Origin of the sequence: Haemophilus sp. HMSC068C11 (assembly GCF_001815355.1) — a bacterium.
Classification (GTDB): domain Bacteria; phylum Pseudomonadota; class Gammaproteobacteria; order Enterobacterales; family Pasteurellaceae; genus Haemophilus_D.
The window spans coordinates 57,672-115,342 of the sequence record NZ_KV820354.1; the positions used below are offsets into that span (position 1 = coordinate 57,672).

Sequence of the window (57,671 nt, forward strand, 5' to 3'; positions counted from 1 at the left end):
ATTTCGCCCGCAGCTACATTACCACGATCTTTTTCTAAACGAATAAAGCAGTTACTTTTCACAAAAGAACTGAATAAATGGGAACCTTGGAAACCCACTGGTTGCACTTCAAGTTGACCATTTTCATTAATTTGATATAAACCACGTTGGAAATCTAAACGGCCTGGTGCTTTTTTCAAATTGGTTTGAGCAATCGCTTGAAAGTGCGGTTGTTTTTTCGGGTGTTTTTTACCGCTTAATTTGGCAATAGCAGGTTGAACTAATTGATAGAATGTCACTAATGCAGAAACGGGATTTCCAGGTAAACCGCAGAACCAAGCATTTTCTAATTTACCGAAAGCAAATGGCTTGCCGGGTTTCATCGCAATTTTCCAGAAATTCACTTGGCCCACTTTTTCTAACACGGTTTTCGTAAAGTCAGCTTCACCCACTGAAACACCACCACTCGTGATAACAAGATCGGCCTGAGCTTGTGCTTTCACAAAAGCCGCTTCAAATTCTGCTTGGTTATCCGGCAGAATACCGAAGTCGAGCACGTCACAATTTAATTTTTCTAGCATTAATTTCACGGTGAAACGGTTGGTATCGTAGATTTGTCCCGCTTCTAATGGTTTGCCAACAGGCACTAATTCATCACCCGTTGAAAGCACAGCCACTTTTAAGCGTGGATATGCTTTGACTTCAGCAATGCCTAATGATGCAAGTAAAGGCAAAGAAACGGCATTTAACTCATCCCCTTGATGTAATACCACATCACCTTTTTTCACATCTTCACCAACGCGGCGAATATTCTGATTAACTTTAGGTAAGGCTGCAAAGGTAACAGAACTATCTTCATTAACGGTGACATCTTCTTGCATCACCACCGCATCTGCACCTTCTGGAATCATTGCCCCTGTCATAATTCTGATCGCACTTTGGGCTACCCATTCCCCTTGAAACGGATTACCCGCAAAGGATTTTCCTGCGACAGAAAGTGTCATAGATTGCTGTAAATCGGCTAAACGAACCGCATAGCCATCCATCGCGGAATTATCAAAAGAAGGCACGTTAATCGGAGAAACCACATCTTCTGCACAGACACGATCAGCGGCTTCAGTTAAAGCAAGAGTTTCAGTTTTTGTTGGGAAGGGAAGTTGGTTGAGCATTTGCGCCAAGGCATCTTCAAGTGGCAACATAATGAATCCTTTGGGTTGAGCGAAATAAAAGTGGATATATTGTAGCCCGAAATACAATATGAAGGAAATTAATAAATTAGGGTGATTTTTCGCATTTTACGAATAATTCATCTTTTGCTAAAATGACGCATTATTTTTTTATAAATGGAAAGTGAATGAACGCTATTTCACCTGATGCGGAAAGTGTCCGCCGCGCCTTGGTAGCCAAAGGCATCGAAACACCAATGATTGATCCGACTCAATGTAAAGATGAGCGCCGTGCGGCGATTGCTTCGCATATGCGTGAAGTGATGAAATTGATTGGGTTAGATCTGCGTGATGATAGCCTAGAAGAAACACCAAATCGCTTAGCCAAAATGTTTATTGATGAAATTTTCAGTGGAATGGATTATGCCAATTTCCCGAAAATGACGAAAATCAAAAACCAAATGAAAGTGAGTGAAATGGTGCAAGTGAATGACATCACGTTGACCAGTACTTGCGAACACCATTTTGTGACAATTGATGGTAATGTTGCCGTCGCCTATTACCCGAAAGATTGGGTGATTGGCTTGTCTAAAATCAATCGCATTGTGGCGTTTTTTGCGCAACGTCCACAAGTGCAAGAGCGTTTAACTGAACAGCTTTTAACGGCATTTCAAACCATTTTAGAAACTGATGATGTGGCAGTTTATGTGAAAGCGACACATTTTTGTGTGAAAGCTCGCGGAGTAAAAGATACCCATAGTTATACCGTGACATCAGCCTATGGCGGGGTCTTTTTAGAAGATCGCGAAACTCGCAAAGAATTTTTATCTTCCATTCAGAAGTAATGAGCAGAAGCACCGAATACTCGGTGCTTTTTTGTTTATTAATTGTACGAATATAAGTTAAAACTAGCCTTTTCATTTTTATTTCGATTTTTATTTTTCTTGAGGATTCTCATGACAAAAGCAAATTCAAAACTTTTTCTTGTGTTATTACTCGGTGTCCTTTCAGCCTTTGGTCCGTTTGTGGTGGATCTTTATTTACCTTCATTACCACAACTTGCCATCTTTTTTGAAACAAGTGCTTCAATGACACAACTTACGCTCACCACTGCCATGATTGGTCTAGCGGTGGGGCAGTTACTTCTCGGGCCTCTCAGTGACAAATTTGGGCGAAAAATTCCGCTTATTATTTCATTGGTAATTTATATTATCAGCACGGTCTTAATCGTTTATGCACCAAATATTGAAGCGATGATTGTCTTGCGTGTGATTCAAGGGCTTTCTTCGGCAGGAAGTGTGGTTATTTCTCGTGCGGTCGCAACGGATCTGTATCGAGGCCGTGAAATGACTCGTTTCTTTGGTTTATTAATGACAATTAACGGACTCGCCCCAATTATTTCACCAATCCTTGGTAGTTTATTGTTGGAATACATCAGTTGGAAAGGCATATTTATTTTCCTTGCATTGATTGGTGTGATTGTTTTGTTTTTCTGTTTCCGTTTAAAAGAAAGTTTGAATGTCGAAAATCGCTTACAAGGTTCAATATTCTCCACCTTTTTGACGTTTAGTGTGATTATCAAAAATCGATTATTTATGAGCTATGTAGGAATTCAAAGTTTCTTGCTCGGTTCCATGTTTGCCTATATTGCGGCTTCGCCATTTATTTTTCAAAGTTTCTACGGGTTGAGTGCATTTATCTTTAGTTTATGTTTTGGTGCAAATGGCGCAGCATTAGTCATCGGAGCAAATATTGGTGGTAAATTACCAAATCGTAAGGCTTTAGCGATTGGCGTATTGGCTTTTGTGGTGGCTGCACTTTATACCATTGCCGTATTAATTATTCAGCCATACTGGTTGTTTGTTGAAATTGGTTTCTTTGCGATGTTGTTATTAATGGGCATTACTTTCCCGGCTATTTCTTCTTTAGCGATGGAAAGTGAACGTCAATATGCAGGCAGTGCATCAGCTTTATTAGGTTTTGCACCTTTCTTTTTAGGTGGAGTGGTTTCACCATTAGTCGGAATCGGCAATATTTTCTATTCAACGGCTTTGGTAATTTTAGCTTGTAGTGTATTAGCTTTAGTTATTTATTGGATGATTCGTCATAAAATTCCAAATTTAGCAGAGTAGTGAAAAGTGCGGTCATTTTTGATGGAGTTTTTTAGAAAGAAAAAGGCGAACATCAATTTGTTCGCCTTTTGTTATTTTAGCAATTAGTTTCGAATACTTAACTTCTCAAATTCATCGAAGAATGTTGGGAACGTTTTAGCCGTACATTTCGGATCTAAAATCGTGATAGGGGTATCCGATAATGCAATCAACGCAAAGCACATTGCCATACGGTGATCATTATAGGTTTCAATTTCAGCATGCTTAAATTGGGAGAGCGCAAGCGGTTGAATTCGAATAAAATCTTCACCTTCTTCAACCTCTGCACCGACTTTTCGTAACTCGGCAGCCATAGCTGAAAGGCGATCGGTCTCTTTCACACGCCAGTTATAAATGTTGCGAATAACGGTTTCACCCTTTGCAAATAAGGCGGTTGTCGCTATTGTCATGGCTGCATCAGGAATGTGGTTCATATCCATATCAATACCGTGGAGCTCGGCTTGTTCCGCTTGAATAAAATCTTCACCCCAAGTGATTTTGGCTCCCATTTTTTCTAGCACGTCGGCAAATAGGCGATCGCCTTGAATGGAATGTTTGCCAATTCCTGTCACTTTTACATTGCCTTTAATTGCGGCAGCGGCAAGGAAATAAGAGGCAGATGAAGCATCACCTTCCACCATATATTTGCCCGGTGAGACATAGGATTGGTTACCTTTCACCTTAAACACTTGATAATGTTGATTTTCAACTGAAACGCCAAAATCTTTCATCATCGCGAGGGTGATATCAATATAAGGTTTTGAAACTAAATCACCCACAATATGGATATCTAAATCGCCTTCAGCAAGAGGTGCAGCCATTAAAAGTGCGGTCAAAAATTGAGAAGAAATTGAGCCATCAATTTTAACCACGCCACCTTTAATCCCTTGATTACGAATCGCAAGCGGTGGGTAACCGTCATTTTCTAAATAACGAACATTGGCCCCCGCTTGAAGAAGCGCATCCACCAAATGTTTGATTGGACGCTCTTTCATACGTGGCTCACCAGTCAAAATAACTTCTCCTTCTGTATCGCCTTTTAAACAAAGCGCAGCCGTTAAAGGACGCATGGCTGTGCCAGCATTACCGAGAAACAGTGACAAGCCATTTTCAACCTGAAATGCGCCACCTAAGCCTTCAACTTCACAGCAAGTTTTGTCTTCAGAAAGCTGGTAATTTACATTTAAAGCTTTAAGGGCATTTAGCATATGACGAATGTCATCACTGTCTAACAAGTTAGTGACTGTTGTGGTGCCTTTAGCTAATGCGGCTAATAATAATGCACGGTTTGATAAACTTTTCGAGCCAGGTAAGTTGATCTCACCTTCAATGCGAGTAATTGGCTCTAAAGTGATTGTTTTCATTACAAGACCACCGTTTTATTTTTATACACAAAAATACGATCATGTAAGGCAAGATCAAGCGCACGACTTAATACGGTTTTTTCCACATCACGGCCTGCACGCATCATGGCATCGGCAGAGTAGGTGTGATCCACATTAATCACATTTTGCATAATGATCGGACCTTGATCCAATTCATTATTAATAAAGTGGGCCGTTGCACCGATGATTTTTACGCCGCGCTCATAGGCTTGTTGATAAGGTTTTGCACCAATAAATGCCGGTAAGAATGAATGGTGAATATTAATCACACGATTTGGATAACGCGCCACGAATTCCGGATTTAATACACGCATATATTTTGCTAATACAATGTAATCAGGCGCATATTCATCAATTTTTTCAGCAAGCAATTTATCGTGTTCTACACGAGTGAGACCTTCATGGCTGACACAATGGAATGGAATATCAAAGCGTTCAACTAATTCGCGTAAATTATCGTGATTGCCAATGACTGCCGCAATTTCTACGTCTAACGCACCGTAGTAATTTTTCATTAAAATATCACCTATGCAGTGTGCTTCTTTGGTGACTAAAATCACGATACGTTTACGTTTTGCACTGATTAGGCGACAGTTTGTCCCTTTCGGCAAACTATAATCTAAATCAGCCAACAGGGTTTCTTCATTAAAAATCCCTTCTAATTCTGTACGCATAAAGAAATGCTTTGTTTCAAAATCAACAAACTCATTATTGTGAAGGATATTTAATTGATGTTTGTAACAAATATTGGTGATTTTGGCGATTAAGCCTTTATCATCTGGACAGTCGGTCAGTAATATTTTCTTTTCTAACATAATGAATATTTTGCAAGGTAAATAAAAAAAGAGAACCCATAAAAATGGGTTCTGCATCGTTGATAATGAAATTAGATTTCGAAAGAAGCTAAAGAGGCGCCTTTATCTAAGGCCTTTTGAATCACACGAGGTGTACGACCTTGGCCAGTCCATGTTCTTTCTTGACCTGTTTCATCTGTATATTTGTATTTTGCTGGACGAGGTTCACGTTTTTTACGAATTGAAGAAGGGGCAATTCCAATAATTGCAGTCAATTCTTCCGCAGTGATACCTTCTTGTTTAATTAATTCTTTATATTTGGCAATACGAGCACGACGTTCTTGTTCCGCTTGTTCAATTTCAGCCGCTTGAGCACGTTTTTCTTCAACGGCAGCTTGTAATTTTAAAAGTGAACTTTCGGCTTGTTCTAATGTTAAATCGCGTACAGCGGCGCGTAAACTACGAAGGTTCGTTAAACCTTTTGTTAATTCGTTCATTATTACCCCTTTATATGTGTGAATGCTTAATTATTTTCTAGATATATATAATAGCGAAAATAATATATTTGGTAAATATGAATTAGCCTAAATACGGGAACTAATTGGTCGGATGTCCTCATATTTCACTGTGTAAAGTTGATTGTTTTTCTATGTATTGCAAACGTTTGCTTATAAAACAACTTAACAAAGTTTTAACAACCTCATTAGAAACTTTAAATTAAAAAATAGATTTAGGGGAAAGTATAAGATTTTATTGGTAATTTCATTCATTTTAATGTAATCTCTCACCATCCTATACAACAGTAGAGGTGCGGTCATTATGAGTATTTTCCTGGAGTGGATAGCGTTGAAGGGAAAGGAAAGGAATGATTGCCGAAATCGAATAGGCGTCATCTTATTCGGTTGGTCACGTCTTCGAAAGGAACGTGACTGTCATAGTTTTTGTGTATTAACTATGGAGCGCTACGGTTCGGTCTGGTCATGCTTGTGTCTTTTCTTGCCGTTGTCTCCATTAAATTATTAGGTATAACTTAATGGAACTAGTCGATTATTCTTCATCTATTTATTCAATTATCCCCGCATTACTTGCAATTATTTTAGCGATTGCAACACGTCGGGTTTTGGTGTCTCTGAGTGCAGGGATTGTTGTTGGTGCATTAATGTTGGTTAATTTCAACCCATTGAATGCATTCATTTATTTAAAAGATAATGTTATAGCATTAGTTTATAGTAGCGAAGAAGGCATGAATTCAAATATGAATATCGTGTTTTTCTTAGTTTTGCTTGGCGTATTGACCGCACTTTTAACCGTGTCAGGCAGCAACCGTGCGTTTGCTGAATGGGCACAAAATAAAATTAAAGGTCGTCGTGGTGCGAAATTATTAGCGGCATCTTTAGTGTTTGTGACATTTATCGATGATTACTTCCACAGTCTTGCTGTCGGTGCTATTGCTCGTCCAGTCACTGATCGTTTTAAAGTTTCTCGTGCAAAATTAGCGTACATTCTTGATTCTACTGCTGCACCAATGTGTGTCATGATGCCAGTATCAAGCTGGGGAGCATATATTATTACTCTCGTAGCAGGTTTATTGGCGACTTACTCTATTACATCTTATACGCCAATGGGCGCATTCGTTGCGATGAGCTCAATGAACTACTATGCGATCTTCTCATTATTAATGGTGTTCTTTGTTGCTTATTTTTCATTTGATATTGCATCAATGGCTCGTCATGAAAAATTAGCCATGGAACGTGATTATAAAGAAGAAGTCATTGAAGGTGTAAAAGGCAAAGTTCGTAATTTAATTTTACCGATTGTGGTTTTAATTGTTGTGACTGTATTTATGATGATCCACACGGGGAGTGAAGCATTAGCAGCAGATGGAAAACCATTCAGTATCTTAGGTGCATTTGAAAATACAACCGTTGGTATTTCTCTTGTGGTTGGGGGCTCAAGTGCGGTTGCAATGTCAACATTATTGATTATCCTTGAGCGTCAAGTTTCTTTACAAGAATATGGAAAAGCATGGATTGCTGGTATTAAGTCCATGTTAGGTGCAATTGCCATTTTATTCTTTGCTTGGACAATTAATAAAGTAGTAGGTGATGCTCAAACAGGTAAATACTTATCTTCTTTAGTGAGTGGTAGCATTCCTGTTCAATTTTTACCTGTTCTTTTATTTGTACTTGGTGCGGCAATGGCGTTCTCAACAGGGACAAGTTGGGGAACATTCGGGATTATGTTACCAATCGCAGCAGCAATGGCAACCAATTCAGCACCAGAGTTATTACTCCCTTGTCTTTCAGCCGTAATGGCTGGTGCAGTATGTGGAGATCATTGTTCACCGGTTTCTGATACGACTATTTTGTCATCAACTGGGGCAAAATGTAACCATATGGATCACGTCACCACGCAATTACCTTATGCGGCAACTGTTGCGACAGCAAGTGCTGTGGGCTACATTGTGGTTGGCTTTACAGAATCAGGTTTAGCTGGGTTTGTGACAACAGCAGTTGTTTTAGTAGCTTTAGTGTTTATCGTGAAAAAACGTTAATCGATAAGTGAAATAAAAGAGGGCGTATCATATGATACGCCCTTTTTGTATCGGTTATAAAAATTAGAGTAACGGACTAAACAAGAAAAATAACCGCTCGATGATTCTATGATAGAAAGGACGATTGATCCATTCTTGCATATTGAGTGCAGAAGAATTCGCTAAATAATTCTCATGAAGTGTGGCGACTTCATTGGCAAAATTACGATCCTCTATGGCAACGGTGATTTCAAAGTTAAGCAGGAAACTGCGTAAATCCATATTTACCGTACCAACGAGTGCAAGCTTGTTATCGATTAACACACTTTTAGTATGTAGAAGTCCTGCTTCAAAATGATAAATTTTTACTCCCGCTTCGAGTAAATCATCAAAAAAGGTACGGCTTGCCCAGCGAACCATTAGGGAATCATTTTGTTTTGGTAAAATAAGCGTGATCTCAACGCCACGGAATGCTGCAATACGTAGTGCCTCAGCGATATTATGACTTGGCACAAAATAAGGTGAGGTGATCACAATGCTTTCTCTTGCCGCATAAATGGCGGTAGCAAGGGATTGTGCAATTAAATCATCAGGGAACGCTGGACCACTCGCAATCACTTGTACGGAGTGAGTATCATTGTCATCAATTTCCACAATTGGACAATTTGGTAATAAAAGCGGTAATTCTTCCGTAGTTTCAATTTCCCAATCCCAGGCATGTAAGCTGTTTAAAATCGGTGAGACAGGGCCGTTAATTCGCACCATTACATCTACCCAATTGCCCACATTACTTTCTTGTTTGAAGAAATTGGGGTCCACCATATTCATACTACCTGTATAGGAAATTTGATTATCAATGACGATAATTTTACGGTGTTGGCGTAAATCAATTCGGTTGAAGAACATACGGAATAAGTTTACGTGTAGTGCTTCGGTAATCTCAATGCCTTTCGCTCGCATTTCTTTACAAATAGCACTTTTAAGAAAGGCTTTACTACCTACGGAATCCAGTAAAAGACAAACTTTTACGCCACGTTGCACAGCTTCTTCTAACGCTTGTTTAATCTCATTAATTAATCCATCATTACTCCAAATATAAAAGACCATATTAATGGAATGGCGTGCTTGTTGAATATCATCGATGATACTTCGAATAATGGTTTCTGGTGTATCGAGAATATGTAATTCATTGCCTCGAATATTCGGAATGCCTAAGCGTTGGTGGACTAATTTAAATAAAGCACGATAACGTGGGTCTTTAGAGTGAGTGACCACATCTTTTTGCTCTGAAAGCAGATTAAGCCATTTGATGTATTTAGGTTTTAACAACTGAAATGCTTTGGCACGGCGAGCACCGAGTTTCACTTCACCAAAAATTAAATAGGCAATGACACCAATCAGTGGCACGAGGTAAATAATCATTAGCCATGACAGCGTAGCGGAAACCGCTTGTTTTTTGACGAGCAAACGCAAGGTGACAGAAATAACCGCCACCCAAATTAACACGGGAATAATATAAACCAGTATAATATGTTCAAAATTCATTAATTTTTAACCGTACTTATGAAATTAGACATTGTTTATCAGACCGATGATTTTATCATTATTTACAAGCCTTGTGGGCTGAGTGTGCATAAAGATCAAAGCGAAATTGGTTTAACCACTTTGCTTGCTGAGCAGCTTGGCGTGCCGCAAGTTTGGCTTGTACATCGGTTAGATAAAGTGACATCAGGTTTACTCATTTTGGCATTGAACGCCGAAAGTGCGGCTGAATTTTTCCGACTTTTTGCTGAACACCATATTCAAAAAACTTATCTCGCCCTTAGTAATCAGAAACCCAAAAAGAAACAAGGATTGATTGTCGGGGATATGCGAAAGGCCAGAAACGGCGCCTGGAAACTCTGCGAATCGAAAGAAAATCCCGCGATTACGCGCTTTGAAAGTGTAAGTTGTGAGCCTAATTTACGATTATTTATCTTAAAGCCACAAACAGGTAAAACTCATCAATTGCGTGTAGCGATGAAAAGCTTAGCTAGTCCCATTTTAGGTGATGCGCTTTATGGTAAAAACACTGAAAATATTGACCGCACTTATTTACACGCCGCAAGATTGCAATTTGAATTTAAAGGTAAAGCATTTGATGTGTTTACCCCTCCGAAAGAAGGAGAGTGGTGGCATCGTGATGCTGTTCAATCTCAGATTCAAAAATTTGGCTCAGCAAGTGCAGAGTCAACTGAACAGGAAAAGTGCGGTTAAGATTTCAATTATTTTGTATAATAGCCACAATTTTTTACATTAGGAACAAAAATGAAATTTATCTCTTTTAATATTAATGGTTTACGAGCCCGTCCTCATCAACTTGAAGCAATTATTGAAAAATACCAACCGGATGTGATTGGTTTACAAGAAATTAAAGTCGCGGATGAAGATTTTCCTTATGCAATTACCGAAAATCTGGGCTATCACGTTTTTCACCATGGGCAAAAAGGGCATTACGGTGTAGCACTGTTAACCAAACAAAAACCAAAAGCGGTGCGTCGTGGTTTTCCAACTGATAATGAAGATGCGCAAAAACGCATAATTATGGCGGATTTAGAAACGCCATTTGGTTTGTTAACGGTAATTAATGGCTATTTTCCACAGGGCGAAAGTCGTGCACATGAAACCAAGTTTCCGGCAAAAGAAAAATTTTATGCGGATCTTCAACGCTATTTAGAACAAGATCACGATAAAGCCAATCCAGTGTTAATTATGGGCGATATGAATATCAGTCCAAGCGATTTAGATATTGGCATTGGCGATGAAAACCGCAAGCGTTGGTTGCGTACTGGCAAATGCTCATTCTTACCCGAAGAGCGTGAATGGTATCAACGCTTATACGATTATGGATTGGAAGATACGTTCCGTAAATTAAATCCAACAGTCAATGACAAGTTCTCGTGGTTTGATTATCGCTCAAAAGGTTTTGATGATAACCGTGGATTACGTATCGATCATATTTTAGTGAATCGTCAATTAGCAGAGCGTTGCGTTGATGTTGGCATTGCATTAGATATTCGTGCAATGGAAAAACCGTCAGATCACGCACCAATCTGGGCAGAGTTTAAATAGGAAAGCAACATGGATATGGCAAATTGGCAGAATTATCGTTCGCAAGTGAATGGTATGCCTGCCGTGTTTACCGCAAATATTGAAGATTTAGATGTTTATCATGGTAAACATCTTAGTAAAGTTGTGCAATTTACCGTGCCTTACCAGGGAGATGAGGACGGTTTGCCGAATGAAGACGAATATGAAAAATTGATTAATCGTCTTTTTAAAATCCTTGCACAATTGACCGCACTTCCAAATGTTTTTTTTGCTGGGCACTTTATTTGCAATCATCAGGCAAAAATGCATTTCTATTGTGAACATGATGCTTTGCTTAAAGAAACCCTTCAACAACTCGATTTTGTCTCAGAAATCAACGTACAGAATGATCCAAATTGGGATACCTATTTCGATTTCTTGTTGGCTTCACCATTAGAAATGAAATTAAATGCGACAGAAGAGATTTTGAGTATGCTGAATAGCAAAGGGCGTAATTTAAGCGACACTTATTTAATTGAGCATACTTTCCATTTTGATGAAGAAGAGAAGATGTTTCCCTTTATGGATGAATTAACGCTCGGACAAGTGTCTTTTAATACGTTGAAATATTCTAGCCAAGCCATCCAAACAGAAGAAGATGAAGAGCCTTATTTTATGGTGAAATTGGAGCAAGAGCTTTCATTAGACAGTAATGAGATCTTCGAGTGGGTAGAGCGCTTTGAAAAGCTAGCCATGGAGTTTTCTGGCGATTATATCGGCTGGGAATGCGATAATTTAATCGATGATCGTTCAGCATTAAATTAGCCTGATAATTCATTAAATCAGTATAGATTAGATAAAAATAAAGCCCATCAACACGATGGGCTTAAATTCTTTTGGCTACTAATTTAGGATTCGTAAAAGGAGACAAACGAAAGCTAAACCAAAAGAGAAATTTGGCTCCTCCTGCGGGACTCGAACCTGCGACATATGGATTAACAGTCCACCGTTCTACCGACTGAACTAAGGAGGAATAAATTTGGTATCACAAAGAATAGGCGCGCATTTTAATGATCGGACCACTTCTTGTCAAGACCAAAATGAAAAAAATGACAAAAAAATTTACACTTTTTTCTGTCCACAAAGCCTGTGGATAACTTTGTGGATTGTTTTTGTTTAAAATGGTCAACCACTGGTGCAGACTGGCTTTTCCTTAAATTGTTCATCTATTAGCCATAAGTGAATATTCTTTTAAATATCAATATGTTGCATAAAGTCCAGCAAAAAAGATAAAATATTTTTCAATTTTGAAGTGTTTCAGACTTGACACGCCTAAGTATGTGTAAAACTTGGATTTTTATCACTCAATTTGGAGCAATAAATGTGCTAAAATAGCTCCATTTCTAAAATACCTAAAAAATTGACCTAACTTATGGCAGAGAAAATTAATACTAAGCCTTTTATCCTTCATTCCGATTTTAAGCCTTCTGGTGATCAACCCCAAGCAATCGAAAAATTAGTCGAAAATTTAGAGGATGGTTTGGCCCATCAAACACTTCTAGGGGTAACGGGGTCAGGCAAAACATTTACCATTGCAAATGTCATTGCGACATTAAATCGCCCGGCGATGTTACTTGCCCCAAATAAAACCCTCGCTGCTCAGCTTTATGCAGAAATGAAAGCGTTTTTTCCAGAAAATGCAGTGGAATATTTCGTCTCATACTATGATTATTATCAGCCAGAAGCTTATGTACCGAGTAGTGATACCTTTATTGAGAAAGATGCTTCTATTAATGATCAGATTGAACAGATGCGTCTTTCGGCTACGAAGTCGTTCTTAGAGCGTCGAGATACTATTGTAGTGGCGTCTGTATCCGCGATTTATGGTTTGGGCGATCCGGATAGCTATTTGCAGATGATGTTGCATTTACAGCAAGGTGCCATTATCGATCAACGTCAGATTTTAGCGAAGTTAGCGGAATTACAATATACAAGAAACGATCAAGCTTTTCAGCGTGGTACATTCCGGGTGCGTGGCGAAGTGATTGATATTTTCCCTGCAGAATCTGACGATCGAGCGGTACGAATTGAATTATTCGATGATGAAATTGAACGCCTAAGCTTATTTGATCCTTTAACGGGTACTAGTTTTGGTGCAGTTCCGCGTTTTACGGTGTATCCGAAAACCCACTATGTGACGCCAAGAGAGCGGATTTTAGATGCTATTGAAAAAATCAAAGCGGAGCTTGTGCAACGCCGTGAATATTTCATCAAGGAACATAAATTACTGGAAGAGCAGCGTATTACCCAACGCACGCAATTTGACATTGAGATGATGAATGAGCTCGGTTATTGCTCAGGCATCGAAAACTATTCACGATATCTTTCAGGCCGAAATGAGGGCGAACCGCCTCCGACATTATTTGATTATATGCCGTCTGATGCGATTTTGATTATTGATGAATCACACGTGACTGTGCCGCAAATTGGCGGGATGTATCGTGGTGACCGTTCACGTAAAGAAACCTTGGTGGAATATGGTTTCCGTTTGCCTTCAGCATTGGATAACCGTCCATTACGCTTTGAAGAGTTTGAGCGTTTAGCGCCGCAGACGATTTACGTTTCTGCAACACCAGGCCCTTATGAGTTGGAAAAATCGGGTACTGAAATTGTCGATCAGGTGGTACGTCCAACGGGCTTGCTCGATCCACAAATTGAAATTCGTCCAGTGTCCATTCAAGTGGATGATTTACTGTCTGAAGCACGCCAAAGAGCAGATAAAAATGAGCGTGTTTTAGTGACGACGCTGACGAAGAAAATGGCGGAAGATTTAACGGATTACTTAGACGAACACGGCATTCGTGTGCGTTATTTGCATTCAGATATTGATACCGTTGAGCGTGTAGAGATTATCCGTGATTTGCGTTTAGGAGAATTCGATGTGTTAGTTGGTATCAACTTGCTACGTGAGGGCTTGGATATTCCAGAAGTTTCTCTTGTCGCCATTTTAGATGCGGATAAAGAAGGTTTCTTGCGTTCTGAACGCTCCTTAATCCAAACAATCGGTCGTGCCGCTCGAAACTTGAATGGTAAAGCGATTTTGTATGCTGATAGCATGACTAAATCTATGGAAAAAGCCATTACCGAAACCAATCGCCGTCGTGAAAAACAAATGAAATACAATGAAGAGCACGGTATTGTTCCACAGGCATTGAATAAGAAAGTCGGTGAGTTATTAGATATTGGTCAAGGTGCAAATCAAAAAGCCAAATCGAAACAACGTGGAAAAACGGCGGCTGAACCGACCGCACTTTATAATGCGCCTAAATCAGCTAAAGAATTCCAACAACAAATTAAGAAATTAGAACAACAAATGTATAAATTTGCTCAAGATCTTGAATTTGAGAAAGCCGCCGCAGTACGCGATCAACTTCATCAGCTGAGAGAGCAGTTTATGATATCGGAATAAAGAAAAAGAGCGGCCAGATTGACCGCTCTTTTTTATTTTATTGCACTAATAAGTAGAAGTTGTTTTTCCCACGTAAGATATTAAGTGCAACAGCAGATGGTTTTTCATCTAGCGCTTTGCGTAAGTCTTGCGTGCTTTCAATTGGCTGACGGTTGATGCCGATGATGATATCACCCGATTTTAAACCGCGTTGTGCCGCCATTGAATTTGGCTGTACTTTGCTAATTTCCACACCTTTCACGCCTTTTGAATCATAGTTGCTTAAGGTTGCACCATCTAATGCTGGAAGTTCTGTTTTGCTCGCAGTTTGAGTGCCATCGTCTGCTTGCAAGGTCACTTTTACGTTTTCAGATTTACCATCACGTAAATAAGTAAGTTCAATTTCTTTGCCCACACCAGAAGTCGCGATTTTTGCACGCATTTCGGCAAAGCTTGAGATTTTTTGACCATTCATTGCGGTAATCACATCACCCGCTTTTAAGCCTGCTTTTTCGGCAGCAGAATTTGGAATGACCTCACTCACAAAAGCACCTTGTTGCGCACTGACATTAAAGGCTTTTGCTAAATCAGCATTTAATTCGCCACCTTTAATACCGAGTAAACCACGGCGTACTTCACCAAATTCTAAGATTTGTTGCACGAGATTATTGGCTTGGTTGCTTGGAATTGCAAAGGCAATCCCTGCATTACCGCCACTTGGAGAAATAATAGCCGTATTAATACCGATTAATTCACCTTGTAAATTCAATAATGCACCACCAGAGTTACCACGGTTTACTGCAGCATCCGTTTGGATATAGTTTTCATATGCACCGCTATCTGAACCAGTAGAGCGACCAAGTGCAGAAACGATACCAGAGGTTACAGTTTGACCTAAACCAAATGGGTTACCGATAGCAACGGTAAAGTCACCGACACGTAATTTATCGGAGTCAGCCATTTTGATAGCAGTAAGATTGGTTGGTTTTTCGATTTGTACTAAAGCGATATCAGATTGTTCGTCTTTTCCAACGAGTTTTGCTTTGAATTCACGTCCGTCTTGTAATTTTACGGTAATTTTATCCGCACCATCTACCACGTGATTGTTCGTTAAAACATAGCCTTTATCTGCATTGATGATGACACCAGAACCTAAACCACGGAAGTTACGTGATGCACCACGATCTCCACCAAATTGTTCGCCAAATTGATCACCAAAGAAAAATTTAAATTCTTCTGGAATATCATCAGGTAATGCTGAACGGCTATTTGCTTTTGCTTTGCCTTCAACAGAAAGCGTCACGACGGCTGCTTGCGCTTTTTCTAACATTGGCGCAAGGCTGCCTTGTTCGACGATTTCATTTGGAATAGCCGCTTGAGCGGATAAAGAGGTCGCAAATACGCTTAAACCTAATGCGATGCCGGTTAATACAAAATTTCTTTTCTTCATAGAGTTCTCCAAGTAAAAATAAATGACTGAATAAGTGTTCAATCAGACAAAAAAATGAGGGGGATGTTCAGTAAAAACAAGGGCATTGAAAAAATATTTTTAAAAAGTGCGGTAGATGTTGAAATTGTTTTTTTTGCCCGCATTTATCTAAACCTCTTTGTTAATTTGAAGGATAAAAGAATCATTCTGTTTAAATAGGGCTGGTACAACCTATTTTTACGTCAAAAACCTTGCCAGCCAAGGCGGAAATATAGTTTAATAACGCCCTATTTTACTGCTTAGGTAGTATAAGTTTTACGCAATCACATAATAATTGTGTAAGAATTCAAATGAACTAGTTTACTAGTACAAAAAATAGGTGTAGAGTAACGCCATTAGATTTAAGCACAACATTTAAGATTTAGAGAGTGACATATGGCGACGAAGAAAGAAGAAATCGAAGTAAAAGTTGCAAATGATGATACCCGAATTGAAAAAGTCGATCAGGTATTACCTCCAATTGCCTTATTAGAAAAATTTCCTGCAAGTCAAGAAGCGGCTGATTTAGTTCATGAAACCCGTTTGCATGCGCACAATATTATTCATGGGAAAGATGACCGTTTACTTGTGGTAATTGGTCCTTGTTCTATTCATGATCCTAAAGCCGCATTAGATTACGCAAAACGTTTAAAAGTATTACGTGATAAATATAAAGATACACTTGAAGTGGTGATGCGTGTTTACTTTGAAAAACCGCGTACAACAGTGGGTTGGAAAGGCTTAATTAACGATCCTTATTTAAATGATACATATCGTTTAAATGATGGTTTGCGTATAGCACGTAAATTATTATCAGATATTAACAACTTAGGCGTACCATCAGCGGGTGAGTTCTTAGATATGATCACACCACAATATGTGGCTGATTTCATGAGTTGGGGTGCAATTGGTGCGAGAACAACGGAATCTCAAGTTCATCGTGAATTAGCTTCAGGCTTATCTTGTGCGGTAGGCTTTAAAAATGGCACAAATGGTGGCGTAAAAGTAGCCTTAGATGCAATGGGGGCGGCAGAAGCTTCACATTACTTCTTATCTGTGACAAAATTTGGTCATTCGGCGATTGTTTCAACAAAAGGAAATGAAGACTGCCACATCATTTTACGTGGTGGGGATAAAGGTCCTAACTATAAAGCAGAAGACGTTGCAAAAGTTTGTGCAGAGATCGAAAAATCAGGTCGTATTCCACATGTAATGGTTGATTTCAGCCATGCAAATAGTAGCAAACAATTCAAAAAACAAATGGAAGTCTGTGAAGATGTTTGCCAGCAAATTGCAGGTGGTTCAAAGCAGATCTTAGGTGTCATGGTAGAAAGTCATATCGTTGAAGGGCGTCAAGATTTAGTCGATGGTAAAGCACAGACTTACGGACAAAGTATCACTGATGCTTGTATCGGTTGGGAAGATACAGAAATCGTGTTAAAACAGTTATCTGATGCTGTATTAGCACGTCGCCAAGTAAATGGCTAATAAATTGGATTTTTCAAATGATTAAAAGTGCGGTCGATTTTGACCGCACTTTTTTTATGTGCTTTGAAAAAGGGGGAGAAAAGGGGTATGCTAGTTCTAATGGAATAAGAAAGGAGATGTATGATGCAGGATATGATAAATGGCTTATTAATTGTCTTAATACCAATGGTGTTAGGTTATTTATTAAAGGTCAACAATAAATCCTATATTGCAAAAATAAATCATATCGTGATGTTTTTGCTTTACATTATTCTTTTCTTAATGGGCTATTTACTCGGCCAGTTAGATGATTTAGAGCATAAACTGCCGATTATTGGCACAACTGCGGTAACACTATCCGCGATCATTTTGGGATCCAATATGATTGGTTTAATGCTTTATGACCGTTTTAATCCAGCAGAGCCACTTAAATCACAAGGTAAAATTGATTCTCGCTGGCACTCCTTAATTGATTCGCTCAAACTTTCCGGCACGGTGGTGATCGGCACCCTTTGTGGTTTCTTATTCAAATCCTATCTCATGTTGCCTACTGGAATTAATCTATATGTATTGATTGTACTGATTTTCTTTGTGGGGATTCAGCTCAGAAATAACGGTATTTCCTTAAAAGAGGCCCTTTTCAATAAACGAGGTTTCCAAACAGGGATGGTGTTTACTTTTACTTCATTACTAGGCGGTATCATTGCTGCTTTCGTTTTAGCGATGCCAATTACGCAAGGACTGGCGTTTGCCTCTGGAATGGGCTGGTATTCGTTATCCAGTGTAGTATTGACCAATGCATGGGGACCGGTGCAGGGCAGTATTGCCTTTTTTAATGATTTATCCCGTGAAATTGTCAGTTTATTTGTCATCCCATTATTTATGCGTCATTTCCGTTCGACTGCAATTGGGATTACGGGTGCGACAGCAATAGATTGCACTTTGCCAATTATTCAAAAAGCGGGAGGTATTGAAGTCACGCCAATTGCGATTTCATTCGGATTTGTCACGAATATTCTGCCACCGTTACTATTGGTTTTCTTTTCCAGTATTCCGCTATAAAAAAGAAATACAAAAAACAAAAGAGTTAATCGTTACTTTTCGATTAACTCTTTTTCTTATATTTAATATTAGAGATTATCAGTTTCTATGCATGGCAATAACCGCCTGACCTAAACTGAGTCCGCCATCACCCATTGGTAGTTTATGCGCACTTAGTACATGGAATTCGCTCAAATTTTCTTTTAATAAACGACGTAGCAGTTGGTTATGCATCACACCACCGGATAGCACGATGGTACGGCATTGGTGTTTTCGTGCTTGATTTGTCGCAAGTTCAGCAAAACCTTGGGCGAGAGCATAGTGAAAGGCGAAGGCTTTATCTGCGGCAGGCGCATGGTAATTTAACCAACTTTGCCAGAAATAAGCCAAATCCAGTTTATTGCCGATAAGCGGCATTTTTACTGGAATATTGACCGCACTTTGTGCTTGTGTCGCCAAAGATGAGGTATTTGCCAGTGCTTCTAAATGACAGGCCGCTTCGCCCTCCCAAGAAACAATGGTTGGTGCAATACCGAGATCATAAGCTACGGCATCAAATAAACGACCCGCAGATGATATAGGTGGACAATTGAGTCCGCGCTCAATGGCATTGACTAATATTTGCCAATTCGGTTCAGTGCAAGTTTTTGTGAGAATTTCTTGCCATTGTGGCACAAATTGATGCAGGTGAGCCAGCCAGTTGCGCCAAGGTTGTTTGGCAGCAAGATCGCCGCCTGGTAGAGCAACAGCAGGCAGACCACCTAAATATTGACTATGCTGATAATCAACGAGTAGGCATTCGCCCCCCCAAAGTTGTCCATTTTCGCCCATGCCGATACCGTCTAGAGCAAGACCAATTACAGGTTCATTACAATTCTGTTCAGCCATTACGCTGACAATATGAGCATGATGATGCAATACTTCTATTAGTGTGATTTGTTGCTGTTCGGCAAGTTTTTTACCAATCGAAGATGAAAAATAGCCAGGGTGAGCATCGACAGCGATAATGTCTGGTTTAAATTGATAAATATTTTGAAATAATTCAAGATTTTCACTTAATTGTGACCGCACTTGTTCATTTGCTGTATCGCCAATATGTTGGCTCAGTACGGCTTTATTGTGACGTAGCAGGCAGAATGTATTTTTCAGATCAGACCCTAAAGCCAACACATTTTTTGTGCTTTGTGTTTCAAGTGGTATTTCATCTGGCACATAGCCACGAGCACGACGCAGCGTTTCTAATCCATCGAAGGCAACACGAACGAGACTATCATCGGCACGTTGTAGAATATCGCGATTGTGACAAAGATAAACATCAGCCAAGTCAGCTAATTGTTCCACTGCATGTTCATTTTTCAATACAGGAGGATGTCCGCTTGCATTCGCAGACGTCATCACGAGCGGACGATTAACCGCTCGTAATAACAAATGTTGTAGTGGATTACTTGGAAGCATGACGCCGATTTCTTGCAAGTTAGGCGCAATATTATCAGCAATATTGGGTACTTTATGTTTTGCTAGCAGTACAATGGGCGCAGCACTGCTGGTTAGCAATTCAGTTTCTTGAGAACTCAAATCCTGTAAAAACTGTAGATTAGGCACCATAATGGCTAATGGTTTTGTGGGACGATGCTTCCGTTGACGTAATAAACCAACCGTCTTTTGATTATTCGCATCACAGGCTAGATGAAAACCGCCTAAGCCTTTAACCGCGACGATATGACCTTGTTGCAAGAAAAGTGCGGTCTGTTTTAGTGCGGTTTCATGAGTAGCAAGCGTTTGTTCTCGATCTTGTAACCAGATATGAGGGCCGCAGACCGAACAAGCATTGGGTTGAGCATGAAAACGACGATCAGCGGGATCTTTGTATTCTTTTTCACATTGTGGACAAAGTGGAAAAGAAGCCATTGCTGTGTTTTTTCGGTCGTAAGGAATTGCCTTAATGATGGTGAAACGCGGGCCACAATGGGTACAATTGGTAAAGGGGTAGTGATAACGTCGATTGTTGGGATCGAATAAGTCGGCTAAACAATGTGGACAGGTCGCTGCATCGGGAATAATTTGCGTGTCCATTTGATTGTTTTCGCTTTCTCGGATAGTAAAGCCTGTTATTGCAGTTGCTTCTGGCCAATCAATGGCACGCTGAGTAATATCAGTAATTTGCGCTAGCGGTGGGAGTTTATTTTGTAAGTCGGATAAAAATTGTTCGAGTGTATCTGCTGGTGGAGAAGCAAAACGAATTAATACGCCTTGTCCATCATTATTGACATCGCCATTTAATCCATATTGATTTGCCAGAAGCCAAACAAAAGGGCGAAATCCCACGCCCTGAACTTTTCCTTTTATGCGTAATTCGATCCCTTGCATGACGCAATCCTGTTTATTTTTGATTGAGGCCAAGAAAATCGCCGACTTCGTGTTCTAGCTGGCTCATCGCAATTAAGGCTTCTTGCGTCTGTTTGGCTTCTTCTTCATCAATAATCGTCATGGCAAAACCCACGTGTACGAGAACCCATTTGCCAACCAAAGGTTTTGGGTCATCCTGACAAATTAATGAAATATTAACTTCTCTTTTAACTCCGCACACATCGACTACAGCAAGCTGTAATGCGCTGTCAGCTACTTGAATGATCTGTCCCGGAATACCTAAACACATAATCTGTCCTTAGTTAGAATGTTTATGAGATGAATTGTTTATTGTGAGGCAATAAACATATTGCAAAAAGGGAATTTTATCACGTAAGCATTTAAATTTGTATAGCGATATTTCAAATAGGACAATGTCTATTGTTGAAAATCCGTTCACATTTTTAACATAAAATTATTATGTTTCACTGTTATTTAACAGGGGCATCACAGTAATAGAAAAACAATGGAAATCTTTTGATCTTAATCACAAATTTTTGAATTACTTCTTGAGCTTTACTTTTCGACAGGAGTATCCTTATTTCTAGAGTGGTTATTGTAGAAACGTTATTTACATACAAGGAGGGGAATGTATGAATCGTTTTGTAATCGGTGATCCGAAGGATTGCATTGGATGCAACACCTGTATGGCCGCTTGTAGCGAAGTGCATAAAGCTTTCGGATTACAATCTTTTCCACGTTTACAAGTCATGCGTAATGATGATGTAACCGTGCCAATTCTCTGTCGTCATTGTGATGATTCACCATGTGCTACCGTGTGTCCGGTGCACGCAATCACCCATATTGATGACGCCATCCAACTTAATGAAAGCCTCTGTATCGGTTGTAAACTTTGTGGTATTGCTTGCCCATTCGGTGCAATTACCCAACATGGTTCTGCACCGATTGACGCACCAACCTATTATGAAGGATTCTCCTTCACTGATGCGGTAAAACGAGATATTCGTACTGCACCAGATAATACGGATTTACACAATATGCTGGCATGGCAACCAGGCGTGAAAGCCATTGCGGTGAAATGCGATCTTTGCTATTTCCGTGAAGATGGTCCCGCTTGTGTACAAACCTGTCCGACCAAAACGTTATTTATTATTAGTGATGAGAGTATCAAACAGGCTAACGAAAGAAAACGTGAAATGGCAATGGTTTCTTCGCCTGCTATTCCAAGATAATTAGTGTGTTTTAACTTGTAATCAATGGAGTGATATTATGAGTTTACCTATCAATTTACTCATCACGACCCTGTTGATTTATGTCGTAGGTGCGTTTATTTCGCTCGCAGTGAGACGAAACGAACAACTTTCAATCAATATATCCGGCGTGACCGGTGTACTTGCTGGAGTGTTAGGTATTGTTGCCTGCATCCCCGTTCTGATCAGCAGCGACACAGTCGTTGATGTTTTCAAAACCCCATTTGAATTTGCCTCGTTCTCCATCCGCATTGACGGATTGGCGGCGTTTATGGTGTGCGTCATTTCTTTATTAGTGATTGTGACTGCACTTTATTCTTTCTCTTATGTAAAAGAATACAAAGGTAAAGGCGCAGGTTCTATGGGTTTCTTCATGAATTTATTTATCGCTTCCATGGTGGCGTTAGTGACCAGCGATAATGCGTTCTACTTCCTTGTATTCTTTGAAATGATGTCATTGGCATCTTATTTCTTAGTCCTTACCGAACAAGATGACAATGCCGTAAATGCAGGCTTGCTTTATTTCTTTATTGCGCATGCCGGTTCGGTATTAATTATGATCGCCTTCTTCATTTTCTACTGCTATGCCGGTAGTTTTGAATTTAGCGCATTCCGTCAAACCACTTTACCGGCACCGCTTGCCTTTACCGCCTTTATTTTGGCATTTTTAGGTTTTGGCGCCAAAGCCGGGATGATTCCATTACATAGCTGGTTACCGAAAGCTCACCCGGCTGCACCTTCTCATGCATCAGCGATGATGTCCGGTGTGATGGTGAAAATCGGTATCTTTGGGATCATCAAAGTCGGTGTGGATCTTCTCGGTTCTACCAATGTTTGGTATGGCGTTATCGTACTTGGTTTTGGTGCGGTATCCTCCGTACTCGGCGTACTTTATGCCTTGGCAGAACATGACATCAAAAAACTCTTGGCTTATCACACGGTAGAAAATATCGGTATCATTATGATGGGTGTGGGCGTAGGTATGATTGGTATCGCGACACATCATCCCGTATTGGCTACTGTGGGCTTACTTGGTGGGTTATACCACTTACTTAACCATGCTGTATTCAAAGGCTTGTTATTCTTAGGGGCAGGTTCAGTAATGTATCGCTTGCATACTAAAGACATGGACTTAATGGGCGGCTTAGGAAAACTTATGCCTTACACTGCATTCTGTTTCTTAATCGGTACCATGGCGATCTCTGCATTGCCACCGTTTAACGGTTTTGTCAGTGAATGGTTTACTTATCAATCTTTATTCACCTTAAGCCAAAGTGATGATTTCGTATTAAAACTTGCCGGTCCGATTGCCATCATTATGTTGGCATTGACTGGTGCGTTAGCGGCACTTTGTTTCGTGAAAGTGTACGGTATCAGCTTCGGTGGTGCACCACGTAGTGAAAAAGCAGCTAATGCACGCGAAGTACCAAAACCAATGGTGATTGCCATGGCAGTATTAGCGTTATGCTGTGTGTTGTTAGGTGTGGGCGCATCAGTAGTGACCCCAATAATTGCGAAAATTTCGACCGCACTTGCTCATAGCGAACCACTAATGTTGGCTCAAAATGGCGTAGTGGTCGCACAAGCTGAACCGCATACTGCACTTTCAACACCAATGGTGACTATTATGTTATTGGCATTTTTCTTCTTGCCATTTAGTTTCTATGCGTTCACCAAAAATCAACGTTTATCCGATCGTGCAAAAGGCAATCCATGGGCTTGTGGTTATGCTTATGAACAAGATATGGCTGCCTCTGCAGGTAGTTTCACTCGTCCGTTACGTACGATTTTCAAATCGCTTTATACCTTGCGTGAAGTGTTGGATCCAGCACCTTTAGGTGATAAAGGCATCCAAGCGGTAATTAAAGGCGCAACAAAAGCTGAACCTTTCTGGGAAGAAAAAATGACGATGCCTATCGCTCGTTTTATTCCGTGGTTAGGAACAAAAATCCAATGGTTGCAACAAGGTGACTTCCGTGTGTACTGCGTGTACTTCGTGATTGCCTTGGTGGCAATACTACTTTCCATTGCGTTGATGTAGGAGGTTGAAGATGATTACGTTACCTTCAGAAATTGCAACATCTGCCGGAATGTTTGTTTTTGCCATCGTGCAAGCCTTGATTTTGCTAGCCCTTGCACCGTTATTTTCCGGTATTTCACGTATGATCCGAGCACGAATTCAATCTCGTCGCGGTCCGGGCGTGTTACAAGATTATCGCGATATTGCGAAATTAATGAAACGTCAAAACATTTGGCCTGACAATGCGGGTTGGGTTTCTAAAGTGATGCCTTATGTGCTAATCAGCACCGTGATGGTAGTTGCCATGAGCTTGCCTTTGTTTACCCGTGTCGCACCGTTTGGCGTTGGCAGTGATTTAATCACCGTGATTTACTTATTCGCCTTGTTCCGTTTCTTCTTTTCAATTGCGGGTTTGGATTCAAACAGCACATTCTCAAGTTTAGGGGCAAGTCGTGAAGTCACATTAGGTGTCTTGGTAGAGCCAATTCTCATGTTGGCATTCCTTGTCATTGCGTTAATTGCCGGTTCAACCAATTTTGCGGTTATCGGTAATGCACTTTCCGAAAACACTTGGCAATATCCAATTGCGACAGTGATTGCTATCGCTGCAGCATTCTTCGCCGTATTTATTGAAATGGGTAAAATTCCATTTGATTTGGCAGAAGCAGAACAAGAGTTACAAGAAGGTCCATTGACTGAATATTCTGGTCCGGCACTCGCCTTATTAAAAATCGGCTTAAGTTTAAAATCTATGGTTGTGGCATCTATCTTTGTGAGCGTGTTGCTTCCTTTCGGTATCCCGACAGAGATGAGCTTAAGTGCGGTCATTTTAGGTGGTATTTTATTCTTCGTGAAATTATTAGTGGTGTTCGTATTGGCTTGTGTCTTTGAAAACACACTTTCTCGTACCCGCTTTATGTTAACAGGACGTTTAACCGTGGTCGGCTTCGGCATTTCTGTGTTGGCGTTTGTATTTTACTTCACTGGGTTGTAAGGAGGACAAATATGGAACGTTTAGCTCTGATTACAATCATTTTACCTTTCGTAGGAGCGTTTATTGTCGGTTTGAACAAAAAACATTTTGCTCAAATTGCCACAGTATTTGCTGCGCTTGCTACGTTGGGAACCTTGTTAGTCGCAGGACAATGGTTTGCCGATGGTCATCAAAGCGTTACTTATGACATCGTCGCGTTTGATAAAACCGCGATCTTTGGTGTCACTCTTGATGCAGTCAGTACATTAATTGCCTTTGCCGTTGTGGCCTTAGGTTTCTTAATCTGCTTATATTCTTGTGGTTACTTAACCGATAAGAACCGTGAACACCCACATAACGGGTTACCACGTTTTTATGCATTCTTGCTCATCTTTATCGGTGCCATGGCGGGCTTGGTGTATTCCTCAACTTTAGCTGGACAATTATTGTTCTTCGAAATTACCGGGGGATGTTCTTGGGCATTAATCAGTTATTACCAAACACCAAAAGCCCAAGCCGCCGCAATGAAAGCCTTGATTATTACCCACGTGGGGGCAATCGGGTTATATATTGCTGCAGCGTATTTGTTCAGCCAATCAGGTACTTTCTCTATCACAGCATTAGAACATTTAGATCCGAGTGCGAAAACCATCGTGTTATTCGGTGTGATGTTTGCTGCGTGGGGTAAATCAGCGCAATTACCAATGCAAATTTGGTTGCCAAATGCGATGGAAGCACCAACACCGGTGAGTGCGTATTTGCACGCCGCATCAATGGTTAAAGTTGGGGTCTATATCTTCGCTCGTTCTGTTATGTCTGCTGGTGAGATTCCACATATTGTGGGTGAAGTCGGCATCATCATGGCGATGATTACCTTAATTTACGGCTTCTTAATGTACTTGCCACAAACTGACTTAAAACGTTTATTGGCGTATTCAACTATTACCCAACTGTCTTATATTTTCATTGGGATTTCTCTTGCTGCATTAGGTTCTAAATTGGCCTTTGTTGCAGCGATTAGCTACATCTTCAACCATGCTTTCGCGAAAAGCTTATTCTTCTTGGTTGCGGGTTCATTAAGTTATGCGACAGGAACTCGTTCTATGCCATTACTACAAGGCATTATGCGTACAATGCCAGTGGTAGGGGCTGGATTTGGCGTAGCAGCATTAGCGATTGCCGGGGTGCCACCGTTTAACGGATTCTTCAGTAAATATCCATTATTTGCGGCCGGATTTGAATTAGGTCATGAATATGGCTGGATTACTTGGTTAATGGTGCTTGCTTTAGTTGAATCTACCGCAACATTCGTATGGTTGTTGTATAAATTCGGACAATGTGTCATCGGTAAACCATCAGAAGCGGTTGCCAATGCACAGCCTATACCATTCTCTATGCGTTTTGTATTAGTTGTATTAATGGTGATGTCCGTGGTGTCCAGTTTTATCGCCGCATATTGGTTAGGTTTGGCTGGTTAGGTTAAGGAGGAATCTATGTTAATGATAAATGGACTTGCGTGTTTACTCATTATTACCTCTCTTTGCGTAATTATGGTTCGAACCGCCAAAAAAGCTGCGTTATTTTACAGTTTGCAATCATTGGTATTGGTATTACTGTTTGTTTATCTTGCTAATGAAATGCAAGCCCACGAACTTTATATGTGGTCAATTAGCGCATTTATTACCAAAGTGCTTTTGGTGCCAGCAATTTTGATCTATGCGATGAAAAAAGTTGATGAAAGTCAAACTCCAGCTGGAATAAATGTCGCTTGGTTGATCCCGATCACAGCAGTGATAGTTACATTGTGCTACTTTGTTGTTGTTCCAATCGATTTACCGTTGGTTGCACATCTTAAACCGGCATTATCAGTGTCATTAAGTCACTTCTTATTAGGTTTAGTATGCATTGTTAGCCAACGCAATATCGTAAAACAAGTATTCGGTTATTGTTTGATGGAAAACGGTTCTCATCTCACATTAGCCTTATTGGCAAATAAAGCACCTGAGTTAGTGGAAATCGGAATTGCCACAGATGCTATTTTTGCCGTCATCATAATGGTGGTGTTGGTAAACAAAATTTACCGTACATTCCATTCATTAGATGCAAAACAACTTATGAGTTTGAAGGGGTAACGCTATGTATGAACAATGGATAATCGCGTTATTAATCGCACCTTTAGCAATATCACTTGCCAGTTTCGCTTGTGGCGTGACAAAAGCACGGACAATTTGTACCGCACTTCATATTACAGGTTTGATTTTGATGTTAGCATTTGCCTTACAAGTTATTAATGGCGTGCTAACTCAGGGGGAAATCAGTGCATTAAATAACTGGGTTTACATCGACAGTCTATCTGCTATTTTCTTAGGTCTCATCGCTATTGTCGGAACATTAGCCGGTATTTATTCTATCGGCTACATTGGTACGGAATATCGCGAAGGGCATCTTGATTTGAAAACATATTGCAATTATTACGGCTTTTTGCATTTGTTTTTCTTTACCATGATTATTTCTGTGATCACCAATAATGTGATTTTGATGTGGGCAGCCATTGAAGCAACTACATTAAGTTCTGCATTCTTGGTCGGCACATACAAACAAAAAACCTCTCTTGAGGCAGCATGGAAATACATCATTATTTGTTCAGTTGGTGTGGCGTTTGGATTGTATGGCACAATTTTAACGTTCTCTAATGGAACTAATCTTTTAACTGACCCAAGCCAAGCTATTTTCTGGACAGAAATCAATCAACAGGCAGCGGGTTTGAATCCAATGCTCATGTATCTTGCTTTTGCCTTTATTTTGGTTGGGTTTGGTACTAAATGCGGTCTATTCCCAATGCATACTTGGTTGTCTGATGCACACAGTGAGGCACCAAGTCCAGTGAGTGCGATTCTATCAGCTGTATTATTGAATTGTGCCATGTTGGTGGTATTGCGTTATTACATCTTAGTTTCTAAAGCAGTCGGTTCTACATACCCGCAAACCTTATTGTTGGTATTTGGTTTACTCTCTGTATTAGTGGCGGCGTTGTTTATTATCGTCCAATTCGACATCAAACGTTTATTGGCATATTCCAGTATTGAAAACATGGGGTTAATTAGCTTTGCCTTTGGTTTAGGTGGCCCAATCGGTGTATTTGCGGGTTTATTACATACCATCAACCATAGTTTAGCGAAAACCTTGTTATTCTGTGCTTCAGGTAACATATTATTAAAATATAAAACCCGTGATATGAACCAAGTACGTGGTTTATGGCGTGTAGCACCAATGACGGCGGTGTTATTTGCCGGTGGTGCATTAGCACTAGGTGGTATCCCACCATTTAACGTGTTCGTCAGTGAATTCAGTATTGCTGTTGCCGGTATTTACGCAGGTAAAACTTGGTTAATGGTGTTCTGTTTAATTTTACTCACTATCGTGTTAGCTGGATTGTCTTTGATGGTATTAAAAACCGTATTAGGCAAACAACCGGATAATGTTGAAGTGGGGGATGTGAACAAAGTTTCACTCGTGGCGATGGCAATTTTACTGTTATTCATGTTTATTATGGGTATTCATATTGCCGAACCAATTTTGCAGTTATTAAAAAGTGCGGTCGGAATTGTACTCGGATCTGAACAAGTGTCTTTTGGTGAAATGTTAGTTTTACCTTGGCAAAGTTTAGCGCAATGATCGACAGGAGGGATAAATATATGGAATTAACTAAAAATACATCAGTCGATCCAGCCAAAATGATTGGCAAAAATTACATTGAAGCAGTCAATGCAAAATTTCCAAATACCATTTTGGATGAGGAGTGGTCAACACCCAATCAGGTTACACTTACCATTAAAACCAATATGTTACCTGATGTTGTTGAATACCTTTATTATCAACATGAAGGTTGGTTACCGTTGGTATTCGGGAATGATGAACGTTCAATTCATGGCAACTATGCAGTGTACTACGTGCTTTCCATGGAAGGGGAAGTGAAAACTTTTATCACTATTAAAGCCTTAGTTGATCCTGTGAGCTTAGAATTTCCGTCTGTGACACCAAAAGTCAAAGCGGCTGTTTGGGGCGAACGTGAATTATTCGATATGTATGGTTTGAAAGCCGTCGGTTTACCAGACCAACGCCGCTTAGTGTTGCCAGATGATTGGCCGGATGATCTTTATCCATTACGTAAAGACTCAATGGATTACCGTTTACGTCCCGATCCGACAACTGCGACAGAAACATACGAATTTATTAACGAAAAAGGCGAAGCACGTATCGTTCCACTTGGCCCGTTACATATCACTTCCGATGAACCTGGACACTTCCGTTTGTTCGTGGATGGGGAAGATATCATTGATGCGGACTATCGTTTGTTCTATGTGCACCGTGGTATGGAAAAATTGGCAGAAACCCGTATGGATTACGACCAAGTTAACTTCCTTGCTGACCGTGTGTGCGGAATTTGTGGTTTCACACATAGTGTGGCCTACGCCAATTCTGTGGAAAGCGCTTTAGGGATTCAAATTCCAAAACGCGCTGAATGGATTCGTGCGATTTTATTAGAAGTAGAACGTTTACACAGTCACTTATTAAACTTAGGTCTATCTAGTCACTTTACCGGCTTTGATACTGGCTTTATGCAATTCTTCCGCGTTCGTGAGAAATCTATGACCTTGGCAGAAGTGCTAACCGGTGCACGTAAAACCTATGGTATTAACCTAATCGGCGGTGTGCGTCGTGACATGTTGAAACATCAACGTGAGCAATGTATCAAACTTATCGGCGAAATGCGTGAAGAACTTAAAACCTTAACCGATATTTTATTAAATACACCGAATATGGAACAACGTACGGTGGGTGTCGGTGTCTTGGCAAAAGATATCGCGCGTGACTTTAGCCCGGTTGGTCCAATGATTCGTGGTTCTGGCTTTGCGCGTGATGTGCGTAAAGTACACCCATTCTCCGGTTATGGCGATATCCCTTTCAATCTCTTCACTGAAGCAAATGGTGATGTATTATCCCGTGTGAAAGTGCGGATTAATGAAGTGTTTGAGTCTATGAATATCATTGATTACATGGTGGACAATTTGCCGAGTGGTGAAATCTTAAAAGAAGGTTTCAATTATACGCCAGGACGTTTTGCTTTAGGGATTACGGAAGCGCCACGTGGTGAGGATATTCACTGGTCAATGCTAGGCGACAACCAAAAACTTTTCCGTTGGCGTTGTCGTGCTGCCACTTATGCTAACTGGCCAACCTTGCGCTATATGTTGCGTGGCAACACTGTGTCTGATGCGCCACTTATTATTGGTAGTCTTGACCCTTGCTATTCTTGTACCGACCGTGTCACCGTGGTGGATGTACGTAAACGCAAAGCGAAAACCGTGGATTATAAAGAGATTGAACGCTACGGTATCGAACGTAAAAATTCACCATTGAAATAGGGGAGGCGGAAAATGTTTAAATTACTAAAAACGGTATTTAAAGCCGGTGATGTTACCACCAAATATCCGTTCAAACCTTATGAAGTTGATGATGATTTTAGAGGAAAACCGGAACTCAATTCTGATCAATGTATAGTCTGCGCGGCTTGTACCATTGCCTGTCCAGCCAATGCGTTGACCATGAGAACGGATCCAGTGACAGGCGAACGTACCTGGTCATTATTCCTTGGTCGTTGTATTTTCTGTGGCCGTTGCGAAGAGGTTTGCCCAACTAAGGCGATTCGATTAACACAAGACTTTGAATTATCAGTGACCAATAAACAGGATCTTTTCCAAGAAACAACCTTTGCAACAGTAACTTGTCAGGAATGTGGTAAACCGTTTATTTCTTATAAAGAATTGAATTACACCATTGATTTATTCAAACAAACTTTGGATAAACCTGAATTAGTGAAACAAAAATTGGCGGAGTTGCATACTTGTCCGGTTTGTAAACGTCAGCACAGCTTAGAAAAAACCGCGAATATGGAATCCAATATGCGGATGAAATTAATCGACTTTAAAGAGCCGGTTCGTTTGAATTTCAAAAAAGCGCTCGAGCAACGAGAACAAAGTGCGGTTGATTTACCTAACGTTTTAGCAGGAGGCGAAAGACGATGAACACACAAATTCCAATGCCGGTCAATGGCATATCAACACCGTTTAGTATTGATGAAAATATTGCCAAAATGAAACAAACGTTGCTGAAAGATATTCAACGTTCAGCTTACGTTTATCGTGTGGACTGCGGCGGTTGTAATGGGTGTGAAATCGAAATATTCAGTACCATTACGCCAACATTCGATGCAGAACGTTTTGGTATTAAAGTAGTAGCTTCACCTCGTCATGCGGACATTTTATTGTTCACTGGTGCGGTCACCCGTGCGATGCGTACGCCAGCAATGCGTGCTTACCAAGCTGCTCCCGATCCTAAAATCTGTATTTCTTACGGTGCTTGTGGTTGTGGTGGCGGTATTTTCCATGATCTTTATTGTGTTTGGGGTGGTAGTGATCAAATCGTACCGATCGATGTGTACATCCCTGGCTGTCCTCCGACCCCAGCAGCGACAATTTATGGATTCGCGGTAGCACTAGGCTTGCTTGATCAAAAGCTCAAAGGTAAACAAGAAAAAGCGGATCCTAACGCAGAAGCTAAATTACGTTTCCCAACTATTCCGTTGGATTTGCGTATTAGTCTTGAACGTGAAGCACGTCGTCTTGCTGGTTATCGTCAAGGTGGCAACATCGCTAACCAATTTATGGCAATGATGACAGAAAATGACAAAGTGCCATTTGGTGTACGTTTAGGTGAATACCTAGAACGCGAAGCCGATCCGCGTTTAAGCGAAATCGTCAATCGTTTGCATGCGATTAGTATGCCGTTTTCGGGATAATTAATGATGGGGCAAGTGATTGCCCCTATAAAAATGGGAATGTTATGACAACGAAAGTCTTTTTCTATTTATTAAACGAACGTTTCGTCGAAAACGATGAACAGGTGCCAGAGCAAGCAAAACAGGTGATGTATTACTCTTTGGCGATTGGTCACCATGTTGGCGTAATTGATTGTTTTAAAAAATTACTGGTTTGTGACTACGATGCTTATCAACGTTTTGTAGATAGCTTTCCAGAAGGGGATGCTAAACGTAAATTTGCCGGCTTAATGCGATTCGGTGAAATAGTGATTGATTCTAGCCATGTCAATTTATTGGCGAAAGCGATGGATGAAAATAAAGCAAATTTCACCCCAGAACATCAAGAGTGGGTCGAAATTCTGATGAATACGTTAGCATCAATTCAGCGTGAACCTGTGATGTATATTATGGTGAAACGTCGTGACGAATAATGTGATCTTAACCGTTGGCAACAGCATGATGGGGGATGACGGTGCGGGCCCTTATCTCTATCAGCTATTGAATGAAAATCCATTGCCAAATTGGACCGCACTTGACGGTGGCTCAGCACCGGAAAATGTTGCACATATTGTGCGAGACATGAAACCCGATTTGCTTTTAATTTTCGATGCGGCTGATATGGAATTAGCGCCGGGCAAAATCCGAATCATTGAAAAAGAGAGCATTGCTGAAATGTTTTTCATGAGTACGCATAATATGCCGCTCAATTACCTCATCGAGCAACTGGAACAAGATATTAAACAAATTGTTTTTGTGGGGCTCCAGCCCGATCTGGTTTCCTTTGGTTTTCCGATGACAGAAAGCGTAAAAGAGTCTGTGCAATTTATGTATGATTTTTTAAAAGAAGGAAGATCGCTTGAAGAGATTCCTGTTTTGTAAAAAAGTGAGGGTGATTTTCTAAACATATTTTAAAAATATTACGAAAACCTGTTTTATATCAATAAATCCATGTTTTTTGTAAGACTATAAACTGATTTTGGGTGTAATATATACCCAGAATTAATTATTCTAATTCTATCTCTAACCTCGTGTTGTATCTAAAATAAGGACGTTACTATGGCTATTAAAAAAGTAATTACCGTATGTCCGTATTGTGCCTCAGGTTGTAAAATCCATCTTTTGGTGGAAAACAACAAAATTGTGGGAGCTGAAGGTGCAAACGGCAAGACAAACGAAGGGGAGTTATGCCTAAAAGGATATTATGGCTGGGATTTTGTGCATGATACAAAAATCCTGACTCCTCGCCTGACTCAACCGATGATCCGCTACAAACGTGGCGAACCATTCACACCAGTGAGCTGGGAAGAAGCAATTTCTTACACAGCAAAACGTCTTAGTGAAATCAAAGAAAAGTACGGTAACGAATCGATTATGGTGACGGGCTCTTCCCGTGGACCAGGCAACGAAGTGAACTTCGTGATGCAAAAATTCGCCCGTGCGGTATTAGGAAATAACAACATTGACTGTTGTGCGCGCGTGTGACACGGCCCTTCTGTAACAGGTCTGCTCAAATCGGTCGGTAACGGCGCAATGTCCAACTCAATTGTTGAGATTGAAGATACCAAATGCGTATTTATTTTTGGCTATAATGCCTCCACTTCACACCCTATTGTGGCGCGTCGGATTAACCACGCCAAAGCAAAAGGGGCGAAAATCATTGTTTGTGACCCTCGTAAAATCGAAACAGCCCGTATTGCGGATATTTATGCACCGCTTGCTAACGGGTCTAACGTCGCATTCTTGAATGCGATGATGAATGTGATTTTGGAAGAAGGGTTACAAGATCAAAAATTTATTGATGAACACACCGAAAACTTCGATGCGTTCTATGAAACCGTGAAAGCTTATACACCGGAATCCACACAACATATTACCGGTATTGAACCTGAAATGTTGCGTGAAATTGCCCGCACTTATGCAAAAGCGGAAACTGCTACTATCTTATGGGGTATGGGTGTTTGCCAATTCCGTCAAGGTGTAGAAACCGTACGTGCATTAGCAAGCTTGGCAATGCTTACCGGTAACTTAGGTAAACCAAATGTTGGTGTAAACCCAGTGCGTGGCCAAAATAACGTACAGGGTGCGTGCGATATGGGTGCGTTATTCAACACATTACCAGGCTATCAAAGTTTTGCTGACCCAGAAATTAATGCGAAATTTGCGAAAGCGTGGGGCGTACCGTCTATTCCAAGCAAACCAGGTGTACCGTTGAGTGAAGTACCTGAAGCGATCATGGAAGATAAAATTAAAGCATTCTATATCATGGGTGAAGATACATTACAAACTGAGCCTGATATTAATGCGGTTAAAAAAGCCTTCGAGAAAGTTGAACTTCTCATCGTTCAAGATATCTTCATGACTCAAACAGCCGCAGAAGCAGATATTTTATTACCTGCGACTTCTTGTGCTGAACATGAAGGTGTATATAGTGCTGCTGACCGTGGTTTCCAACGTTTCTATAAAGCCGTTGAACCAACTGGCAACGTCAAGGATGACTGGGTAATCATTAGCGAACTTGCTACAGCAATGGGCTACCCAATGCACTATAACAATACCAAAGAAATTTGGGATGAACTTCGTTCGCTTTGTCCAATTTATAAAGGGGCAACTTACGAAAAAATGGAAGGCTTGGGTTATATCCAATGGCCATGTACTGATGAAGGCCCTGAAGATCAAGGCACAACATACTTGTATAAAGGCCAAATCTTCGACCGTCCGAACGGCAAAGCTGAGTTTTTCGCCTGTGACTGGGAGCCACCGATGGAAGATCTTTCTGAAGAGTTCCCATTGGTACTTTCTACCGTGCGTGAAGTCGGTCACTATTCTTGCCGTTCAATGACCGGTAACTGCCGCGCTCTAGCTGCACTTGCGGATGAGCCGGGATTCGTACAAATGAACGATCAAGATGCCAAAGAATTAGGTATTAAAAATAACGACTTGGTTTGGATTGCTTCTCCGCGTGGTAAAGTAATTTCTCGCGCAGATGTGAGTACGCGTACAAACAAAGGTGCTTGTTATATGACCTATCAATGGTGGATCGGTAAATGTAACGAATTAACCGCTGAACATTTGAACCCGGGTTCTAGAACACCGGAATACAAATACAGCGCGGTTCGTATCGAGAAAATCGAAGACCAAGCCTGGGCTGAACGCTATGTGGTAACTGAATATGCGAAATTAAAAAATCGCTTAAAAGAAACCGCACTTGTGGCTTGATTAGCGTCATAAATGAATGACGGGCGAACTTAAATGGTTCGCCCGTTTTTTATTGAATTATTTCCTTACGAATTATGAACGCATTTAGCCATCGTTATCCGTAGCTAAAGATAAACAGGAATCCGCTAGTGTTTCACTAAAGTGTAAATCATGTGAAGCAATAAGCATTGGCAACTGTAATTCGCGTAAAAGTGCGGTCAGTTTGGCGATATTTTTTACATCGAGTCCATTCGTTGGCTCATCAAGTAATAATACTTTTGGCTGCATCGCCAGTACGCCCGCCAGAGCTGTAAAATTCTGTTCACCACCAGATAAGGTATTCACAGAGCGATCTTTTAATCCAACAATATTCAGACGTTCCAATTGCTGTAATGCAATTTGATAGGCTTCATCTCTGTTTAACCCTTGATTGAGTGGACCAAAGGCCACATCATCAAGTACGGTTGGACCAAAAAGTTGATCGCCCGCATGCTGGAAACAGATGCCTATTTTTCCACGCAATGGTACAAAATCTTTTTCTTGTCGACATAGATTACCGAACCAGCGAATTTCTCCTTGTTGGTAAGGTATAAAACCTAATAAGCAATGTAGTAATGTCGATTTCCCACAACCAATATCACCTTGTAAAAAAAGGCGATGGCCTTCAGGAAGTTCAAAAGAAAGGTTATCAATAATCACGCGCTGGTCACGCATGATCTGTAATTGTTTGACTTCGAGGACGTTCATCAAGATTTATCCTGTGTTTTTTTCACATTATGCAGATGAAAGCCACGAGCTTTTAGCGCCATTTCTGTTTTTTCTGCTTTAACGAGAGCGTGAATTAATAATAATGCCACACGTTGCGCGGCGATAAATAAGGTTCTACCGTTAAGTTTTGGCTGGTATCCGCGCGCACGCATTGCCATATCCATTTTTTTATGTACATCACCAAGTACAGAAATATAACGCACGGTCAGAACAAATAGGTGAAGTAGTTTTTCAGGCAATGGCAAACGACACAGCGCTTGCAATAAAAGGCTCTCGTTCATATCAATTAACAAGAGGCGAGTTAAGCTTAAAATTAAATTAAAACGTAGCGTGATGAGTAGCGCGAGCTGAATACCCATTGGATTTAATGCTAAGCCTTGTTCAGTGATTTTCCAACTTAAGGTCAACCAAACAAGCAAAGTGAAGAAATTCAGTTTCAGCCAATATTTGAAATAACCGGTGAGGGATTTTCGATAGCGTATTAGCGCAATAAGTAATCCGATGAATATGAGCAGATTAAGGATAATAAGCGTTGAAATATGTGTCATTGTGCTGACGATAAGTCCACACAAAAACACATAAATTAATCGTAAGTGCGGTTGAAAAATAGCAAGGAAATTCATTTCACCACACTGAGCGCTGTTGGATACATTTTGTTTAACAATAAGACCACACCGACACTGACGATACTGTCGATAATAAATACGGGAATATGTGATATCACTAGAAGCATGATCAGATCGCTATAGGCTTTACCGCCATCCAGAGCCAAGACTAAAGAAGCGAGCAAGGCTGAACCGCCAACTCCGATCACACCAGCACCAATACCTGCTGCAATTTGAGTGCGACGGGAATTGTCATTTTCAAGTCTTTTTGCAAATAGCCAATGTACAAGAAGGGCAGGTAATGCCATCACGCATAAATTGACACCTAATACAGCAAATCCCCCAAAGGAAAAGAGCAGAGCTTGTAATACCAATGCGATTAAAAAAGCAGGGAAAACGGCCCAGCCGAGAAACAGGCCGGCCATGCCGTTTAAGATGAGATGCACGCTACCAATGCCTACCGGTACATGAATGGTTCCAGCAACAAAAAAAGCAGCGGCAAACAATGCTGTTAGCGGCAATTGCTGCGAATTGAGTCGTTTAAGACCAATCATTACGCAGACTAATGCGACAGCTGCACCACCAAGCAATACGGGTGTATGCAACACACCTTCCGATAAATGCATATTATCTTTCCTTAGATTGCGACGCACGCGTCATCTTTGAGGCTCTAATCAATGCCCATAAGCCAAAAATACCAACAATATAGCCGATACCGCCAATAATATCGTGCAGGTAAATTTTGTCTTTTAATTTAGAAATATCTTCGCGGACCAATATCAATGCATTGTCACTGTTATTAGTGGTTTGCGCAGATACTTTGTTGGCAACTATTGAGGCACGATGTCCTTCTTCACCTTCTATCACTACTTTAATGGCACCTTCGGCAGTGGTATTGATCGGATAGGCAAATTGCCCATCGCGATCCGTTTTACCTTCCAATAGAGGGGAGTCCTGGCCAGCTTGCAAAATCTCCATATAGGTTTCTGCCGCTGGGGTCATATCGGAATAATAGGCTTTGCCAGAAACTGTGCGTCCATCATATTGTGCAAAAACATGCAAACTATGAGCCAATGCTGATGGTGCGCACAGCCAGGTGAAAAGTGCGGTTAAAAATACAACTCTTTTCATTATTTCGCGTCAAAAGTTAGCATATATTCAACACTACGTTTGGTATAGTCAGGATTGTCTTTAACTGGCTCGTCAAATTCAGCCCAAACTTTGTTATAACCCGCTTTAGGGGTGAATTGTGCGATACCTTTTTCATTGGTTAAGTTGAATGGGTGATCTTCGCCTAAACCTACTTTGATGCCTTGCACAGGTTTACCTTTTACTAACACGAGAATATCAAGTGGTTGTCCCGCTTTTGGTTCACTTTGAGGGATTAATTCATAATCCATGTTGTGTGATTTATTTGCTTGAGCATCCCAGTGTAAAATCGCTTTGCCGAATTTGACTGGGTTAACACTGAGTACAGCTTCAGGTGCTTGCTGTTTGGTTTTTTCGACATATTTACCGCTTGGCAATTTTGACCAAACGCCATTATCAAAGCGAATAAATGCGATGGCCGCATCAGGTGCAGCAAAGTGTGCTTCGCCTTCTTTAAAGTTTACTGTGGCATTTTGCAATTGGCCTTTAGCATCAAGTAGGCGTACCGCTTTTAATTTGCTTTGAGGATAGGTTTCAGTTTCCTCATGACCAAATTTAACCACATATTGCCCTTTTACATCCTTAACGGGCTCCAACCAAACATTATGTGCATTAGCGAGTGAAGCACCGAATAGTGCTGTGATAAGTAATGCTGTTTTTTTCATGGAAGTTCTCCTTTTCTAACATGTGAATACTGTGATAAAGTATAAAATATGAAGTAACTTCAGAGTCAAGTGTAATTTAATAAAAAATGAAAATTGGTCAGCTAGCCAATATCGTTGGCTGTACGGTAGAAGCCGTACGTTTCTATGAAAAGCAAGGATTAATCGAACCCGCCAAGCGAACAAGTGGTAATTTTCGCGTTTATACGGAAGAGCATTTGAAACAACTTTCTTTCATTTGCTATTGCCGCAGTTTGGATATTTCACTAAAAGAAATCAAAATGTTGCTCAATCCTCAATGTGCTACTCAAGAGCAGGAAAGGGAAATTAATGAGCTGCTAGATCGACATATTCGAGAAGTATCAAAACGGATCCATGAATTGGCTCACTTGAGAATTCGCTTAATTCAGCTCAAAGGCAAATGTAGCCAGTTTGAACAAAATAATGATTTAATGAATACTTTATTGCAACATAGCGGTATTAATTTTGTGCCACTAAAATGATTTCTTGTACGAGTACCAGTAAAAATTTTTCAAACAACGTTTAAATATCGAACAACGAAACACAGAAATGCTGAAAATAAACATCAAAAAAGAGTAAAATTGGAACAGACTGCTTTTTTATTTTAAGGAGAAAATCATGCATGAGATGTCTCTCTGTCAGAATATTATGGAAATTATTGATCAACAACAGAAAAAGCATGAAATCCATGAAGTGACAGATATTTGGCTAGAAATTGGGGCACTGTCTTGTGTCGAGCAAAGTGCGGTAGAATTTTGCTTTGAAATTATGCGCAAAGATACCGTTGCTGAAAACTGTCAGTTACATTTTATTCATTTACCTGCGATTGCATGGTGCTGGCAATGTCAAAAGGAAGTTGAGATTGAAGCCTATCAAGATTGCTGTCCACATTGTCACAGTGCATGTTTACAACGTCGAAGTGGCACCGAATTTAGAGTGAAAGAAATTGCCGTAAAATAGCAAGACGTCTAAATTGGCAAATTTAACCTGATCTTTTGAATATAAAATACGCTAACTACTTGATAGTATGTATTTATCTCTCTTCAAAGAATATATTTAAGATAGAGAATATGGTATTCTAACGCATGTGAATTACCATAGATTCTAAGTATTTACAGAATAAACGAAACATTATTGAGGTGACTTATGTGTACAACCTGTGGCTGTGGCCATCCAGACCAAGTCAGAATCGGAGAATTACCGCATGTTCATCATGATTCCAATGCGCAACATGCAACAAAACTACCTAATTTTTCTCACTCCGCCTTCCGCATGCCAGACTCTCCACAACAAGATGAAACTCAGCAACGATTACTGAAAGTAGAACAAGATATTCTTGGCGCAAACAATCAATTAGCCGATATGAATCGTCGCTTTTTTGCCAATCAACACATTTTGGCACTTAACCTTGTTTCAAGTCCAGGTTCAGGCAAAACAACTTTGTTGACGACCACATTAAATGCATTAAAAAATGACTATCCTTGTTATGTGATCGAAGGGGATCAACAAACAGAAAATGATGCGGATCGTATTCGTCAAACGGGTGTGCCGGCGATTCAAGTTAATACGGGAAAAGGTTGTCATTTAGATGCACAAATGATTGGTAATGCATTGGTGAAATTGCAGCCACAGGAAAATAGTCTGATGTTTATTGAAAATGTCGGAAATCTAGTTTGTCCGTCAGAATTTGATTTAGGTGAGCATGCTAAAGTAGTGATTTTATCTGTAACAGAAGGCGAAGATAAACCACTCAAATATCCACATATGTTTGCGGCTTCGAAGTTAATGATTTTAAACAAAGTAGATTTACTGCCGTACTTAAATTTCGATGTGGAAAAATGTATTGCTTATGCGAAACAAGTGAATCCCACAATTGAGGTCATCCAGTTGTCTTCTCAAAGTGGAGAAGGGTTACAGCAATGGCTAGATTGGTTAAAAGCGCAAGAACGATAGGAGCATCAAATGCAGTTTGTTGATGAATTTCGTGATCCTGAACTGGCTAAAAGTCTGTTACAGCGACTACAAAAAATAATGGAAAACCAACCGCACTTTACGCCAGAAAATCCGTTATATCTAATGGAGGTCTGCGGCGGACATACTCATACCATTTTTAAATTTGGGCTGGATCGTTTATTACCCAAAAGCATTGAATTTATTCACGGTCCAGGCTGCCCGGTGTGTGTATTACCGATGGGACGAATTGATGTATGTATTGAGATTGCTCGTCGCCCAGAAGTCATTTTCTGTACTTTCGGTGATGCGATGCGAGTACGCGGACGTCTAGGCTCGTTATTGGAAGCTAAAGCACAGGGTGCGGATGTTCGTATCGTTTATTCACCGCTCGATGCATTGAATATCGCATCAAATAATCCAGATAAAAAAGTCGTGTTCTTTTCACTTGGTTTTGAAACAACCATGCCGAGTGCTGCAATTACCTTGCAACAAGCGAAAAAACAGCAGGTAAAAAACTTTTTTGTGGTATGCCAAAATATTACCATCATCCCGACATTACACAGCTTATTGTCACAGGGACAAGTAAAGATTGATGGCTTTATTGCGCCAGGTCATGTCAGCATGGTGATTGGTTCTGAACCTTATCAAGAATTGTGTGACACCTATCATAAGCCTTTTGTGATCACTGGTTTTGAGCCTTTAGATATCCTACAAGCAATTTTAATGTTGGTGACACAGATTGTTGAACAACGCTGTGAAGTGGAAAATCAGTATAAACGTATTGTGCATCAACATGGCAATCTGTTGGCACAACGGGCAATCAGTGAAGTATTCCGCTTGAAAGCCAGTAGCGAATGGCGTGGATTGGGCGAAATTGCAGAATCTGGCGTAGAACTGACAGATGATTACCAATGCTTTGATGCAGAAGCGCATTTTGCTTGTCAGCCACATCAAGTTGCTGATGATCCAGATTCTCGTTGCGGTGATGTATTAATCGGTAAATGCAAGCCGGCTGATTGCCCATTATTTGCTAAAAAATGTAATCCAGACAATGCCTATGGTGCATTGATGGTGTCTTCTGAAGGGGCATGTGCAGCCTATTATCAATACAGACGGGAATAAAACAATGACTGATTTTATTACGATGGCACACGGAAATGGCGGTGCCACCATGCAAGAGTTGATCCGCGATTATTTTGTCGAGGCATTTGATAACCCGATACTTTCACAAGGTGAAGATCAGGCTCGCATTGCGTTACAAGAAATGAACGCTTTGGGTGGAACATTAGCTTTTTCAACTGACAGCTTTGTGATTGATCCGATTTTTTTCCCAGGTGGCGACATTGGTAAACTCGCTGTATGTGGTACCGCTAACGATGTCGCGGTATGCGGTGCCGTACCAAAATATTTGTCTTGTGGATTTATTTTAGAAGAAGGCTTGCCACTGGAAACCTTAAAAAAATTGATTCAATCGATGGCAAAAGCTTGTCAGTCAGCCGGTATTCAAGTGGTAACAGGTGATACCAAAGTGGTACAAAAAGGCGCGATAGATAAAGTGTTTATCAATACGGCAGGTATTGGTGTGATTCCAAACGGGCTCGACTGGGGCGTGCATCGTATTCAGCCTGGCGATCAGATTATTGTGAGTGGTACTTTGGGTGATCATGGTGCAACCATTTTGAATTTACGTGAAAATCTCGGTATTCAAACTGATTTATGCAGTGATTGCGCCGTGCTTGCACCGCTTATTGATTGTATTCGTCCGATTGAAGGCGTGAAAGCCGTACGCGATGCGACCCGTGGTGGTGTGAATGCGGTACTTCACGAATTTGCGCAGGCACAGAAAGTGGGGATTCAAATTGATGAAACGGTATTACCAATTCGTCAGGAAGTACGCGGTATTTGCGAATTACTCGGTTTGGATGCGTTGAATTTTGCTAATGAAGGCAAATTGGTAATTGTGGCAGATAAAGCAAAAACAGCTGAAATTCTGACCGCACTTCGTAACCATCCATTAGGTGAAAATGCGGCCGTAATCGGCGAGGTAACGACTGATGGCAAAGTTCGTGCAGTTGGTCTTTTCGGTCAAAGTCGTTTATTAGACTTACCACGCAACGAACCTTTACCACGCATTTGTTAAGCAAAAACCGGTTTAATTTTTAATTAAACCGGTTTTAGTTTGTAAATTGATATAGAGAGAAGAGTGATTATTTTTTCCAAATAACGTGGAATTCGCGATCTTCTTCTCGATGTGAAATTAAGAATTTTGCAAACACATCATCCATTTCATCTTTATCATTCACTAAACCCACCCAAACTTCAGCAAAAGCGTCAGGATCGATTAATACCCCAATTTCTTGTTCCCAATCGTCTGCTGTTTCGACAAACTCGACTGCACCACGATCTTCAAATTGCAGATTGAATAGCATAATATCAGCGGGATCGAGATTTTCGCCTGCCATTTCTAAGAAAATATCATAAGCAAGATCAATCGCTGCATCGGGATCGAGTTTTTGAATATCAGTTGTCATTGGGTTTTCCTTCATCAAGTAAATTGCGCGTATGATACCGCAAGAAATAGAAAACAAAAAGTACGGCCAAATTTATCATTATTTTTGACCGCACTTATTTTTAGTTGCCGTAACTAGCCCGTATTTCGCATACCTGCGGCAATACCTGTGATAGTAATCATCAGGGCTTGTTCGACATCAGGGCTTGGGTTTTCAGGCGATTCACGGAAACGACGGAGCAATTCTACTTGAAGGAGATTGAGCGGATCCGTATAAACATTACGTAACGCAATAGAATCGGCGATCCATGGCAAGTCTGCCATTAATTCATCTTTGTGAGAAAGCGAAAGCACGGTTTTAATATCTGCATTCAGTTGATTACGCAGATTTTCACCTAAGTACCAAAGCTCTTTTTTCACTAAGTTATGATCATATTGTTCAGAAAGCCAAGTATCGGTTTTACTGAATACCATTTCTAACATGCCCACGCGGGTAGAGAAGAATGGCCAAGCCTTACACATTTCTTCAATAATGTGACCTTTGCCTTCATCTACAATTTTTTGAATTGCCGCACTTGCACCAAGCCATGCCGGTAGCATTAAGCGGTTTTGCATCCAAGCAAAAATCCATGGAATGGCACGCAAGCTTTCTACGCCACCATTTGGATTACGTTTTGCAGGGCGAGAGCCAAGTGGTAGTTTAGACAGTTCTTGTTCCGGTGTGGCACTGCGGAAATAAGGCACGAAGTCTTTATCTCCACGAACAACACTACGGTAAATGTCGCATGAAGTTGCGGAAAGCTCATCCATCACAGTACGCCATTCTGCTTTTGGTTCTGGCGGTGGAAGTAAGTTTGCTTCTAAAATTGCACTGGCATAAAGATCAAAGGTTTCAACCGCAACTTCGGGTAAACCAAGTTTAAAGCGAATCATTTCCCCTTGTTCAGTCACACGTAAACCATTTTTGAGTGAGCGCGGTGGCTGAGAAAGTAATGCCGCATGTGCAGGTGCACCACCTCGACCGATTGTACCACCACGACCATGGAATAAAGTGAGTTCAATACCTAGTTCTTCGGTTAGATTAACTAATGCTTCTTGTGCACGATATTGTGCCCATGAAGCCGCCATCATACCTGCATCTTTAGCAGAGTCAGAATAACCAATCATCACCATTTGATGATTGTTAATCACGCCACGATACCAACCAATATTGAATAATTGACGCATGACCCCTTCAGATGCATCTAAGTCATCTAAGGTTTCAAAAAGTGGCACGACAGGAATGTGATAAGGCACGCCTGCTTCTTTTAATAATAAATGCACAGCAAGCACATCAGAGGCACTTCTCGCCATTGAAATAATATAGCAAGCAATCACGCCTTGTTTTTGTTGAGCAATGACTTTGCAAGTATCTAAAATTTCTTGGGTTTCAGCAGATGGCTCCCAATGGGTTGGAATTAATGGGCGACGAGAATTTAACTCGCGTACTAAGAAAGATTGTTTTTCTGCTTCGCTCCATTGTGCATAATCGCCAATGCCAAGATAACGAGTGATTTCAGCAATAGCATCGGTATGACGGGTACTTTCTTGACGGATATCCATTTGTGAAAGAGTGACACCAAAACAACGAATACGATGCAAAATATCTAATAATGAACCATTAGCGATAATCCGCATGCCACACGCCATTAATGATTGATAGCAGTCATAAAGTGGTTCCCAAAGTTGATTATCTTCCATGATGATATCCGCTTGGCTTACGCGTGGCGGACGATTTGCTAGGCAATCATCAAAGTAATCTAGGGTGGCGATAAGTTTTGCACGAAGTGCTTTGACTACAAAACGATAAGGCTCTAAATGCTCACCATATTTTGCGGTAAATTCTGATGTGCATTTCACCATAGATAATTCATCAGCAAGAGATTTAATGTCATTTAAGAATAAATCTGCTGCTTTCCAACGAGCAAAATAGAGTACTTGTTGAGTAATTTTTGAAGTAACAAATGGGTTGCCATCACGGTCACCACCCATCCAAGAAGAAATTCGGACAGGACGTAAGCCTACTGGTAAATCGTACCCCAAAAATTCACGAGCATGTTCATTTAATTGACGTAAGAATTCCGGCACCCCTTGCCATAGGCTGTTTTCAATCATGGCGTAGCCCCATTTTGCTTCATCGAATGGCGTCGGGCGAACGGTACGGATTTCATTGGTATGCCATGCTTCAGCAATTAAACGAAGTAGCAAGCGTTCAATAATGCCGCGTTCTTTAGGCGTCAAATCATCGTGCTCTAATTTGCTTAAGCATTTATTGATCTCAACGTGTTTGTGGATTAACGAACGTCGTGTGGTTTCGGTTGGGTGTGCGGTTAATACTAGCTCAATGAGCAAGTTTTCAACGGTTTTGTAAACTTCTTCTTTTGAAGTATTTAATGCTTTTAAGCGTTGGAATAAAGCACTTAATGAACGATTAGAAGATTGTAAATCTTTGTGTTGGCGAGAGACCGTTTGGTATTGTTCAGCGATATTCGTTAAATTAAGAAAATGGCTGAATGCTCGTGCAACAGGAATAATATTTTCATTTGAAATGGTGGAAAGGGTATCCAACAATGTTTTACGTGCTTGGCTATCACCCGCTCGAGATTGTTTGGACAATTGACGAACATTTTCAATTAAGGTGAGAATGTCTTCGCCTTGTGCATCATTAATGGTTTCTCCAAGAAAACGCCCTAGCATATTAATGTTATGGCGGAGAGTGCGATACTCATCAGTCATATGAACTCCGATAAAGAAAAAAATAAAACTAGGGGAGATATAACCAAAAATATGTATCGGGATCAAATGCTATACGTCAAAAACTTGCATTAAATCAAAAAAGGCTAAAATAAGTAAAAAATGACCGCACTTTTTTAGATAAAATTCAAAGTGCGGTCGAAAAGTTTAATGTTTATTTAAGGTTGCGAACTGATTTTCGAATAACGAGTTCAGGATGGATCGCAATGCGGTGTTTTTCGTGATTATCGTTATCTTTATTGGCAATACGCTCAAATAAAAGATTAACCGCTTGTGCACCTAAACGAGACTTCGATTGGTGAATCGTTGTGAGTGGGGGTGCATAGAAACGCGATGAGTGAATATTATCATAGCCAATAATCGAGATATCATCAGGCACACGCAAGCCTTTTTCCGTAATCGCAGAAATTGCACCTAATGCCATCACATCATTACAACAGAATACGGCAGTAGGTAGGCTGTCTTGTGCAAGAATTTTATTCATACACTCGTAACCGTCCTCAGGTTCGAAGAAACCTTCCATAATCCAATTTTCATGGATCGGTAGATTGGCTTCATTCATGGCTTTTACAAAGCCTTCGTAACGGGTTCTTGCCGTCGTTTTATCTAATTCACCCGCAATAAGACCGATCTCTTTATGACCACAATCAATTAAATGCTTAGTAGCAAGGTAACCGCCCGTAAAGCTGTTATCTTCAATGATATCGGTATCTGTATTTGGACCCCAATCCATTACCACCATCGGCACAGACGAGAAACTAGAAAGCACATCAAGTGAATGTTGTGTGTATTCAGAACACATTACCAATAAACCATCTACGCGTTTTTTGGTAAGCATTTCGACGTGGTTTTTAATTTTTTCAGGATCATTTTGTGTATTACACAAAAAAAGTGAATAGCCTTGACGATAACAATGATCTTCAACGGCATGAATGATTTCAGCAAAATAAGGGGATTCACTGGTTGTCACAATCATCCCAATGGATTTTGTCGTGTTGACTTTCAAACTCCGAGCAACAGCACTTGGTGAGTACTTCAAGCTTTTAATGGCTTGCATCACCGCCTCTTCGGTTTCTTTTGCTACAAAACGGGTTTTATTAATTACGTGTGAAACAGTGGTGGTGGAAACACCAGCCATTTTTGCGACATCTTTAATTGTTGCCATAATTTTGCCTCTAGAGAATTTTTCCTATTATAAAGACTGTCACCAAATAGGTTAAGTAAATTATAAAAAATTTTTGAAAAAACGTGCTTTATTGTTAGAATGGGTTATCTTTAACTAAACAAGTGGGAAATTAAAATGAGTGATTTTGGTTACGCAATGTTAGCTGTAGTGCTTTCTTTAAGTGTTGTAGTCGGTTTAGCGACTGCAATTTTCTAATTGAAAGAAATAACATATTAATCCATTTAAAATAGACCGCGCTTTAAGCATTTAAAGTGCGGTTATTTTTTTAAGGCTTTTTAAAGTTGTGTTAAAAGCCATGCCATAGGACTATTTCTTTAGTATAATTTGCAACTATTTCCGTTTGTTGTAATCAAAATACTGCAAAAACCAAATTTGAGATAATTATGAATAAATATTTGATTTCACTAGATAAAGATGTTCAGCGTCGTGAGCTGTTTTTTGCTCAACCGGATACAGCAGATTTCGTTGTATTTTCAGCGATTAATACCATGCAAAAAGAGTGGAATGAATTGGCAGAAGTATTCAATCCAACGAAGTTTGAACAGCACTATGGACGCAACGTCACAAAAGGCGAAATTGGTTGTACATTAAGTCATTTAGCGGTTTATCGTCAGATTGTAGAAGATCAAAATGTGACGGAAAATGACTATGCGTTAGTCTGTGAAGATGATGCGTTATTCAATTCAAATTTATCGCCAAAAACGATCGCACTTTTAACCGAAAAATGTGATGCGGATATTGTATTAATCGGGCAGTCAAAAATTGCGGAATTTGATGATGTGGAATTAGAAATTAATTATCCAACCACTTTTTCATTTTTACGCCAAACTATTGGTGATGTCACCGTGGCTTATCCATATAAAAGTTATTTTGCAGGTACGGTGGCATACTTAATCAAAAAATCAGTGGCACGTGCATTTTTGAAACAACTCGAACAAGAAAAACCGTTTTGGCTTGCTGATGATTTCTTATTATTTGAAACTCAATTCCAGATTAATAACAATGTGGTTCGTCCACTTATGGCCATTGAAAATCCACAATTAGTGAGTAATTTGGAAGCGATTCGTGGTTCAAAATCTAATAATTTAGTGAAGAAATTAATTAAATATCCACTCAAAAAAATCTTAGCAGTGAAAAAGAATTTAGGAAAATAACGTAAAAATGACCGCACTTTTTAATCTTTTTTATCTTTACGATCCTTGGCTGTTTCATGTCGTACGAATGTCATTCGTCGCTGGTTTAGCGGCATTGGCTGTATTGGCTTATCAGTATCTTAAAAAGCAGAAACCACAAGGTATTACCGTGCCAGTGGATAGTTTAGCCGTTATCATTGGGCTGATTGCATTTAGTGTGATTCCGCTTTTAGTTAACGGTACGCGAGATTTTTCTGTCATCACCATGTATGTGAAAGAGCTGATTTTATTTATCTTCGGCGTGGGACTTTATAATGCCTTCTATGCCAATGTAAATGGTCAACTGAAGGTGGTGCGTGATTTACAATTTGGTGTGGTGGTGCAGTTTGTTGTGGGCGTGATTGGCTTACTCGGTGCATCATTTATGATTGATTTCTTGCTTTCAACCAATGCGGTGTTGCCCGCACGTTTTTATGGTTCAGAACAGGAATATCGACTATATAACATCACTGCAACGGCCTTTTTCCAATTGAGTTTATTCTATTTGATGCTGTTGCATTTCTTACTGGCTTACAACGCTAAACATAATACGCTTCCAAGTATTTTAGTGTTTTTTATGCTATGTATTGGCTTGATTTCAGGACGTACATTCCTTCTGTTATCGGTTGTGAGCATTTTAGTGTATTTCAAATGGCGTTATGTGCCATCACTCATTGCATTTGCTGTTTTGGTATTATTACTGGCCTATTTCTTACCTGAAAATCCTTATGTAGCACATGCTTTAGAGCCCGTGATTAATTTATTACATGGTGCAGGATTTGTCAGTTCGTCAACGGATACATTGATGAAAAACCATCTCTTTATGCCAACACTTAAGCAGTTCATTTATGGCGATGGTATGTATATGACAGGTGAGTTAGAAGTTGGTCGTTATTATGGACATACAGACTCTGGTTTCTTACGCCAAATTCTTTATGGTGGTGTGTCTTATGCTTTAGTGTGTTTTGCCGTGACATTCTATTTTGTACGCAAAGTCGCCTTAAACTGGTTTGATGGTAGCTGGAAATTTATCCTTTCTGCCTTTGTGATTTTAGCGTTCTGTAATATCAAAGCGGACACCTTTGCTTTCCCAGGTATTATGTTTGTCATGCTGATGTTCTTATCGCTTTTTGGCACTCACGGTAAACAACTTATTTTATTTAAACAAAAGGAGCCGAAAGATGTTTAGTATCATCGTGCCTTCTTATAATCGGAAAGAAGAAATTCCTGCCTTATTGGAAAGTTTAACCAAGCAAACCACCTATAATTTTGATGTGGTGATTGTGGATGATTGCTCGAAAGAACCCGTTGAAGTGACACAATCTTATCCATTTGCAGTTAAAGTCATTCGTAACGAAACCAACCAAGGTGCCGCAGAAAGTCGTAATATCGGGGCAAGAAATGCCGATAATGATTGGTTGTTATTCCTTGATGATGACGATCTTTTTGCAAATGATAAATGTCAGACATTAGCCGATGTGATTGCCGAGCATCCCGATGTTAATTTTGTTTATCATCCAGCTAAATGTGAAATGGTGAATGAAGGCTTTAGCTATGTGACCAACCCGATTGAGCCTCAAGAGATTAGCGTAGAGCGAATTTTACTGGCGAATAAAATAGGTGGTATGCCGATGATTGGGGTGAAAAAAGATCTGTTTTTAAAAATCGGTGGATTATCGACCGCACTTCGTTCATTGGAAGACTATGATTTCTTGCTGAAACTTGTGCAAGATCCAACGTTTAAAGCGTGCAAAGTAGCAGAACCATTAACTTATTGTACGTTCCATACTAAGCGTTCTAGCGTATCAACGGATACGACTAATACGCAAAAAGCGATTGATTATATCCGTGAAAATTATGTGAAAACGGCAGAGCAAGAAAAGAATTTTGCCATCAACGCACAATATATGTTGGCCTACCCACATATTATGAATTTATCCCGTAAAGCCGCTTTTTACTATTTTGAAATTTTTAAATTAACGAAAAGTATTAAGCAGCTAATCATTGCCTTTGTGGTTTTAATTTCACCTAAATTGGCAATTAATTTGAAACGGTTTATGTAGATAACTTATTAGATAGAGAAGTATGAAATTTTCAGTTTTAATGTCCTTATACATTAAGGAAAATCCACAATATTTAAGAGAATGTTTTGAAAGTTTAGTGGCTCAAACCCATCCAGCAGATGAGATCGTATTGGTGTTTGACGGTGCAGTAACGCCAGAATTGGAAGCCGTGGTTTCTGAATTCGAAACCAAATTACCCTTAAACTTAGTGAAGTTGCCAAAGAACTTAGGCTTAGGCAAAGCGCTCAATGAAGGATTAAAACATTGTTCTCACGATTGGGTCTTCCGTATGGACACCGATGATATTTGTGTGCCTGAGCGTTTTGCGAAGCAAGTGGCGTTTATTGAGCAACATCCAGATACGATTATTTTCGGTGGGCAGATTGCTGAGTTTGGCGAAAATATTCAAGACATCGTGGCATATCGTAATGTGCCGACTGAAGCACAAGATATCGTTAAATTTACGCAAAAACGTTGTCCTTTCAATCACATGACGGTGGCGTATCAAAAAAGTGCGGTCATTAATTGTGGTGGATATGAAGATTTACAGGAAGATTATTACCTGTGGATTAAGCTCGTGGCGCAAGGTCAAAAAGTGGCAAACTTGCCGGACATTTTAGTTTATGCCCGCGTGGGTAATGGCATGGTAGGGCGTCGTCGTGGTTTAAACCAAGCGAAAGCAGAATGGCGTTTATTTAAATTGAAACATCGCTTAGGTATTCAAGGCTTATTTTCAGGCTTATTCACCTTTGCCTTGCGCTCAGGTTCTCGCTTATTACCAACCTCATTATTGAAAGCTGTTTATAACAAATTTTTACGCAAATAATGGGATATTTTGATAATTAAAAAAGGAAAAGAAATGAATTTAATCTCAACGTTAAAAATGACTGCATTATCGACCGCACTTTTATTGGCGGGTTGTTCAAGTAATACGACAACAACGACAACGTCATCCACGAAAAGTATTCCGTCAGTAAGCAGTAATGCTGTTTATAGCAAACCAAGAACTTTAGATAACTTTAATGATTATGTACAGTTCTTAAAAGGTAAAGCGGCTGCTGAAGGCGTATCTTTATCAGTATTGAATGCACAAAATAATATTCAATATATGCAAAAAGCTGTAGATTTGGATCGTACACAAGCGGGGAGAAGCCAACGTAATGCGGATCAACCACAGTTACCGAATCCAAACGGTACAACGAATTATTTGAATAAAGTACTGACCCAAAACAAAGTAGACATCGCCGAAGAGCGTTATTGGGAAGTCCAGGCACCATTACAACAAGCAAGCCAACGCTATGGTGTTCAACAAGAATATATTCTTGCTTTATGGGGTATGGAAAGTAGTTTTGGTTATTATCAAGGTAGCTATGATGTACTATCAGCTTTAGCCACCTTATCCTTTGATGGCAGACGTGAAGCCTTATTTAGCAAAGAATTTGTGAATGCGATGAAGATGTTAGAACGTGATCATATTCAACGTAATAGAATGTTAGGCTCTTGGGCCGGCGCAATGGGACAAACTCAATTTATGCCAAGCGCATTCTTAAACTATGCAGCAGATGGTAATAATGATGGTGTGAAGGATATTTGGACAAACCAATTTGATGCGTTTGCTTCAATTGCAAATTATCTTCACACTGTAGGTTGGGATAATAAATTGCCTTGGGGTGTAGAAGTAACATTAAATCAACCATTAGATTTGTCGCTTTCTGGTATTGAGAAGAATAAAGCACGTTCACTCAGCGACTGGCAGTCTAAAGGTGTCACTTTAGCGAGCTTTAGCCAACAAGAACAAGATAAACTTGCCGCGCTTTCTCAAGCTGATCTTTGGTTAGTTCGCCCTGATAAAGAAGTTGGTCGCGCATTCTTAGTTTCCAATAACTACCGCACGATTTTAGATTGGAACAAATCAAATTACTTCGGCGTGAGCATCGGTATGTTTGCTGATCGCATTAAGATGGCCACCGGCTTGTAGAAAATTATTTTCCTTTTATAATCCAACAAAGCTTTGTTGGATTATTTTTTATCTATAATTTGAATATTTGGAGAACACGATGCAAAAAAAATGGCTTTCTATTTTATTGTTTGCCCCCCTGATGCAAAGTAATTATGTATTGGCTGAGCAAGCAGCGAAAAAAGAATTGGATTATAAAGCACTCGGTGAAGTGTTGTTTTTTGATAAATCGATTTCTTTTAATAAAACACAAAGCTGTTCAACCTGTCATAGCCCAGATACTGCCTTTGTGGATCAACGTAAAAACTCTGCAAACCAAATGGTTTCAGAAGGGGATAATCCTCATCTTCATGGTAATCGCAATGCCAATACTGCGCTTTATGCGATGTTCTCACCGGATTTTCATTTCGATAAAAAAATTCAAGATTATGTAGGCGGACAGTTCTGGGATGGTCGTGCGAAAGATTTAGCCGAGCAAGCAGGCGGACCACCAGTAAACCCAGTAGAAATGGGTATGCCAGATAAGAAAGCTATTGTTGAACGTTTAAAAGCAGATCCGACCTATTACAAACCTATTACAGATCTTTATGGCGAAAGCATTTGGGCAGATACCGACAAGATTTATGCCATTATGGAAAAAGCCATTGGCGAGTTCGAAAAACAGGAATTATTTGCGCCATTCTCTTCAAAATATGATCGTGCTTTAAAAGGTGAAGCAGAATTGACCGCACTTGAAGCCGAAGGTAAGGCATTATTTTTCGATAAAACACGCACAAATTGTAGTAATTGCCACCAATCAAGTGAAGCGAATTCAGCAAAAGAAACTTTTACGAATTACCGCTATTTCAATATCGGCGTACCAAGTAATCAAGAATTAATTAAGCACAACAAATTAGCTGCCGATTTTGTGGATAATGGGCTATTGGATAATCCGATGGTGAAAGGTGATGAAAAGCAAAAAGGCAAATTTAAAGTGCCAACTTTGCGTAACATTGGTGTTACTGCGCCTTATATGCATAACGGTGTTTTCCGCGATTTAAAAACCGTTTTACTATTTAAAGACAGTTTCAATAATCCTAATCGTAAAATCAATCCTGAAACAGGAAAAGCGTGGGAGAAAGCCGAATATGCTCAAACCATCAATCCTGATGTTTTAAAAGCAAAACCGCTTACAGATGAAGAGATTAACGCATTAGAAGCATTCTTAAAAACATTAACTGACGAAGCTTACGAAGAATAAGTAATCGCCTGAGTTGAATTTAGCAATCGTTTTCGGTATTATTCGCACCGATAATTATTATCATTTATTTTTAATTTTACTCAGGAGATTTTTCTTATGAAAAAACGTTTTTCAACTTTAGCGATTGCGACCATTCTTGGTTTAACTGCAGGTTTTGCCAATGCTGACCCCGTGAAAGTAAAAGATATACTTGATCGTGAAGTCACCGTTGATTTACCGGCAAAACGCGTGGTACTTGGTTTCTATTACCAAGATTATATGGCAGTTGGAGGTGATAAAGCGTTAGATAACGTTGTCGGTTTTTCTAAGAAAGTATGGTCTTCTTGGGCACCAGCAAGCTGGGAGTTATTCAGCAAAGCGGTACCAAAATTGAATCAATTAGATGATGTAGGTGAAGTAGAAGAAGGCACGTTCTCTGTGGAAAAAGTGCTTTCATTAAAACCTGATCTTTTAGTCTTAGCAGATTGGCAGTACGAAATGCTAGGATCTGATTTAGATGCCATCAATGAAGCGGGCATTCCAATTGTGGTATTAGATTACAACGCTCAAACCTTAGATAAGCACATTAAATCTACTGAAATTATTGGAGAATTAACAGGTCAGGAAGATCGCGCAGCAAAAATTGCGAAAGAATACAAAGACATTGTTGAACATATCCAGACGACGGTTAAAAATGCAAAATTAGCAAAACAACCAAAAGTGTATGTGGAGTTTGGTCGTGGTGGCCCAGCTGAACAAGGGATGACGTTCTTCTCTAGCATGTGGGGCTCAATGATTAGCCTTGTTGGTGCAGAAAACGTAGCGCCTGCAGAAATTGGCAAATGGGGCACATTAGCTGCTGAAAAAGTATTAGCTGCGAAACCAGATGCAATTATTATTACAGGCCGTGAAACTGAATTGAAGAAAAATCAAGACGGTATGGTAATGGGCTTTGGTATTGAAAAAGCCGAAGCAGAGCGTCGTTTAAACGCATTCAAACATCGTGCAGGTTGGGCTGAATTACCGGCAGTGAAAAACAACCGTGTTTATGCAGCCTATCATGCGAACTCTCGTACTTTATCAGACAGTGCTTCTGTTCAGTTTGTAGCTAAAGCGGCTTATCCTGATCTGTTTAAAGATTTAGATCCTCAACAAACTTACTTAAACTTCTATAAAAACTACTTACCGGTTACGCCGGAAGGTACAATTTATCTTTTCCCTGAAACTAAATAAGGGAAATACTAATCAATGAAAAACAATTCTGTTGTAGCAGATATTGTGGCTAACCAGCGTAAGCTTGAACGCAAACGCTGGTTTGTTATTTTATCTTTTCTTGTGATTGGCGTGGTCAGTCTTATTCTCGATGTGATGACCGGCCCCGCGATGTTATCGGTATCGGAAGTCGTGAATGCGTTATTCGGTATTGGTGAAGTCGATAAAATGACAAACAATATTGTGCATAATTTACGTTTACCTATGGCCTTGATGGCGCTTGTAGTGGGAGCAACATTGGCTGTTGGTGGGGCAGAGATCCAAACCTTATTAAATAACCCAATGGCAAGTCCTTATACATTAGGTCTCGCTGCCGCGGCAGGTTTTGGTGCTTCTGTTGTGATTGCTTTCGGAAGTTTTGGTTTACCGGTACAAGTTGCCGTGCCAATTGGTGCGTTTGTCATGACTATGCTCGCCTCTGGGATTCTTTTCTTGTTCGCGTCTAAACGTCGTTTTAATTCTGAAATGCTCGTACTGGTAGGGATTGCATTGCTCTTTATTTTCCAATCCTTACTTTCATTGGTGCAATTTATTTCGGCGCCGGAAGTCTCGCAACAAATCCTATTCTGGCTATTTGGTAGTCTAAATAAAGCGACATGGCAAAGCTTAATCATCATTATTGTCGTCACCACAATTTGTGTCGCATTACTTTCAAAAGAGCTTTGGAAATTGACCGCACTTCGTTTAGGCGAAGATCGTGCAGCGAGTCTTGGTATCAATTTACAAGTATTACGTATCAAGGTATTAGTTCTTGTCGCAATGATGACGGCGACAGCAATTAGTTTCGTGGGCGTGATTGGCTTTATCGGCTTAGTTGCGCCACATGTTGCTCGAATGTTGCTTGGTGAAGATCAACGTTTCTTCTTACCAGGCGCAATGTTAGTCGGTGCAGCATTCTTATCCCTTTCTTCTGTATTGTCTAAAGTTATTATCCCTGGCGCATTGTTCCCAGTGGGGATTGTTACCTCGTTTATTGGGGTGCCTTTCTTCTTTTGGATTATTTTAAATAACAAGAGGGGACAATAATGTTAGAATTAAAGAATCTTACGGTAAAACGAGGTGATCTCACCGTTGCGGATCACATTAATGTCCGTTTTGAAGAAGGTAAAGTTTACACGGTGCTTGGGCCAAACGGCACAGGGAAATCCTCCATGCTGAAAACTATTTTTGGTGAATTGCCACATGAAGGAATGATTACCTATCAAGGTAAACAGCTAGAACGGACGAAGTTAGCAGATTGGCGTAAACCAATTGGCTATATGCCTCAAGATAGCCGAGTAGACGCAAGCTTGACCGCACTTGAAGTCGTCCTTTTAGGACGAATGGATAGTCTAACGATGCGAGTCAGCGATGAGCTTCTCACTGAAGCGGCAAGTATTATGACACAATTAGGTATTGGTCATTTAGCTCATCGTGATATTCTGAATCTCAGTGGTGGACAGCGTCAAATGGTGATGTTTGCTCAGGTTTTATTACGTGAGCCACAGATTTTAATGTTGGATGAGCCAGTGAGTGCGTTAGATATGCATCATCAGCTTAATCTCTTAGAAGAAGTTTACACCTATACGAAACAGAAAAATCTGATTACTATAATGGTATTACATGATTTAAGTCTTGCTGCTCAATTTTCAGATGAGTTGATTTTACTTGGTGAAGGTAAAGTGCAAGGCGTGGGCGATGCTCATCATGTTTTACAAGTGGAAACGATTAATCGTTTATATCGTGTAAACGTTGAATTATTACAATGTAGTGCAGGTTTGCCGGTGGTTCGTCCACAACGTAAATCAGCGCATTCTTAAGAAGGAAATGAAAATGAAAAAAATCGCACTTGCAGCATTATTAGGATTAAGTTTTGCTACTCAAGCCGCACATTATGACATCAAAATGTTGAATTCAAACAGTGAAGGCTCAATGGTTTTTGAACCGGGTTATTTAAAAGTACAACCAGGTGATACGGTGACATTCCGTCCTGAAAATAAAAGTCATTTTGTGCATAGCAAAGCGATTCCTGAAGGTGCTCAAAAATTCCAATCTGAAGAAGATCAGGAACTCACAATCACTTTAGATAAAGAAGGTGTTTATGTTTATACCTGCCCAGTACATCGCTCAATGAATATGAATGGTGTGATTCAAGTGGGTGATAATCTACCAAACAAAGAACAAGCTGAGAAAGTGGTGAAAGATCTTGAGAAGAAATCAATGACGAATAAAGGTCGTCTTGAAAAATATTTTGCTCAAGTAAAATAGTCGCTGAAATCGATGCGCCAGTTAAATAATTGGCGCATCTTCTTTATGTTTAAATCCGTTATTATTTACTATGCTTACAATCACCACTTGCAAAACGTATCCTTCAGCCCCTCAAAATCTTATCCCTGTACAAATACAACTTTCTAATCAAGGTATTCCGACTCAATTTTTGCCTTGGCAGGAAACATTACAAAGTCAGTTTATTCTGCCTTTAGCAGCATGGGATTATGCGAATTTCTATGATGAATTTACTCAATGGATTAAACAGCATGAGAATGCGTTTATCAATCCTGCGGAATTAATGTTATGGAATAGCCATAAAGGCTATCTATGTGATTTGCAGAATTGGGGCATCAATGTTATTCCAACTATTATTTGCTCAACAAAAACATCTGAAATTTTGACCGCACTTGAACGCCAAGATTGGCCAGAGTTTGTTATTAAACCTGCTGTAGGACAGAGTGGTAATTTGGTGACAAAACTCAAACAAGGTGAAGCATTACCTGATCTTTCTGCATATGGTGAGCAAGTTGTGTTACAGCCCTTTATTCCTGAAGTGGCGACAAATGGTGAAACTAGCTTGATTTTTTTCAATGGTGTATTTAGTCATGCTATTCGCCGACAGCCACCTCAAAATGAATGGCGAGCGAATTCACAATATAAAGTTGAAATTATCCCTGTTGAGGTTGATAGCCATATCATTGAAACAGCACGTCATGTTTTACATAAATTGCCTGAAATGCCTGTTTATGCACGCGTAGATGGAACGATTATTCACAATCAATTTCTATTGAATGAATTAGAATTGATTGAACCTGCGTTATATTTAGATCGTTGGGAAGGGGCAACAGAACGATTTGTAGATGTGTTAAAAAGTAAAATACTAAAATAAGCGCATAAAAAACCTTAC

At 40.1% G+C, this 57,671-nt stretch carries 53 protein-coding genes, 1 tRNA gene and 1 riboswitch (1 of these 55 only partly in view); of the genes, 37 read left to right on the plus strand and 17 right to left on the minus strand.

Annotated features, from left to right (window positions below; all coding sequences use genetic code 11):
- Positions 1 to 1,178, minus strand: partial view of a molybdopterin molybdotransferase MoeA gene (moeA, locus tag HMPREF3020_RS01195; protein WP_070775297.1) — the 5' portion only. Its footprint begins 40 nt before the window's first position; the window shows 1,178 of its 1,218 coding nt (coding positions 1-1,178); the start codon lies at positions 1,176 to 1,178; its stop codon lies beyond the left edge, outside the window.
- A 155-nt stretch (positions 1,179 to 1,333) separates the two neighbouring features.
- Here moeA and folE point away from each other — a divergent pair, with 155 nt between their 5' ends.
- Together folE and HMPREF3020_RS01205 are read left to right on the plus strand one after the other, a co-directional pair.
- A complete protein-coding gene (gene folE / locus HMPREF3020_RS01200) occupies positions 1,334 to 1,990 on the plus strand; it encodes a GTP cyclohydrolase I FolE (protein ID WP_049368839.1) in 657 nt (218 codons plus the stop codon).
- Between the two features lie 111 nt (positions 1,991 to 2,101).
- Positions 2,102 to 3,277, plus strand: a complete 1,176-nt coding sequence (locus tag HMPREF3020_RS01205) for a multidrug effflux MFS transporter (protein WP_070775298.1) — start codon at positions 2,102 to 2,104, stop codon at positions 3,275 to 3,277.
- 83 nt (positions 3,278 to 3,360) lie between these two features.
- Here HMPREF3020_RS01205 and aroA read toward each other — a convergent pair whose 3' ends face one another.
- The 3 genes from aroA to HMPREF3020_RS01220 all read right to left on the minus strand — a co-directional run bounded on the left by aroA (position 3,361) and on the right by HMPREF3020_RS01220 (position 5,971).
- Complete coding sequence (gene aroA / locus HMPREF3020_RS01210) at positions 3,361 to 4,659, minus strand: 3-phosphoshikimate 1-carboxyvinyltransferase (RefSeq protein WP_070775299.1); 1,299 nt, start codon at positions 4,657 to 4,659, stop codon at positions 3,361 to 3,363.
- On the minus strand, positions 4,659 to 5,495 hold the full coding sequence (gene purU, locus HMPREF3020_RS01215) for a formyltetrahydrofolate deformylase (RefSeq protein WP_014065519.1): 837 nt from the start codon (positions 5,493 to 5,495) through the stop codon (positions 4,659 to 4,661). The genes aroA and purU overlap by 1 nt, the downstream gene beginning before the upstream one ends.
- Before the next feature lie 71 nt (positions 5,496 to 5,566).
- Positions 5,567 to 5,971, minus strand: a complete 405-nt coding sequence (locus tag HMPREF3020_RS01220) for an H-NS family histone-like protein (protein WP_049365820.1) — start codon at positions 5,969 to 5,971, stop codon at positions 5,567 to 5,569.
- A 298-nt stretch (positions 5,972 to 6,269) separates the two neighbouring features.
- A riboswitch (Lysine riboswitch) is annotated at positions 6,270 to 6,447 on the plus strand.
- A 60-nt stretch (positions 6,448 to 6,507) separates the two neighbouring features.
- On the opposite strand from HMPREF3020_RS01220, the gene HMPREF3020_RS01225 reads away from it, so the two are divergent.
- Positions 6,508 to 8,028 (plus strand): Na+/H+ antiporter NhaC family protein, encoded by a 1,521-nt coding sequence (locus HMPREF3020_RS01225; protein WP_070775300.1) that lies wholly within the window; start codon positions 6,508 to 6,510, stop codon positions 8,026 to 8,028.
- Between the two features lie 63 nt (positions 8,029 to 8,091).
- Here HMPREF3020_RS01225 and cls read toward each other — a convergent pair whose 3' ends face one another.
- The gene (cls, locus tag HMPREF3020_RS01230; protein WP_070775301.1) at positions 8,092 to 9,552 is read right to left on the minus strand and encodes a cardiolipin synthase; all 1,461 of its coding nucleotides are present in this window, start codon (positions 9,550 to 9,552) and stop codon (positions 8,092 to 8,094) included.
- An 18-nt stretch (positions 9,553 to 9,570) separates the two neighbouring features.
- Here cls and HMPREF3020_RS01235 point away from each other — a divergent pair, with 18 nt between their 5' ends.
- From HMPREF3020_RS01235 to HMPREF3020_RS01245, 3 genes are read left to right on the plus strand one after another with little or no spacing between them, the layout of a single operon-like run.
- Positions 9,571 to 10,263: a TIGR01621 family pseudouridine synthase gene (locus HMPREF3020_RS01235; RefSeq protein WP_070775302.1), complete on the plus strand. Its 693-nt coding sequence runs from the start codon at positions 9,571 to 9,573 to the stop codon at positions 10,261 to 10,263.
- A gap of 51 nt (positions 10,264 to 10,314) precedes the next feature.
- Positions 10,315 to 11,118 (plus strand): exodeoxyribonuclease III, encoded by an 804-nt coding sequence (xthA, locus tag HMPREF3020_RS01240; RefSeq protein WP_070775303.1) that lies wholly within the window; start codon positions 10,315 to 10,317, stop codon positions 11,116 to 11,118.
- 9 nt (positions 11,119 to 11,127) lie between these two features.
- Entirely contained in the window at positions 11,128 to 11,901 is a 774-nt protein-coding gene (locus HMPREF3020_RS01245) for a TIGR01619 family protein (protein ID WP_065243540.1), read from the plus strand.
- Positions 11,902 to 12,033: 132 nt separating this feature from the next.
- Here HMPREF3020_RS01245 and HMPREF3020_RS01250 read toward each other — a convergent pair.
- Positions 12,034 to 12,109: transfer RNA gene (locus HMPREF3020_RS01250), tRNA-Asn, on the minus strand.
- Between the two features lie 399 nt (positions 12,110 to 12,508).
- Here HMPREF3020_RS01250 and uvrB point away from each other — a divergent pair.
- Positions 12,509 to 14,545 carry an excinuclease ABC subunit UvrB gene (uvrB, locus tag HMPREF3020_RS01255; RefSeq protein ID WP_049365612.1) on the plus strand — a complete coding sequence of 679 codons (2,037 nt, stop codon included), beginning with the start codon at positions 12,509 to 12,511 and terminating at the stop codon, positions 14,543 to 14,545.
- Between the two features lie 37 nt (positions 14,546 to 14,582).
- Here the strand turns inward: uvrB and HMPREF3020_RS01260 are convergent, their stop codons facing one another.
- Positions 14,583 to 15,974 (minus strand): DegQ family serine endoprotease, encoded by a 1,392-nt coding sequence (locus HMPREF3020_RS01260; protein WP_070775304.1) that lies wholly within the window; start codon positions 15,972 to 15,974, stop codon positions 14,583 to 14,585.
- Positions 15,975 to 16,388: 414 nt separating this feature from the next.
- Here HMPREF3020_RS01260 and aroG point away from each other — a divergent pair, with 414 nt between their 5' ends.
- Together aroG and HMPREF3020_RS09400 are read left to right on the plus strand one after the other, a co-directional pair.
- Complete coding sequence (gene aroG / locus HMPREF3020_RS01265; RefSeq protein ID WP_070775305.1) at positions 16,389 to 17,480, plus strand: 3-deoxy-7-phosphoheptulonate synthase AroG; 1,092 nt, start codon at positions 16,389 to 16,391, stop codon at positions 17,478 to 17,480.
- A gap of 123 nt (positions 17,481 to 17,603) precedes the next feature.
- Positions 17,604 to 18,521 (plus strand): LysO family transporter, encoded by a 918-nt coding sequence (locus HMPREF3020_RS09400; protein WP_176747776.1) that lies wholly within the window; start codon positions 17,604 to 17,606, stop codon positions 18,519 to 18,521.
- A gap of 78 nt (positions 18,522 to 18,599) precedes the next feature.
- Here the strand turns inward: HMPREF3020_RS09400 and hypF are convergent, their stop codons facing one another.
- Both hypF and hybG read right to left on the minus strand, forming a co-directional pair.
- Positions 18,600 to 20,867, minus strand: a complete 2,268-nt coding sequence (hypF, locus tag HMPREF3020_RS01275) for a carbamoyltransferase HypF (protein WP_070775306.1) — start codon at positions 20,865 to 20,867, stop codon at positions 18,600 to 18,602.
- A 13-nt stretch (positions 20,868 to 20,880) separates the two neighbouring features.
- Positions 20,881 to 21,156, minus strand: a complete 276-nt coding sequence (gene hybG, locus HMPREF3020_RS01280; protein WP_005696275.1) for a hydrogenase maturation factor HybG — start codon at positions 21,154 to 21,156, stop codon at positions 20,881 to 20,883.
- A gap of 343 nt (positions 21,157 to 21,499) precedes the next feature.
- Here hybG and HMPREF3020_RS01285 point away from each other — a divergent pair, with 343 nt between their 5' ends.
- The 12 genes from HMPREF3020_RS01285 to fdhF all read left to right on the plus strand — a co-directional run bounded on the left by HMPREF3020_RS01285 (position 21,500) and on the right by fdhF (position 35,206).
- Positions 21,500 to 22,099: a 4Fe-4S dicluster domain-containing protein gene (locus tag HMPREF3020_RS01285; RefSeq protein WP_070775307.1), complete on the plus strand. Its 600-nt coding sequence runs from the start codon at positions 21,500 to 21,502 to the stop codon at positions 22,097 to 22,099.
- 37 nt (positions 22,100 to 22,136) lie between these two features.
- Positions 22,137 to 24,158 (plus strand): hydrogenase 4 subunit B, encoded by a 2,022-nt coding sequence (gene hyfB, locus HMPREF3020_RS01290; protein ID WP_049373257.1) that lies wholly within the window; start codon positions 22,137 to 22,139, stop codon positions 24,156 to 24,158.
- 10 nt (positions 24,159 to 24,168) lie between these two features.
- A complete protein-coding gene (locus HMPREF3020_RS01295; RefSeq protein WP_049365607.1) occupies positions 24,169 to 25,131 on the plus strand; it encodes a respiratory chain complex I subunit 1 family protein in 963 nt (320 codons plus the stop codon).
- Positions 25,132 to 25,142: 11 nt separating this feature from the next.
- Positions 25,143 to 26,588, plus strand: coding sequence for a hydrogenase 4 subunit D (locus HMPREF3020_RS01300; protein ID WP_049365606.1), 1,446 nt, complete (start codon positions 25,143 to 25,145; stop codon positions 26,586 to 26,588).
- A 15-nt stretch (positions 26,589 to 26,603) separates the two neighbouring features.
- Positions 26,604 to 27,242, plus strand: coding sequence for a hydrogenase 4 membrane subunit (hyfE, locus tag HMPREF3020_RS01305; protein WP_005696270.1), 639 nt, complete (start codon positions 26,604 to 26,606; stop codon positions 27,240 to 27,242).
- A 4-nt stretch (positions 27,243 to 27,246) separates the two neighbouring features.
- Positions 27,247 to 28,785 (plus strand): hydrogenase 4 subunit F, encoded by a 1,539-nt coding sequence (locus tag HMPREF3020_RS01310; RefSeq protein ID WP_070775308.1) that lies wholly within the window; start codon positions 27,247 to 27,249, stop codon positions 28,783 to 28,785.
- Between the two features lie 20 nt (positions 28,786 to 28,805).
- Positions 28,806 to 30,536, plus strand: coding sequence for a hydrogenase large subunit (locus HMPREF3020_RS01315; RefSeq protein WP_049365604.1), 1,731 nt, complete (start codon positions 28,806 to 28,808; stop codon positions 30,534 to 30,536).
- Positions 30,537 to 30,548: 12 nt separating this feature from the next.
- Entirely contained in the window at positions 30,549 to 31,196 is a 648-nt protein-coding gene (locus tag HMPREF3020_RS01320; RefSeq protein ID WP_070775309.1) for a formate hydrogenlyase complex iron-sulfur subunit, read from the plus strand.
- Positions 31,193 to 31,969, plus strand: coding sequence for an NADH-quinone oxidoreductase subunit B family protein (locus HMPREF3020_RS01325; RefSeq protein WP_070590791.1), 777 nt, complete (start codon positions 31,193 to 31,195; stop codon positions 31,967 to 31,969). The genes HMPREF3020_RS01320 and HMPREF3020_RS01325 overlap by 4 nt, the downstream gene beginning before the upstream one ends.
- A gap of 44 nt (positions 31,970 to 32,013) precedes the next feature.
- Positions 32,014 to 32,421 carry a formate hydrogenlyase maturation HycH family protein gene (locus HMPREF3020_RS01330; protein WP_049367961.1) on the plus strand — a complete coding sequence of 136 codons (408 nt, stop codon included), beginning with the start codon at positions 32,014 to 32,016 and terminating at the stop codon, positions 32,419 to 32,421.
- On the plus strand, positions 32,411 to 32,869 hold the full coding sequence (hycI, locus tag HMPREF3020_RS01335; RefSeq protein WP_005697644.1) for a hydrogenase maturation peptidase HycI: 459 nt from the start codon (positions 32,411 to 32,413) through the stop codon (positions 32,867 to 32,869). Before HMPREF3020_RS01330 ends, hycI begins: the two co-directional genes overlap by 11 nt.
- A gap of 183 nt (positions 32,870 to 33,052) precedes the next feature.
- Positions 33,053 to 35,206 (plus strand): formate dehydrogenase subunit alpha, encoded by a 2,154-nt coding sequence (fdhF, locus tag HMPREF3020_RS01345; RefSeq protein WP_083315415.1) that lies wholly within the window; start codon positions 33,053 to 33,055, stop codon positions 35,204 to 35,206.
- Positions 35,207 to 35,290: 84 nt separating this feature from the next.
- Here fdhF and HMPREF3020_RS01350 read toward each other — a convergent pair whose 3' ends face one another.
- From HMPREF3020_RS01350 to HMPREF3020_RS01370, 5 genes are read right to left on the minus strand one after another with little or no spacing between them, the layout of a single operon-like run.
- Positions 35,291 to 35,932 (minus strand): energy-coupling factor ABC transporter ATP-binding protein, encoded by a 642-nt coding sequence (locus HMPREF3020_RS01350; protein WP_070775311.1) that lies wholly within the window; start codon positions 35,930 to 35,932, stop codon positions 35,291 to 35,293.
- Complete coding sequence (locus tag HMPREF3020_RS01355; RefSeq protein WP_070775312.1) at positions 35,932 to 36,576, minus strand: energy-coupling factor transporter transmembrane component T family protein; 645 nt, start codon at positions 36,574 to 36,576, stop codon at positions 35,932 to 35,934. Before HMPREF3020_RS01355 ends, HMPREF3020_RS01350 begins: the two co-directional genes overlap by 1 nt.
- Positions 36,573 to 37,184, minus strand: coding sequence for a cobalt transporter CbiM (cbiM, locus tag HMPREF3020_RS01360; RefSeq protein WP_070775313.1), 612 nt, complete (start codon positions 37,182 to 37,184; stop codon positions 36,573 to 36,575). The genes HMPREF3020_RS01355 and cbiM overlap by 4 nt, the downstream gene beginning before the upstream one ends.
- Position 37,185: 1 nt before the next feature.
- Positions 37,186 to 37,689 carry a hypothetical protein gene (locus HMPREF3020_RS01365; RefSeq protein WP_070775314.1) on the minus strand — a complete coding sequence of 168 codons (504 nt, stop codon included), beginning with the start codon at positions 37,687 to 37,689 and terminating at the stop codon, positions 37,186 to 37,188.
- Complete coding sequence (locus HMPREF3020_RS01370; protein WP_070775315.1) at positions 37,689 to 38,372, minus strand: DUF4198 domain-containing protein; 684 nt, start codon at positions 38,370 to 38,372, stop codon at positions 37,689 to 37,691. The genes HMPREF3020_RS01365 and HMPREF3020_RS01370 overlap by 1 nt, the downstream gene beginning before the upstream one ends.
- Before the next feature lie 86 nt (positions 38,373 to 38,458).
- Between HMPREF3020_RS01370 and HMPREF3020_RS01375 the strand changes: the two genes are divergently transcribed.
- The 5 genes from HMPREF3020_RS01375 to hypE all read left to right on the plus strand — a co-directional run bounded on the left by HMPREF3020_RS01375 (position 38,459) and on the right by hypE (position 42,483).
- Positions 38,459 to 38,872, plus strand: coding sequence for a MerR family transcriptional regulator (locus tag HMPREF3020_RS01375; protein WP_005697590.1), 414 nt, complete (start codon positions 38,459 to 38,461; stop codon positions 38,870 to 38,872).
- Positions 38,873 to 39,008: 136 nt separating this feature from the next.
- Positions 39,009 to 39,350 (plus strand): hydrogenase maturation nickel metallochaperone HypA, encoded by a 342-nt coding sequence (hypA, locus tag HMPREF3020_RS01380; RefSeq protein WP_049367967.1) that lies wholly within the window; start codon positions 39,009 to 39,011, stop codon positions 39,348 to 39,350.
- 186 nt (positions 39,351 to 39,536) lie between these two features.
- The gene (hypB, locus tag HMPREF3020_RS01385; RefSeq protein ID WP_070775316.1) at positions 39,537 to 40,343 is read left to right on the plus strand and encodes a hydrogenase nickel incorporation protein HypB; all 807 of its coding nucleotides are present in this window, start codon (positions 39,537 to 39,539) and stop codon (positions 40,341 to 40,343) included.
- A 9-nt stretch (positions 40,344 to 40,352) separates the two neighbouring features.
- On the plus strand, positions 40,353 to 41,465 hold the full coding sequence (gene hypD, locus HMPREF3020_RS01390) for a hydrogenase formation protein HypD (protein ID WP_049385153.1): 1,113 nt from the start codon (positions 40,353 to 40,355) through the stop codon (positions 41,463 to 41,465).
- Positions 41,466 to 41,469: 4 nt separating this feature from the next.
- Positions 41,470 to 42,483 carry a hydrogenase expression/formation protein HypE gene (gene hypE, locus HMPREF3020_RS01395; RefSeq protein ID WP_070775317.1) on the plus strand — a complete coding sequence of 338 codons (1,014 nt, stop codon included), beginning with the start codon at positions 41,470 to 41,472 and terminating at the stop codon, positions 42,481 to 42,483.
- A gap of 67 nt (positions 42,484 to 42,550) precedes the next feature.
- On the opposite strand, the gene HMPREF3020_RS01400 is transcribed toward hypE, so the two are convergent.
- The 3 genes from HMPREF3020_RS01400 to purR all read right to left on the minus strand — a co-directional run bounded on the left by HMPREF3020_RS01400 (position 42,551) and on the right by purR (position 46,810).
- Complete coding sequence (locus HMPREF3020_RS01400) at positions 42,551 to 42,874, minus strand: HI1450 family dsDNA-mimic protein (protein WP_049385155.1); 324 nt, start codon at positions 42,872 to 42,874, stop codon at positions 42,551 to 42,553.
- A 113-nt stretch (positions 42,875 to 42,987) separates the two neighbouring features.
- Positions 42,988 to 45,627 (minus strand): phosphoenolpyruvate carboxylase, encoded by a 2,640-nt coding sequence (ppc, locus tag HMPREF3020_RS01405; RefSeq protein WP_049385156.1) that lies wholly within the window; start codon positions 45,625 to 45,627, stop codon positions 42,988 to 42,990.
- A gap of 172 nt (positions 45,628 to 45,799) precedes the next feature.
- Complete coding sequence (gene purR, locus HMPREF3020_RS01410) at positions 45,800 to 46,810, minus strand: HTH-type transcriptional repressor PurR (RefSeq protein WP_049385157.1); 1,011 nt, start codon at positions 46,808 to 46,810, stop codon at positions 45,800 to 45,802.
- Between the two features lie 404 nt (positions 46,811 to 47,214).
- Between purR and HMPREF3020_RS01415 the strand changes: the two genes are divergently transcribed.
- The 11 genes from HMPREF3020_RS01415 (at position 47,215) to HMPREF3020_RS01465 (ending at position 57,653) form a co-directional block, all read left to right on the plus strand.
- Positions 47,215 to 47,985 (plus strand): glycosyltransferase family 25 protein, encoded by a 771-nt coding sequence (locus tag HMPREF3020_RS01415; protein WP_049385158.1) that lies wholly within the window; start codon positions 47,215 to 47,217, stop codon positions 47,983 to 47,985.
- Between the two features lie 7 nt (positions 47,986 to 47,992).
- Positions 47,993 to 49,192, plus strand: a complete 1,200-nt coding sequence (locus HMPREF3020_RS01420; RefSeq protein WP_049373291.1) for a hypothetical protein — start codon at positions 47,993 to 47,995, stop codon at positions 49,190 to 49,192.
- The gene (locus HMPREF3020_RS01425; RefSeq protein ID WP_070775318.1) at positions 49,185 to 50,066 is read left to right on the plus strand and encodes a glycosyltransferase; all 882 of its coding nucleotides are present in this window, start codon (positions 49,185 to 49,187) and stop codon (positions 50,064 to 50,066) included. The genes HMPREF3020_RS01420 and HMPREF3020_RS01425 overlap by 8 nt, the downstream gene beginning before the upstream one ends.
- 22 nt (positions 50,067 to 50,088) lie before the next feature.
- On the plus strand, positions 50,089 to 50,892 hold the full coding sequence (locus HMPREF3020_RS01430) for a glycosyltransferase family 2 protein (RefSeq protein ID WP_049367976.1): 804 nt from the start codon (positions 50,089 to 50,091) through the stop codon (positions 50,890 to 50,892).
- Between the two features lie 33 nt (positions 50,893 to 50,925).
- Positions 50,926 to 52,044, plus strand: coding sequence for a lytic murein transglycosylase (locus tag HMPREF3020_RS01435; protein WP_070775319.1), 1,119 nt, complete (start codon positions 50,926 to 50,928; stop codon positions 52,042 to 52,044).
- 79 nt (positions 52,045 to 52,123) lie between these two features.
- On the plus strand, positions 52,124 to 53,263 hold the full coding sequence (locus tag HMPREF3020_RS01440) for a cytochrome-c peroxidase (RefSeq protein ID WP_070775320.1): 1,140 nt from the start codon (positions 52,124 to 52,126) through the stop codon (positions 53,261 to 53,263).
- 96 nt (positions 53,264 to 53,359) lie between these two features.
- Positions 53,360 to 54,475: an ABC transporter substrate-binding protein gene (locus tag HMPREF3020_RS01445; protein WP_070775321.1), complete on the plus strand. Its 1,116-nt coding sequence runs from the start codon at positions 53,360 to 53,362 to the stop codon at positions 54,473 to 54,475.
- A 15-nt stretch (positions 54,476 to 54,490) separates the two neighbouring features.
- Positions 54,491 to 55,540, plus strand: a complete 1,050-nt coding sequence (locus HMPREF3020_RS01450; RefSeq protein WP_070775322.1) for a FecCD family ABC transporter permease — start codon at positions 54,491 to 54,493, stop codon at positions 55,538 to 55,540.
- Positions 55,540 to 56,313 (plus strand): ABC transporter ATP-binding protein, encoded by a 774-nt coding sequence (locus HMPREF3020_RS01455; RefSeq protein WP_070775323.1) that lies wholly within the window; start codon positions 55,540 to 55,542, stop codon positions 56,311 to 56,313. Before HMPREF3020_RS01450 ends, HMPREF3020_RS01455 begins: the two co-directional genes overlap by 1 nt.
- Positions 56,314 to 56,326: 13 nt before the next feature.
- Positions 56,327 to 56,761 carry a pseudoazurin gene (locus tag HMPREF3020_RS01460; protein ID WP_070775324.1) on the plus strand — a complete coding sequence of 145 codons (435 nt, stop codon included), beginning with the start codon at positions 56,327 to 56,329 and terminating at the stop codon, positions 56,759 to 56,761.
- Between the two features lie 70 nt (positions 56,762 to 56,831).
- The gene (locus HMPREF3020_RS01465) at positions 56,832 to 57,653 is read left to right on the plus strand and encodes an ATP-grasp domain-containing protein (RefSeq protein WP_070775325.1); all 822 of its coding nucleotides are present in this window, start codon (positions 56,832 to 56,834) and stop codon (positions 57,651 to 57,653) included.
- Positions 57,654 to 57,671 lie beyond the last annotated feature (18 nt).

What these genes read in the sequence shown, in the direction of transcription:
- folE (WP_049368839.1), top strand. Translation starts at nt 1,334, where the DNA reads ATGAACGCTATTTCACCTGATGCGGAAAGTGTCCGCCGCGCCTTGGTA.
- HMPREF3020_RS01205 (WP_070775298.1), top strand. Translation starts at nt 2,102, where the DNA reads ATGACAAAAGCAAATTCAAAACTTTTTCTTGTGTTATTACTCGGTGTC.
- aroA (WP_070775299.1), bottom strand. Translation starts at nt 4,659, where the DNA reads ATGAAAACAATCACTTTAGAGCCAATTACTCGCATTGAAGGTGAGATC.
- purU (WP_014065519.1), bottom strand. Translation starts at nt 5,495, where the DNA reads ATGTTAGAAAAGAAAATATTACTGACCGACTGTCCAGATGATAAAGGC.
- HMPREF3020_RS01220 (WP_049365820.1), bottom strand. Translation starts at nt 5,971, where the DNA reads ATGAACGAATTAACAAAAGGTTTAACGAACCTTCGTAGTTTACGCGCC.
- HMPREF3020_RS01225 (WP_070775300.1), top strand. Translation starts at nt 6,508, where the DNA reads ATGGAACTAGTCGATTATTCTTCATCTATTTATTCAATTATCCCCGCA.
- cls (WP_070775301.1), bottom strand. Translation starts at nt 9,552, where the DNA reads ATGAATTTTGAACATATTATACTGGTTTATATTATTCCCGTGTTAATT.
- HMPREF3020_RS01235 (WP_070775302.1), top strand. Translation starts at nt 9,571, where the DNA reads ATGAAATTAGACATTGTTTATCAGACCGATGATTTTATCATTATTTAC.
- xthA (WP_070775303.1), top strand. Translation starts at nt 10,315, where the DNA reads ATGAAATTTATCTCTTTTAATATTAATGGTTTACGAGCCCGTCCTCAT.
- HMPREF3020_RS01245 (WP_065243540.1), top strand. Translation starts at nt 11,128, where the DNA reads ATGGATATGGCAAATTGGCAGAATTATCGTTCGCAAGTGAATGGTATG.
- uvrB (WP_049365612.1), top strand. Translation starts at nt 12,509, where the DNA reads ATGGCAGAGAAAATTAATACTAAGCCTTTTATCCTTCATTCCGATTTT.
- HMPREF3020_RS01260 (WP_070775304.1), bottom strand. Translation starts at nt 15,974, where the DNA reads ATGAAGAAAAGAAATTTTGTATTAACCGGCATCGCATTAGGTTTAAGC.
- aroG (WP_070775305.1), top strand. Translation starts at nt 16,389, where the DNA reads ATGGCGACGAAGAAAGAAGAAATCGAAGTAAAAGTTGCAAATGATGAT.
- HMPREF3020_RS09400 (WP_176747776.1), top strand. Translation starts at nt 17,604, where the DNA reads ATGCAGGATATGATAAATGGCTTATTAATTGTCTTAATACCAATGGTG.
- hypF (WP_070775306.1), bottom strand. Translation starts at nt 20,867, where the DNA reads ATGCAAGGGATCGAATTACGCATAAAAGGAAAAGTTCAGGGCGTGGGA.
- hybG (WP_005696275.1), bottom strand. Translation starts at nt 21,156, where the DNA reads ATGTGTTTAGGTATTCCGGGACAGATCATTCAAGTAGCTGACAGCGCA.
- HMPREF3020_RS01285 (WP_070775307.1), top strand. Translation starts at nt 21,500, where the DNA reads ATGAATCGTTTTGTAATCGGTGATCCGAAGGATTGCATTGGATGCAAC.
- hyfB (WP_049373257.1), top strand. Translation starts at nt 22,137, where the DNA reads ATGAGTTTACCTATCAATTTACTCATCACGACCCTGTTGATTTATGTC.
- HMPREF3020_RS01295 (WP_049365607.1), top strand. Translation starts at nt 24,169, where the DNA reads ATGATTACGTTACCTTCAGAAATTGCAACATCTGCCGGAATGTTTGTT.
- HMPREF3020_RS01300 (WP_049365606.1), top strand. Translation starts at nt 25,143, where the DNA reads ATGGAACGTTTAGCTCTGATTACAATCATTTTACCTTTCGTAGGAGCG.
- hyfE (WP_005696270.1), top strand. Translation starts at nt 26,604, where the DNA reads ATGTTAATGATAAATGGACTTGCGTGTTTACTCATTATTACCTCTCTT.
- HMPREF3020_RS01310 (WP_070775308.1), top strand. Translation starts at nt 27,247, where the DNA reads ATGTATGAACAATGGATAATCGCGTTATTAATCGCACCTTTAGCAATA.
- HMPREF3020_RS01315 (WP_049365604.1), top strand. Translation starts at nt 28,806, where the DNA reads ATGGAATTAACTAAAAATACATCAGTCGATCCAGCCAAAATGATTGGC.
- HMPREF3020_RS01320 (WP_070775309.1), top strand. Translation starts at nt 30,549, where the DNA reads ATGTTTAAATTACTAAAAACGGTATTTAAAGCCGGTGATGTTACCACC.
- HMPREF3020_RS01325 (WP_070590791.1), top strand. Translation starts at nt 31,193, where the DNA reads ATGAACACACAAATTCCAATGCCGGTCAATGGCATATCAACACCGTTT.
- HMPREF3020_RS01330 (WP_049367961.1), top strand. Translation starts at nt 32,014, where the DNA reads ATGACAACGAAAGTCTTTTTCTATTTATTAAACGAACGTTTCGTCGAA.
- HMPREF3020_RS01350 (WP_070775311.1), bottom strand. Translation starts at nt 35,932, where the DNA reads ATGAACGTCCTCGAAGTCAAACAATTACAGATCATGCGTGACCAGCGC.
- HMPREF3020_RS01355 (WP_070775312.1), bottom strand. Translation starts at nt 36,576, where the DNA reads ATGAATTTCCTTGCTATTTTTCAACCGCACTTACGATTAATTTATGTG.
- cbiM (WP_070775313.1), bottom strand. Translation starts at nt 37,184, where the DNA reads ATGCATTTATCGGAAGGTGTGTTGCATACACCCGTATTGCTTGGTGGT.
- HMPREF3020_RS01365 (WP_070775314.1), bottom strand. Translation starts at nt 37,689, where the DNA reads ATGAAAAGAGTTGTATTTTTAACCGCACTTTTCACCTGGCTGTGCGCA.
- HMPREF3020_RS01370 (WP_070775315.1), bottom strand. Translation starts at nt 38,372, where the DNA reads ATGAAAAAAACAGCATTACTTATCACAGCACTATTCGGTGCTTCACTC.
- HMPREF3020_RS01375 (WP_005697590.1), top strand. Translation starts at nt 38,459, where the DNA reads ATGAAAATTGGTCAGCTAGCCAATATCGTTGGCTGTACGGTAGAAGCC.
- hypA (WP_049367967.1), top strand. Translation starts at nt 39,009, where the DNA reads ATGCATGAGATGTCTCTCTGTCAGAATATTATGGAAATTATTGATCAA.
- hypB (WP_070775316.1), top strand. Translation starts at nt 39,537, where the DNA reads ATGTGTACAACCTGTGGCTGTGGCCATCCAGACCAAGTCAGAATCGGA.
- hypD (WP_049385153.1), top strand. Translation starts at nt 40,353, where the DNA reads ATGCAGTTTGTTGATGAATTTCGTGATCCTGAACTGGCTAAAAGTCTG.
- hypE (WP_070775317.1), top strand. Translation starts at nt 41,470, where the DNA reads ATGACTGATTTTATTACGATGGCACACGGAAATGGCGGTGCCACCATG.
- HMPREF3020_RS01400 (WP_049385155.1), bottom strand. Translation starts at nt 42,874, where the DNA reads ATGACAACTGATATTCAAAAACTCGATCCCGATGCAGCGATTGATCTT.
- ppc (WP_049385156.1), bottom strand. Translation starts at nt 45,627, where the DNA reads ATGACTGATGAGTATCGCACTCTCCGCCATAACATTAATATGCTAGGG.
- purR (WP_049385157.1), bottom strand. Translation starts at nt 46,810, where the DNA reads ATGGCAACAATTAAAGATGTCGCAAAAATGGCTGGTGTTTCCACCACC.
- HMPREF3020_RS01415 (WP_049385158.1), top strand. Translation starts at nt 47,215, where the DNA reads ATGAATAAATATTTGATTTCACTAGATAAAGATGTTCAGCGTCGTGAG.
- HMPREF3020_RS01420 (WP_049373291.1), top strand. Translation starts at nt 47,993, where the DNA reads ATGACCGCACTTTTTAATCTTTTTTATCTTTACGATCCTTGGCTGTTT.
- HMPREF3020_RS01425 (WP_070775318.1), top strand. Translation starts at nt 49,185, where the DNA reads ATGTTTAGTATCATCGTGCCTTCTTATAATCGGAAAGAAGAAATTCCT.
- HMPREF3020_RS01430 (WP_049367976.1), top strand. Translation starts at nt 50,089, where the DNA reads ATGAAATTTTCAGTTTTAATGTCCTTATACATTAAGGAAAATCCACAA.
- HMPREF3020_RS01435 (WP_070775319.1), top strand. Translation starts at nt 50,926, where the DNA reads ATGAATTTAATCTCAACGTTAAAAATGACTGCATTATCGACCGCACTT.
- HMPREF3020_RS01440 (WP_070775320.1), top strand. Translation starts at nt 52,124, where the DNA reads ATGCAAAAAAAATGGCTTTCTATTTTATTGTTTGCCCCCCTGATGCAA.
- HMPREF3020_RS01445 (WP_070775321.1), top strand. Translation starts at nt 53,360, where the DNA reads ATGAAAAAACGTTTTTCAACTTTAGCGATTGCGACCATTCTTGGTTTA.
- HMPREF3020_RS01450 (WP_070775322.1), top strand. Translation starts at nt 54,491, where the DNA reads ATGAAAAACAATTCTGTTGTAGCAGATATTGTGGCTAACCAGCGTAAG.
- HMPREF3020_RS01455 (WP_070775323.1), top strand. Translation starts at nt 55,540, where the DNA reads ATGTTAGAATTAAAGAATCTTACGGTAAAACGAGGTGATCTCACCGTT.
- HMPREF3020_RS01460 (WP_070775324.1), top strand. Translation starts at nt 56,327, where the DNA reads ATGAAAAAAATCGCACTTGCAGCATTATTAGGATTAAGTTTTGCTACT.
- HMPREF3020_RS01465 (WP_070775325.1), top strand. Translation starts at nt 56,832, where the DNA reads ATGCTTACAATCACCACTTGCAAAACGTATCCTTCAGCCCCTCAAAAT.